At 72.1% G+C, this 57,671-nt stretch carries 44 protein-coding genes and 2 tRNA genes (1 of these 46 only partly in view); 17 read left to right on the forward strand and 29 right to left on the reverse strand.

The features are described from left to right. Window positions 1–203: 203 nt before the first annotated feature. Genes WMF29_RS39115 through WMF29_RS39130 form a run of 4 tightly spaced genes read right to left on the reverse strand, consistent with a single transcriptional unit; the run spans window position 204 to window position 6,383 of the window. A complete protein-coding gene (locus tag WMF29_RS39115; protein WP_437325182.1) occupies window positions 204–1,952 on the reverse strand; it encodes an ABC transporter permease in 1,749 nt (582 codons plus the stop codon). After that, window positions 1,949–3,187 carry an ATP-binding cassette domain-containing protein gene (locus tag WMF29_RS39120; RefSeq protein WP_437325183.1) on the reverse strand — a complete coding sequence of 413 codons (1,239 nt, stop codon included), beginning with the start codon at window positions 3,185–3,187 and terminating at the stop codon, window positions 1,949–1,951. Before WMF29_RS39120 ends, WMF29_RS39115 begins: the two co-directional genes overlap by 4 nt. After that, complete coding sequence (locus WMF29_RS39125) at window positions 3,184–5,322, reverse strand: hypothetical protein (protein WP_437325184.1); 2,139 nt, start codon at window positions 5,320–5,322, stop codon at window positions 3,184–3,186. The genes WMF29_RS39120 and WMF29_RS39125 overlap by 4 nt, the downstream gene beginning before the upstream one ends. Then, window positions 5,319–6,383 (reverse strand): AAA family ATPase, encoded by a 1,065-nt coding sequence (locus tag WMF29_RS39130; protein ID WP_437325185.1) that lies wholly within the window; start codon window positions 6,381–6,383, stop codon window positions 5,319–5,321. The genes WMF29_RS39125 and WMF29_RS39130 overlap by 4 nt, the downstream gene beginning before the upstream one ends. 89 nt (window positions 6,384–6,472) lie before the next feature. On the opposite strand from WMF29_RS39130, the gene WMF29_RS39135 reads away from it, so the two are divergent. Together WMF29_RS39135 and WMF29_RS39140 are read left to right on the forward strand one after the other, a co-directional pair. Next, window positions 6,473–7,006 (forward strand): hypothetical protein, encoded by a 534-nt coding sequence (locus WMF29_RS39135; RefSeq protein WP_437325186.1) that lies wholly within the window; start codon window positions 6,473–6,475, stop codon window positions 7,004–7,006. Between the two features lie 240 nt (window positions 7,007–7,246). After that, entirely contained in the window at window positions 7,247–7,999 is a 753-nt protein-coding gene (locus tag WMF29_RS39140) for a hypothetical protein (RefSeq protein ID WP_437325187.1), read from the forward strand. A gap of 12 nt (window positions 8,000–8,011) precedes the next feature. On the opposite strand, the gene cysK is transcribed toward WMF29_RS39140, so the two are convergent. Together cysK and WMF29_RS39150 are read right to left on the reverse strand one after the other, a co-directional pair. Then, window positions 8,012–8,968 (reverse strand): cysteine synthase A, encoded by a 957-nt coding sequence (gene cysK / locus WMF29_RS39145; RefSeq protein ID WP_272102725.1) that lies wholly within the window; start codon window positions 8,966–8,968, stop codon window positions 8,012–8,014. Between the two features lie 51 nt (window positions 8,969–9,019). Then, window positions 9,020–10,090, reverse strand: coding sequence for a sulfate/molybdate ABC transporter ATP-binding protein (locus WMF29_RS39150; protein WP_272102724.1), 1,071 nt, complete (start codon window positions 10,088–10,090; stop codon window positions 9,020–9,022). Window positions 10,091–10,744: 654 nt separating this feature from the next. Here WMF29_RS39150 and WMF29_RS39155 point away from each other — a divergent pair. Beyond that, on the forward strand, window positions 10,745–11,704 hold the full coding sequence (locus tag WMF29_RS39155; RefSeq protein WP_437325188.1) for an NAD-dependent epimerase/dehydratase family protein: 960 nt from the start codon (window positions 10,745–10,747) through the stop codon (window positions 11,702–11,704). 16 nt (window positions 11,705–11,720) lie between these two features. Here WMF29_RS39155 and WMF29_RS39160 read toward each other — a convergent pair whose 3' ends face one another. After that, the gene (locus WMF29_RS39160; RefSeq protein WP_437325189.1) at window positions 11,721–12,464 is read right to left on the reverse strand and encodes a DUF434 domain-containing protein; all 744 of its coding nucleotides are present in this window, start codon (window positions 12,462–12,464) and stop codon (window positions 11,721–11,723) included. A 317-nt stretch (window positions 12,465–12,781) separates the two neighbouring features. On the opposite strand from WMF29_RS39160, the gene WMF29_RS39165 reads away from it, so the two are divergent. From WMF29_RS39165 to WMF29_RS39175, 3 genes are all read left to right on the forward strand, one after another. Then, entirely contained in the window at window positions 12,782–13,600 is an 819-nt protein-coding gene (locus WMF29_RS39165) for a hypothetical protein (RefSeq protein WP_437325190.1), read from the forward strand. A gap of 204 nt (window positions 13,601–13,804) precedes the next feature. Further along, window positions 13,805–14,866, forward strand: coding sequence for a glycosyltransferase family 2 protein (locus WMF29_RS39170; protein ID WP_437325191.1), 1,062 nt, complete (start codon window positions 13,805–13,807; stop codon window positions 14,864–14,866). 114 nt (window positions 14,867–14,980) lie between these two features. Next, window positions 14,981–15,964 carry a lysylphosphatidylglycerol synthase transmembrane domain-containing protein gene (locus WMF29_RS39175; protein WP_437325192.1) on the forward strand — a complete coding sequence of 328 codons (984 nt, stop codon included), beginning with the start codon at window positions 14,981–14,983 and terminating at the stop codon, window positions 15,962–15,964. Between the two features lie 79 nt (window positions 15,965–16,043). On the opposite strand, the gene WMF29_RS39180 is transcribed toward WMF29_RS39175, so the two are convergent. Continuing rightward, on the reverse strand, window positions 16,044–16,682 hold the full coding sequence (locus WMF29_RS39180) for a hypothetical protein (protein ID WP_437325193.1): 639 nt from the start codon (window positions 16,680–16,682) through the stop codon (window positions 16,044–16,046). A 137-nt stretch (window positions 16,683–16,819) separates the two neighbouring features. Between WMF29_RS39180 and WMF29_RS39185 the strand changes: the two genes are divergently transcribed. From WMF29_RS39185 to WMF29_RS39200, 4 genes are all read left to right on the forward strand, one after another. Then, complete coding sequence (locus WMF29_RS39185) at window positions 16,820–19,009, forward strand: DUF2079 domain-containing protein (RefSeq protein ID WP_437325194.1); 2,190 nt, start codon at window positions 16,820–16,822, stop codon at window positions 19,007–19,009. Further along, entirely contained in the window at window positions 18,984–19,430 is a 447-nt protein-coding gene (locus tag WMF29_RS39190) for a universal stress protein (protein ID WP_437325195.1), read from the forward strand. Before WMF29_RS39185 ends, WMF29_RS39190 begins: the two co-directional genes overlap by 26 nt. Window positions 19,431–19,571: 141 nt before the next feature. Continuing rightward, the gene (locus WMF29_RS39195) at window positions 19,572–20,786 is read left to right on the forward strand and encodes an ammonium transporter (RefSeq protein WP_437325196.1); all 1,215 of its coding nucleotides are present in this window, start codon (window positions 19,572–19,574) and stop codon (window positions 20,784–20,786) included. Between the two features lie 306 nt (window positions 20,787–21,092). After that, on the forward strand, window positions 21,093–21,842 hold the full coding sequence (locus WMF29_RS39200; RefSeq protein ID WP_044966745.1) for a YebC/PmpR family DNA-binding transcriptional regulator: 750 nt from the start codon (window positions 21,093–21,095) through the stop codon (window positions 21,840–21,842). Between the two features lie 21 nt (window positions 21,843–21,863). Here the strand turns inward: WMF29_RS39200 and WMF29_RS39205 are convergent, their stop codons facing one another. Then, a complete protein-coding gene (locus tag WMF29_RS39205) occupies window positions 21,864–22,667 on the reverse strand; it encodes a CPBP family intramembrane glutamic endopeptidase (protein WP_437325197.1) in 804 nt (267 codons plus the stop codon). Beyond that, on the reverse strand, window positions 22,664–24,022 hold the full coding sequence (gene coaBC, locus WMF29_RS39210) for a bifunctional phosphopantothenoylcysteine decarboxylase/phosphopantothenate--cysteine ligase CoaBC (RefSeq protein WP_437325198.1): 1,359 nt from the start codon (window positions 24,020–24,022) through the stop codon (window positions 22,664–22,666). Before coaBC ends, WMF29_RS39205 begins: the two co-directional genes overlap by 4 nt. Before the next feature lie 280 nt (window positions 24,023–24,302). On the opposite strand from coaBC, the gene WMF29_RS39215 reads away from it, so the two are divergent. After that, window positions 24,303–25,331: a tryptophan--tRNA ligase gene (locus WMF29_RS39215; protein WP_437325199.1), complete on the forward strand. Its 1,029-nt coding sequence runs from the start codon at window positions 24,303–24,305 to the stop codon at window positions 25,329–25,331. Between the two features lie 96 nt (window positions 25,332–25,427). Here the strand turns inward: WMF29_RS39215 and WMF29_RS39220 are convergent, their stop codons facing one another. The 4 genes from WMF29_RS39220 to WMF29_RS39235 form a co-directional block, all read right to left on the reverse strand. Then, window positions 25,428–27,197: a VanW family protein gene (locus tag WMF29_RS39220; protein ID WP_437325200.1), complete on the reverse strand. Its 1,770-nt coding sequence runs from the start codon at window positions 27,195–27,197 to the stop codon at window positions 25,428–25,430. A 77-nt stretch (window positions 27,198–27,274) separates the two neighbouring features. Then, entirely contained in the window at window positions 27,275–28,609 is a 1,335-nt protein-coding gene (locus tag WMF29_RS39225; RefSeq protein WP_437325201.1) for a serine/threonine-protein kinase, read from the reverse strand. A 282-nt stretch (window positions 28,610–28,891) separates the two neighbouring features. Next, the gene (uvrC, locus tag WMF29_RS39230) at window positions 28,892–31,147 is read right to left on the reverse strand and encodes an excinuclease ABC subunit UvrC (RefSeq protein ID WP_437325202.1); all 2,256 of its coding nucleotides are present in this window, start codon (window positions 31,145–31,147) and stop codon (window positions 28,892–28,894) included. Window positions 31,148–31,265: 118 nt separating this feature from the next. Next, window positions 31,266–31,457, reverse strand: coding sequence for a hypothetical protein (locus WMF29_RS39235; protein ID WP_437325203.1), 192 nt, complete (start codon window positions 31,455–31,457; stop codon window positions 31,266–31,268). 1,436 nt (window positions 31,458–32,893) lie between these two features. On the opposite strand from WMF29_RS39235, the gene WMF29_RS39240 reads away from it, so the two are divergent. Then, entirely contained in the window at window positions 32,894–33,025 is a 132-nt protein-coding gene (locus WMF29_RS39240; protein WP_437325204.1) for a hypothetical protein, read from the forward strand. 514 nt (window positions 33,026–33,539) lie between these two features. Next, entirely contained in the window at window positions 33,540–33,992 is a 453-nt protein-coding gene (locus tag WMF29_RS39245; RefSeq protein ID WP_437325205.1) for a DNA-binding protein, read from the forward strand. Between the two features lie 1,236 nt (window positions 33,993–35,228). On the opposite strand, the gene WMF29_RS39250 is transcribed toward WMF29_RS39245, so the two are convergent. Together WMF29_RS39250 and WMF29_RS39255 are read right to left on the reverse strand one after the other, a co-directional pair. After that, window positions 35,229–36,485, reverse strand: a complete 1,257-nt coding sequence (locus WMF29_RS39250) for a DUF2062 domain-containing protein (protein ID WP_437325206.1) — start codon at window positions 36,483–36,485, stop codon at window positions 35,229–35,231. 3 nt (window positions 36,486–36,488) lie between these two features. After that, window positions 36,489–37,361 carry a tetratricopeptide repeat protein gene (locus WMF29_RS39255; RefSeq protein ID WP_437325207.1) on the reverse strand — a complete coding sequence of 291 codons (873 nt, stop codon included), beginning with the start codon at window positions 37,359–37,361 and terminating at the stop codon, window positions 36,489–36,491. Window positions 37,362–37,478: 117 nt separating this feature from the next. On the opposite strand from WMF29_RS39255, the gene WMF29_RS39260 reads away from it, so the two are divergent. Next, the gene (locus WMF29_RS39260) at window positions 37,479–39,641 is read left to right on the forward strand and encodes a peptidoglycan DD-metalloendopeptidase family protein (protein ID WP_437325208.1); all 2,163 of its coding nucleotides are present in this window, start codon (window positions 37,479–37,481) and stop codon (window positions 39,639–39,641) included. Between the two features lie 220 nt (window positions 39,642–39,861). On the opposite strand, the gene rpsI is transcribed toward WMF29_RS39260, so the two are convergent. The 11 genes from rpsI to WMF29_RS39315 form a co-directional block, all read right to left on the reverse strand. Next, the gene (gene rpsI, locus WMF29_RS39265; protein WP_272102704.1) at window positions 39,862–40,254 is read right to left on the reverse strand and encodes a 30S ribosomal protein S9; all 393 of its coding nucleotides are present in this window, start codon (window positions 40,252–40,254) and stop codon (window positions 39,862–39,864) included. A gap of 8 nt (window positions 40,255–40,262) precedes the next feature. Then, a complete protein-coding gene (gene rplM, locus WMF29_RS39270) occupies window positions 40,263–40,712 on the reverse strand; it encodes a 50S ribosomal protein L13 (protein WP_012240013.1) in 450 nt (149 codons plus the stop codon). A gap of 557 nt (window positions 40,713–41,269) precedes the next feature. Beyond that, window positions 41,270–41,354 (reverse strand) — tRNA-Ser (locus WMF29_RS39275). Between the two features lie 105 nt (window positions 41,355–41,459). Then, window positions 41,460–41,546: transfer RNA gene (locus WMF29_RS39280), tRNA-Ser, on the reverse strand. A gap of 188 nt (window positions 41,547–41,734) precedes the next feature. Next, window positions 41,735–43,495, reverse strand: coding sequence for a sensor histidine kinase (locus WMF29_RS39285; RefSeq protein WP_437325209.1), 1,761 nt, complete (start codon window positions 43,493–43,495; stop codon window positions 41,735–41,737). A gap of 149 nt (window positions 43,496–43,644) precedes the next feature. Then, window positions 43,645–45,480: a glutamine--fructose-6-phosphate transaminase (isomerizing) gene (glmS, locus tag WMF29_RS39290; protein WP_272102699.1), complete on the reverse strand. Its 1,836-nt coding sequence runs from the start codon at window positions 45,478–45,480 to the stop codon at window positions 43,645–43,647. Between the two features lie 58 nt (window positions 45,481–45,538). Beyond that, the gene (locus WMF29_RS39295) at window positions 45,539–46,849 is read right to left on the reverse strand and encodes an MFS transporter (RefSeq protein ID WP_437325210.1); all 1,311 of its coding nucleotides are present in this window, start codon (window positions 46,847–46,849) and stop codon (window positions 45,539–45,541) included. A 369-nt stretch (window positions 46,850–47,218) separates the two neighbouring features. Continuing rightward, window positions 47,219–47,641 carry an RNA recognition motif domain-containing protein gene (locus WMF29_RS39300; protein WP_437325211.1) on the reverse strand — a complete coding sequence of 141 codons (423 nt, stop codon included), beginning with the start codon at window positions 47,639–47,641 and terminating at the stop codon, window positions 47,219–47,221. Window positions 47,642–47,978: 337 nt separating this feature from the next. After that, window positions 47,979–49,340 carry a hypothetical protein gene (locus WMF29_RS39305; protein ID WP_437325212.1) on the reverse strand — a complete coding sequence of 454 codons (1,362 nt, stop codon included), beginning with the start codon at window positions 49,338–49,340 and terminating at the stop codon, window positions 47,979–47,981. Next, window positions 49,337–50,746 (reverse strand): hypothetical protein, encoded by a 1,410-nt coding sequence (locus tag WMF29_RS39310; protein WP_437325213.1) that lies wholly within the window; start codon window positions 50,744–50,746, stop codon window positions 49,337–49,339. The genes WMF29_RS39305 and WMF29_RS39310 overlap by 4 nt, the downstream gene beginning before the upstream one ends. Before the next feature lies 1 nt (window position 50,747). Beyond that, window positions 50,748–53,207 carry an MMPL family transporter gene (locus WMF29_RS39315; RefSeq protein WP_437325214.1) on the reverse strand — a complete coding sequence of 820 codons (2,460 nt, stop codon included), beginning with the start codon at window positions 53,205–53,207 and terminating at the stop codon, window positions 50,748–50,750. A gap of 131 nt (window positions 53,208–53,338) precedes the next feature. Here WMF29_RS39315 and WMF29_RS39320 point away from each other — a divergent pair, with 131 nt between their 5' ends. Next, the gene (locus WMF29_RS39320) at window positions 53,339–53,950 is read left to right on the forward strand and encodes a peptide deformylase (protein ID WP_437325215.1); all 612 of its coding nucleotides are present in this window, start codon (window positions 53,339–53,341) and stop codon (window positions 53,948–53,950) included. 51 nt (window positions 53,951–54,001) lie between these two features. Here WMF29_RS39320 and WMF29_RS39325 read toward each other — a convergent pair whose 3' ends face one another. Both WMF29_RS39325 and WMF29_RS39330 read right to left on the reverse strand, forming a co-directional pair. Next, window positions 54,002–55,456, reverse strand: a complete 1,455-nt coding sequence (locus WMF29_RS39325; protein WP_437325216.1) for a UDP-N-acetylmuramoyl-tripeptide--D-alanyl-D-alanine ligase — start codon at window positions 55,454–55,456, stop codon at window positions 54,002–54,004. Between the two features lie 83 nt (window positions 55,457–55,539). Then, a complete protein-coding gene (locus tag WMF29_RS39330; protein ID WP_437325217.1) occupies window positions 55,540–56,106 on the reverse strand; it encodes a hypothetical protein in 567 nt (188 codons plus the stop codon). 73 nt (window positions 56,107–56,179) lie between these two features. Here WMF29_RS39330 and WMF29_RS39335 point away from each other — a divergent pair, with 73 nt between their 5' ends. Together WMF29_RS39335 and leuS are read left to right on the forward strand one after the other, a co-directional pair. Continuing rightward, on the forward strand, window positions 56,180–56,701 hold the full coding sequence (locus WMF29_RS39335; protein ID WP_437325218.1) for a hypothetical protein: 522 nt from the start codon (window positions 56,180–56,182) through the stop codon (window positions 56,699–56,701). A 720-nt stretch (window positions 56,702–57,421) separates the two neighbouring features. Next, a protein-coding gene (leuS, locus tag WMF29_RS39340; protein ID WP_437325219.1) for a leucine--tRNA ligase crosses the window boundary here: on the forward strand, window positions 57,422–57,671 show its 5' end (the start). 2,315 nt of this gene lie beyond the right edge of the window; 250 of the gene's 2,565 nt are visible here — the first part of the coding sequence; it begins with the start codon at window positions 57,422–57,424; its stop codon lies off the right edge, out of view.

Genomic DNA, 57,671 nt, shown 5'->3' on the forward strand with positions numbered 1-57,671 from the left:
GACGCGAGGAATCGAGATCCCCATCTCGCTCCCGGACCTCGAGCGCGCGAGCGCTCTTTTCACACGCTCGCCCCAGGACGCCCAAGATTTCAACAGATCCGCGCGCAGCGCATCCTGCTGCATTCCCCGGTCGCGATCCAAATTTCCACACAAAGAGACGTGCACGTACGATTTCGGAGCGCGCCGCGATCGCGCCCCCGTGATCAGGCGGCGGTGCCCGCGGCGCTCCCTGGCCCGGCGTGCTCGGTCGTGGCCGCGTGCGGCGGCGCTGCCTGCTCCGTCGCGAGCGCCGCCTCGTCTTCCCGGGCGAGGAGCGCGTCCGTCTCGGCGAAGGCCGCTTCGCGTTGCGCGACGACGGCAGCGCAGCGCGCCCGGGCCGCGGAGAGCAGGCCGAGCCCGACGGCGACCCAGCCAGCTGCGGCCGTGTACCCGGCGGCGATGACAGACCCTGCATCGCCCTGATCGGCCTTGGAGAGCATCACGAACGCGTAGAACGGCGACGGGGCCGCGACGAGGAGAGCGCTCTCGCTCGTGTCGAGCTCCGCGACGAGGCCCGCGATGGCGGCGACGATCCATGGGCCGACCGCGATCGTGAAGAGCAGCGTCAGGAGCAGCGCCCGCGTCACCAGGGGCGAGGCGATCCGCGCGCGAAGGAACGCGCCGAGCCCGACGAGGAACACGTAGACGGCGAGCGCGTAGACGGCGACGTGCTGCACCTGCTGCGCCTGGATCTCCGGCGTCGCGACGGGCGCGCCGAGGCTCAGCCGGTGCCCGATGAGCCAGAGCGCGGCGATGGCGGGGACCCCCACCGCGAGGAGGAGGTACGCCGAGCGCATCACACCGGGCCCGAAGAAGCGACGCAGCCGGCTGGCGCGGCTCCGAGCCCAGTGAACCTCGACGCGGCGCGATGGGCCGATCGGCTCGCCGGCAAAGAGGAACACGCAGAAGATCAGAAACGAGAGCGCCGCGCACACGCCCGCGACGATCGCGGGCATGCGATCGGAGGGGTCCACCGAGAGCGCCGGCACCGCGACGGCGGCGGTCGCCACGGGCGCGCAGACCGCGAACCACGCCTTCAACCCGGAGGAGCGATCGTCGCTCTCGCTCGTGAGGTTCGCGACGGTCACCTGGTACAGGAACCACGCGGGCATGCCGATCGCCGCGATCGGCAGGAGGATCAGAAAGAGCACGTAATCGAGGCCGAGAGGCGCGCGCTGGTAGGCGATCGGGAGCCAGATGGGCGGCCCCTCGGGCACCTCCGGCCAGGCCAGGTGGGCCGCGTACGAGAGCCCCGAGCCCCCCGCCGAGAACAGGCCGATCGACAGCGGGAACGCGAGCAGCAGCGTGACGAGGATCGCCGCGCGCAGGCTCGCCATCTTCGAGCTGATCGCCAGGCCGAAGGCCACGCTGAGCAGCGCGATCAAGAAGAGGAACAGGAAGGCGATCACCACCTCCATCGCGGTGATCCCGCCGAACAGGAACGGCAGCGCCCCGACCGGCGCGAGCATCACCACGTACATCGAGATCGCCGTGTAAGCGGCGAGGAACTTGCCTCGCGCGATCTCGCCGGGCGGGATGCCCGTCAGGAGCACCGCCTCCCAGGTGCGCCCCTCGCGCTCCGAAGCGATGCTGTTCGCGGCGACCGCCGGCCCGACCAGCGCCACCACGAAGTACGCGAGCGAGAAGAAGACCTGGAACAGGATCACGCCCGTCTTCGCAGGCGCGATTTCCTTCGCCGCGATGCCGCCGATGGTCGCCACGAGCAGCGCCATCAGCACGGCCAGCACCAGCAGGATGATCGGCGTGCGAGCGAGGCGCGCCGCCTGCTTGAGCTCGCGGATCCAGATCGGGTTCGGCTCGCGCAGGACGTGCCCCACGCGATGCCGCGCCCGATCGACGAGCCGCTGCGACGCCGGACCGGCGGGCGGCGATGTGCCAGTCTGCACGCTCACTGCACCTCTCCTTGCGTGACCTCCAGGAAGATCCTCTCGAGCTCATTGCGCTCCGGCTCGACGCCGATCACGCCGACGCCGCTGCGCACGAGGTGCTGGACGATCTCGGCGATCTTCACGTCGGTGCCCACGTAGCCGACGTGAACGGCTCCGGCGACGATGTCGACGTCGGTGATCCCCGGCCCGCCCCTGACCAGGAAGGCCGCTGCCTCGGGATCGCCGAGGACCCGCACCTTGACCTTGCGCCGGGAGATCTGCGAGAGCGCCGGATAGGCCGCCTGCCCCGCGCTCGCCGGCCCAGCGGCGTGCGGCGGGTGCGGGCCGTATCCGGGCGGCGGACCGTCGGCGTGCGGACGATCGACGGCGGCCGGATCCGCCGGCGCGCCGTCGGGCGTGGCCGCCTCGGGTCCGTGCCGCGGCGGCGCATGCCCGTGCGCCTGCGCCCCGTACGCGCCCGGCACGGCGGCGTGGCGCGGCGGCGCGTGCCCGTGCGCCTGCGCCGCGCGCACCGCCTCGAGGCGCGCGGCGATCTCCCCGATCGGCCCGGCGACGACGAGGCGGCCCTTCTCGAGGATGCCGATCGACGTGCACACGTCGGAGAGCTCCGTGAGGATGTGCGACGAGAGGAAGATCGTCTTCCCCAGGCTCCGGAGCTCGAGCAAGAGATCGCGGATCTCGATGCGCGCGCGCGGATCGAGATCGCTCGCCGGCTCGTCCAGGATAAGGACCTTCGGATCGTGCAGCAGGATCCTCCCGAGCTGGAGGCGCTGCTTCATCCCCTTGGACATCGTGGCGACGATCCGGTCCTGGATCTTGCCGAGGTCGGTCAGCTCCAGGACGGCGTCGACCACGTCGAGCGACGGCACCCGGAAGGCGTCCGCGAAGAACTCGAGGTACTCGCGCACCGTGATCCTGTCGTAGACGCCGGCGTGATCCGGCATGTACCCGATGCTGCGACGGACAGCCGCGGGGTCGATCGTCACGTCGACGCCGTCGATCTCGACCCGCCCTGCCATGGGCTCGAGCAAGGTCGCCATGACCCGGATCGTCGTCGTCTTGCCCGCGCCGTTCGGCCCGATGAAGCCGAAGATCTCGCCGGGGCCCACGTCGAAGGTGACGTCCTTCAGCACGTCGAGCGCGCCGAAGCGGTGCGAGAGGTGCCGGACGCGGATCGTCGGCCGAAGCCGCTCGATCTGCGCCCCTTGGGGCGGAGCGCCGCCGAGCGCCGCGCTCACGGCCGGCCTCCGTAGCCCACGACCCGCACGAGCACGCGGTCGCTGTCGATCCGCAACCCGGAGTCGCTCGCGCGCCCCTCGCCGCCGTCGAGCTGGCCGAACAGCACGGGCACGCCGGCCGGGAACCAGTCGACCGATCCGCCGGCCGCCTCCTCGATGGCCAGCCACGCGGCGCCGAGCCCCGGGGCGTCGGGCTCGAGGAGCGGCGTCAGCAGCCTCCCGCCGAGGTCGTGGACGTCCATGCCGCCGACCCGCCGCGCGGATCCCGCGTGCGAGAGCCAGCCCTGCCCCTCGCTCCGCGCCGCGAGATCGACCCCCGCGCGCGACGAGACCCTCTCCCCGTCGCCGATGCGGGCGAAGTAGCGGGCCGCGCCCTCCGGTAGCCACAGGACGCCGCCCCGGAGGTCGCGGCCGCTCCGGTTGCTCACGACGATGTCGCCGCTCGGATCGGCGACGATCGCGATGCCGTCCCCGAGCGACGCGGCCCCGTCCTCGCGCACGATGACCGTCTGCCAGGGGAGCGCCGCGACCTTCGTCAGCCGGGCGCCGTCGCGGTCCACGAGCAGCCGGTCGCGCCGCTCGGAGAGCTCGGCGACCACCGCCGTGCTGATCACGCCGCTCGGGTCGGTCGTGCGGACCGTGAGCTCCTCCGCGCTGGCGACGAAGAAGCCACGGAACCGGCGCACCGCGCCCTTCGTCATGCCGGCCCCCGCCTCGATCAGCGTGAGGTGGCGCGCCCGGCCGCGCACCCCCTTCGCGAACAGGCCCACGCCGACGATCACCGCGAACGTGACCGCAGAGAGCAGCGGCAGGTGCCAGAGCGCGCGGAGCGGCCTCCCCTGCCGCGCGGCGCGCGAGAAATTGATCGGACCGGCGAGCACCGCGTAAATGCAGAGCAGCAGCGCGGAGACCCCGATCGCCCAGCGGGAGCTCTCGTTCGGATCGAGCTCCCGCCGCACCGGCTCGAGGTCGACGCCCATCGCATCCTCCCCCGGGCGGAAGGCGACCGTGGAGCGACGGTCGTAGGCGCGGCGAGCGAGATCGGCCACACGGATCTTCACCCACGGGTCGCTGGCCGCGGGCGAGCGCGTCGGGTCGAACGCGAGCAGGTGCACCTCGCCGAGGCCGTAGAACGCCGAGCTTCCATACGGGCTCCCGCGCAGGTTGCCGCCCGACCAGCCGCAGAGCGACTCGGCCACCGCGGGGGTCGCGCTCGGCGCGGGCAGGAGCACGTTGCCCTGCTTGCCAAAGCCGCTGGAGCCGCCGGGCGGCGCGATCTCCGCGAGGGTGGGCGGCGCGATGGGCGCCCTCGCGACCTCACCGCCGACGAACGCCGCGAGCGTCGGGTGCCGCAGATCCTCGGGGCGGGCGACGGACAGCGCCAGCGTGCCGCCGGAGAGGACGAAGCCGGCGAGCGCCTCGAGCTCGGAGCCGCTCAGCCTGGACAGCGTGTCGGTGCGCATGAGCACGGCGTCCGCCGCGTTGTACAGGGCCGCCCGATCGGGCAGCAGCGGGTCGCCGGTCGCGCTGTCGAAGCGAGGCTGCCCGACCCAGAGGACAGGGCTCGGCGTCCCCCCGGGCGCGCGGCTGGTCGATATGTACAGCGGCGCGATCGGCGCGTCGTGGAGGCCCCCGCGGAGGAGCGACCTCTCGCTGACGTCGAAGAGCACCACCGCGTGTTGCGAGGTCGACGAGAGCCCCTGCGACGACACCTGCGCTCCGCCCTCATCGAGCGCCCGCACCTGCACGTCGCCGAAAGGCGACACGTGCACCGGCACGCGCACGTCGACCGACGCGCCCGCCCCGACGGCGTACGGCGCCGACGCGACGAAGACGCGCTCATCGGAGTAGCGCTTCGACTCGACCTCGACCTCGCCCCTGGCCGCCCTGCCGCCGTTGTTCTGGATGCGCACGACGACCTGGTTCCAGCCCCAGGGTATCCCGCCGCTCGTCCCGAGCACGGGCGCCACGTCGACGACCAGCTCCGTCGCGGTCGACAGGGGCGGCGCCTGCCCGGACGCGGGCCCCGCCGAGAAGAGCGCCGCGAGCGACGCCGCCCCCGCAAGGCCCTTCGCGCCCCTCCTCGGCGACCCGCTCCGGATCGCCTGCCCCCGCGGATCATCCACGCGCCTCATCGCCGGATCGCCTGCGCCACGGGCTCGGGGCGCGCCTCTATCGCGGAGAGGAGCGCCGCGATCACCTGATCCGTCGTGATCCCCTCCGCCTCGCCCTCGAAGGACCGGATCATCCGGTGGCGGAGCACAGGCTTCGCGACCCGCTGCACGTCGGCGAAGGCGACGTGCGCCCTTCCCTGGAGGAGCGCCACGGCCTTCGCGGCCAGCACCAGCGACTGCGCGCCGCGCACGCCGGCGCCGAACCGGAGCGACCTCCGCACGATCTCGGGCGCCCCCTCGGCCGCCGGATCGCTCGCCCGCGTGAGCCGCGACGCGTACCGCATGACGGGCTCGGCGACCGCGATGTCGCGGCAGAGCGATCGCAGCGAGAGCACGTCGTCGCGGGTGAGCACCCGGGGCGGCGGCCCGCGATCGTGGCCCGTGGTCCGGGCGAGGATCTCGGTCATCTCGTCCTCGGTCGGGCTCGGCACGAGCACCTTGAGCAGGAACCGATCGAGCTGCGCCTCCGGCAGCGGGTAAGTCCCTTCCATCTCGATCGGGTTCTCGGTGGCCAGCACGAAGAACGGCTCCTCCATCGCGTACCGCGTGCCCGCGATGGTGCACGCGTGCTCCTGCATGGCCTCGAGCAGCGCGCTCTGCGTCTTCGGCGTCGCCCGGTTGATCTCGTCGGCCAGGATCACCTGCCCGAAGATCGGCCCCTTGTGCAGCGAGAAGTGGCGCGAACCGTCCGCCGCCGCGACGAGCACGTTCGTGCCGGTCACGTCGCTCGGCATGAGATCCGGGGTGAACTGGATGCGCGAGAACGCGAGATCCAGGCAGCCGGCGATGGTCCTGACGAGGAGCGTCTTGCCCAGCCCGGGCGCCCCCTCGAGGAGGACGTGCCCTCCCGCGAGGATCCCCCAGAGCGTCTGCTCGATGACGTCGTCCTGCCCGACCACGGCCTGCCCGATCGCCTCTCGCAGCCGCGCGCTCGTCCGCTGGGCGAGCTCGAGCCTCGCCTCGAACGAAGCGGGGGCCGTACCCTGCCCGCCGTCAATACCCGCGCCTGATTCCGCCGCCATCTGGTCGCCCTCGGCCGACGACGATAGCCGGCCGCGCCCCGCGCGTCGATCAGACCTCGCCATGCTATGTCTTGCGAATGAGGATGCTTATGTTGACCTGTCGCCGTGGGCTCGCCTCGCTCTGCATCTCCGCGCGCACCGGCGCGGCGCTCACCATGGCGCTGTCCCTCGGCGCGAGCGCCTGCGCCTCGGTCGTCGGCGAGCATGAGGTGGAGACCAAGTTCCTCGTCAAGCCCACCTCGCAGTCGGTCTTCTCCGGATGGAGCGAGCTCTCCGTCTCGGAGGACCCGAACTCGGTCGACAGGGCCGAGCTCATGTACATCCGGCTGGAAGCGCGCGACAACAACGTCCCCGACCTCACCTTCATCAAGAGCGTCTCCGCCTCGGCCGTCGTCGACGGCAAGTCGACCGTCGTCGCCAAGAAGGCGCCGATGCCCACCGGGGAGCGCATCGTCCCGCTCGATCGGGTCTATCACGACGACATCCGGCACTTCTTCTACAAGAACGACGAGAGCGGCGATTACACGGTGCACGTCGACTGGGAAGGCAAGGTCGATCTGACGAAGACGATCCCGCCCGAAGGGGTATGGATGAAGGTCCTCGTCGCCGTCCGAATCGAGTGATCACGCCGCTCGCGGCGCCCCTCCTTCTCCCACACTCCTCGCGGCGCTTCCCCTGCGCCCGTCCTGATCGGCTCCTCGGCCATCCAAGCTTCCATCTCGTCGCTCGGTCCAACTGGAGAACCGAGAGCGCGCCGCGCGCGAGAGCGAGGCCGGACAAGCGGAGTTCATCCGCTGGAGCCGCGCTCGTCGGCGTGCGCCGTGCGCTCCGCACCCCGGCGCGGGCAAGGAGGTCGATCCGTCATGGCCGAGATCCAGGAGAGCTCTGTTCTGTTCTCGCTCAAGCAGCTCATGAGCCTCGAGAAGCAGCGGCTGCGCGAGGAGGAGGAGGCCGTGCGCCAGCGCGCGCTCGCAGAGCAAGAGGCGCGGCGCGCCCTCGAGCGGCGCGCTCGGGCGGAGGAGGCGGCGCGCCTCCGGTCCGAAGAGGAGCGGATCCGCCGCGAGGAGGAGCAGGCGCGCGAGGAGGCCGCGCGGCTCGAGGGGATCCGGGTCGCGGCCGTCGAGAAGGCCCGCATCGAGGCCGAGCAGCGCGCGCGCATCGAGGCCATGGAGAAGCAGCAGGAGCACGAGCGCAGGCTCGCCGCCCTCGCGGGAGACGCCCAGAAGCGGCGGCTCAAGCAGCTCGTCACCGGGGGGAGCGCGCTCTTCGTCGTCGTGCTCGCCGCGACGCTCGGCGTCTTCTTCGGCAAGATCAAGCCGGAGGCCGAGCAGACGCTGGCCGAGCACACGGCCACGCGCGCCGCCCACGAGCAGCGGCTCGCGACGCTCCAGAGCGACCTCGCGGCGAGCGAGAGGAAGATCGACGAGCTCACGCTCGCGTACCAGACGGTGCGGAGCCAGGCCGAGAAGGCGGAGCTCGAGCGCAAGCTCCTCGCGGCGAAGCGCGACCGGGAAGCCCTCCAGGTCAAGGCCGCGAGGCCGGCGGCGCCGCAGGCGCCCAGGAAGACGGAGTGCTTCTGCAGGGAAGGCGACCCGATGTGCGGCTGCCTTCCCTAGTTCCCTGGCGGTTCAGCGGGGCGCGGCCGCGCGAGCGCAGCCGACGAGCTCCTTGAAGAGCGGCGAGGTGACGTACCGCTCCCCGCCGTCGGGAAGGATCACCACGATCCTCTTTCCCTGCATCTCGTCCCGCGCCGCGATCGACAGCGCCGCCGCCATCGCCGCGCCGCCGGAGATGCCGACGAGGATGCCCTCGGTCTTGGCGAGCCGGCGCGCGGCGTCGAAGGACTCGTCCTCGGACACGGGCACCACCTCGTCGATGAGCTCGCGTCGGAGGATCTTCGGGACGAAGCCCGCGCCGATGCCCTGGATCAGGTGCGCGCCCACGCGACCGCCGCTCAGCACGGCCGCGTTCCTGGGCTCGACCGCGATCATCTTCACGCCCGGCTTCTTCTGCTTGAGCACCTCGCCCACGCCGGTGATCGTCCCGCCGGTGCCCACGCCGGCGACCACGACGTCGACCGTCCCGTCCGTGTCCTCCCAGATCTCGCGCGCGGTCGTCACGCGGTGCGCGGCGGGGTTCGCCGGGTTCTCGAACTGCTGGAGCATCACCGCGCCGGGCGTCTCTTCCACGATCTGGCGCGCCCGCGCGACGGCCTGCACCATGAGCGATCCGGGCGTCAGCAGCACATCGACCCCGAACGCCCGGAGCAGCGCGATCCGCTCCGGGCTCATCGACTCCGGCATCGTGAGGATCAGCCGGTAGCCCTTGGCCGCGGCGATCATCGCCAGCGCGAGGCCCGTGTTGCCGCTCGTCGGCTCGACGAGGACGCTGCCGCTCTTCAGCTTGCCCTGCCGCTCGGCGTCCTCGACCATCGCGAGGCCGATGCGATCCTTGACGCTGCCGCCAGGGTTCCGGCTCTCGACCTTGCCGATCAGCTCGGCGCGCAGACCCTTTCCCGCAGAGCTCAGGCGGACGAGCGGGGTGCGCCCGATCGTCGCCGCGATGTCGTCGAAGATTGAAGCCACGTGCCGCCTCCCGTGATGGCCGTTGACCAGACGGGAGCGCCGGCCAGCGGGTTAGATGGAGTAATCTTGCACGAAGATCTTGGCGTCTCGGAGATTTACCAGCACCCTGTCCCCCTCGGACAGGCCGAGCTCGGCGACGCGATCCTTGGTCAGCTCCACGGAGAGCGGCTGGCCATCGGAGAGGCGGAGCTCTGCCTTGACCATCCACCCGACCCGCGACAGCCGCTCGACGCGCGCGACGCTGGCGTCGTCGGCGGCGGGCGTCTTCGAGGAGTCGATCCGGGTGTGGACCTCGATGTCGTGCGGACGTACGAAGGCGCGCACGCTCGCGCCGTCGCCGGTCCCGGGGGGAGCGTGCACCGCGAGGGTCCCGAGCGCCGCCTGGCCGTCGCGCACCTCCCCCTTGAGCACGTTGATCGATCCGACGAAGCTCGCGACGAACTCGGTCGACGGACGATCGTAGATCTCCTCCGGGGTGCCGATCTGCTCGACCCGCCCCTTGTGCAGCACGATGACCCGATCGGCGAGGTCCATCGCCTCTTCCTGGTCGTGGGTCACGAAGACGCTCGTGATCCCTCGCTCCTTGTGGAGCCTCCGGATCCACTCGCGCAGCTCGAGGCGGACCTTGGCGTCGAGCGCCCCGAACGGCTCGTCGAGCAGGAGCAGCGACGAGCCTGGCGCGAGCGCGCGCGCCAGCGCGACGCGCTGCCGCTGGCCGCCGGAGAGCTCGTGCGGGAACCTGCCGCCGAGCCCGTCGAGCTGCACGAGGCTGAGGAGCTCGTCGACGGTGGTCGCGATCTCCTTCCGTGGCCGCTTCCGGATGGAGAGGCCGAAGCCGATGTTGTCGCGCACGCTCATGTGCCTGAACAGCGCATAGTTCTGGAAGACGAAGCCGATGTTCCGGTCCTGGACGCGGGTGGTCGTCGCCTTCTTGCCGTTCAGGATGACCTCGCCGGAGTCGGGGCTCTCGAGCCCGGCGATGATGCGCAGGACGGTGCTCTTGCCACCTCCGCTCGGCCCGAGGAGCGCGACCAGCGCGCCGCTCTCGATCTCGAACGAGACGTCATCGACCACCTTGTTCGGACCGAACCGCTTCGTGAGCTGCTCGACAACAATTCCCATAAGCAACAGCTAGCCTTCCGACCCGTCGCGAGCGCGCCTCGGACAGAAAAAGTGAGGGGTCCGAGCGCGCATCAGCGTCGCCCGCCGGGCGGGTAGGCGCAACCAGATTCAGAAATACACATCGGAAAGGTGGGCGTATTTGCAAGAAGAGGGTGGGTATGCGCTGACCCCAACCTCGATGGGCTCATGCGGCCCCGACCCTGGGTCGATCCTCGGTCGATCCTCAACCTGGGTCGGTCCTCAACCCGGGTCGGTCCACGCCGTCGGTCCTCAACCCGGGTCGGTCCACGCCACGCCGGTCGATCCTCAACCTGGGTCGGTCCTCAACCCGGGTCGGTCCACGCCGGTCGGTCCTCAACCCGGGTCGGTCCACGCCACGCCGGTCGATCCTCAACCTGGGTCGGGTCGGTCCTCAACCTCGGTCGGTCCACGCCGGTCGGTCTCAACCTCGGTCGGTCCACGCCGGTCGGTCCCCAAACCCGGGGCGAGCTCAGCGGCGTGGCGGGCTTCGCAGCCGGCTGCTGCCCACTCAACGGAACGGCACGAGGTGCTAGCATCGCCGCGCCGCGACGCGGCAGGCCCGGGACCGGAGGCCGCGCCGCGGCTGGACGAGGACGCGAGGCCGCGACGCGGCAAGACCAGGACGGGAGGCGGATGCGTTGTCTGGTGACGGGGGTGGCCGGATTCATCGGCTCCCACCTGGCGGAGCGGTTGATCGAGCTCGGGCACGATGTGCTGGGCGTGGACCGCTTCACCGACTACTACGCCCGCGAGCTCAAGGAGGGGAACCTGGCACGGCTGCGCGGCGAACCGCGCTTCTCGCTCTCGACGGCCGACCTCGCGACAGACGATCTCCGCCCGCTGCTCTCGGGCCGCGAGATCGTCTTCCACCAGGCGGCGCAGGCGGGTGTGCGCCCGAGCTGGGGACAGAGCTTCGAGGTCTACCTGCGCGACAACGTGCTCGCGACGCAGCGGCTGCTGGAGGCGGCCAGAGCGCACGGCCAGGTGCGCAAGCTCGTCTATGCCTCGTCCTCCTCCGTCTACGGCGACCCCTCCGGCGACACGGGGGATGTGCCCATGCACGAATCCAGCCGGACCGCACCGCACTCGCCCTACGGGGTGACGAAGCTCGCCGCCGAGCAGCTCTGCGAGCTGTACCGGCGCAACTTCGGCCTGCCCACGATCTCGCTCCGGTACTTCACGGTGTACGGCCCCAGGCAGCGCCCCGACATGGCGTTTCACCGGTTCATCGCCGCCGTGCTGAAGGGCGAGCCGGTCCGCGTGTACGGCGACGGCGAGCAGATGCGCGATTTCACGTACGTGAGCGACGCGGTGCAGGCCAACGTCGACGCCATGGAGGGCGGCGCGGTCGGCGTGTTCAACATCGGCGGCGGCTCGCGGGTGAGCCTCAACGACGCGCTCGGGCTGCTGGGAGAGCTCGCAGGACCCGTACGCGTCGAGCGGGGAGAGCCTCAGCCCGGCGACGTCCGGCGCACATGGGCGGACACCGCGGCGGCGCAGGCGGCGCTCCGGTACGTGCCCCGGGTGCCCCTGCGCGAGGGGCTCGCGGCGCAGGTCGCCTGGCAGACGAGGCGGCTCGGGCTCTGCCGGTGACGGGCGCTCCGCGCCCTCACGCGCCGGCAGCGCCTCCGCGAGGGAGGAGCTCGACCACGCGCGCCGCCGGCACGCGCGCGCCCACGATCTCGTCCGCGAGGTTGACCCAGCGCACGCAGCGATCGAGGACGACGCTGTCGGACGAGATCACGCCCGCCGCCCCCGCGAGGAGGCGGTCGGGATCGGGGACGAGCGTCGCCTCGATCGAGACGGGCGCGCCGCCGAGCCGCTCCAGGATCCGCGCGCGCAGCCGCCCGGAGCTGGGGACGGCTGCGTCGAGCAGAAAGCGCGCGCGCGCCGCGCCGGCGCCGGACAGCGCGTCGCCGATCCGATCGATGGTTGCGTCGGTCTCCGCGATCGGCGCGTAGCTGCCGCGCAGCCCCGCGAGATCGCGGAGCGCCCCCTCTGGCCCGCGCACGAGCAGCCCGCCCGCGAGCGCCACCTCCAGGGTGATGATCAGGTTGAAGCCGTCGATGTTCGCCTCCGCGCCCTGGAGCGACGAGGACGGCGCGCAGCGCGCGAGGCGCGACGCCCGCTGCGCGTCCGAGCAAGCGGCTCGCTGCAGCGCGAGGCGCTGGCGTGCGGCCAGCTGGTGGTGGTCGCCGGCGGTCCGGATCGCGGTGCGCAGCGGATAGCCGCGGCCGAGGAGCCACGTCACTTCCTCGAAGGCCACGCGCAACGTCCGGACGGCATCAGGGCCGAACAGCCGCTCATCGTCCGGGTGTCCGCCGCGCGGCGCGCCGCTGTGTTCGCCCGCCATGTCACCCGCCTCCACGGCGCACCAGCACGCCGTCACGCCGTCGGCTCCCCACCCGGCTCGATTACCACACGCGGGTCGCCCCAGAGCGCTCGTGTCGCGGCGGTCGCCTGGCCGCTCCTCGCGTCGATCGCCGCGAGCGAGCAGCCTCCGCCCCCGGAGCAGCTCCTCCGGCGCGTGTGCGCCTGCACGGGACGCGCCCCGGCGCCCCGCTCGCCCCGAGCACGGTCCCGACCGAGCCCCTGGAGGAAAGCTCTTGCGGCAGAGAGCGCGCGCCTCGCTAAAATGCGCGGTTTCTGGGGAGGAGCGGAGAGAGAACGATGTCAGGCCACGGATACAGCTTCGTCACGGACAAGGCGTTCAGCGCGTTCGCGCGGGATCTCGAGCTCGGCGCGTGGAAGGGCGTCTCGATCGCCAGGTACGATGTCCCGAGCCGCGTCCCGACGGCGTCGCTCTTCGAGGCGCCGAGGCCGGTGGTCTGGAAGGTGCGCGCGCTCTGGAGCATCGCGGCGCTCGACGAGGCGCTCGGGGTGGCGTCGGCCGCGGCGCTCGCCGAGCTCGACGCGGAGTGGGACGCTGCCCAGCGCGCGCTGCACCTGTTCCTGGCGTCGGCGGCCGAGGGCAGGGATCCGGCGCACCGCGACGCGGCGATCCGGCTGCGCGGCGCGCTGCTCGCGGGAGCTGGCACCGAGCAGACCCAGTACGGGTACGACGCCGAGGTCGACTTCGGCGGGCACCAGGTCGCCATCGCGAGCAAGGCGCCGCGCTCCGCCGACGTGAAGAAGGTCGGCGCCAGCGCGTACCTGAAGCGCATCGAGGAAGCGACCACCGCGCTCGCCAGGGGGCTCGGCCGGAGCTCCGGCCAGACGCGCGCGATCGCGCGCTCGAAGCGCATCCGCGAGGCGATGACCGCGTGTACGTCGGCGTTCAACGCCATCCACGACGAGATCAGCTGGCTGCTCGCGCACACGCCGAGCGGCAAGCAGCGCGAGCTCCTCGAGGCGCTCCACGCGCCGTTCCTCGCGCTGCTCGAGCGGAGCCCGCCGCGCGCCCTCACGGCCGACGAGAAGGACGACGACACGGCCACGGCGGAACCACCGCGGCCACGGGTCCACAGGCCGGAGAGCACCCCCGCCTGAGCGCGTCCGACACCTGGAGACGCGCCTTGCGCCCCTGCCGGCGCCCGCGACGCTTCCTCTCCCCCCCCGCCAGCACCCGGCAGCGCGTCCCCCTCCTCCTCCCGGTAACCGGCAGCACGTCCTGCCCTTGTCGCCGTCGCGCTCGCAGCGCCTTCCTCGGACGGAACCGCGCCTTCTCGCGACGTTCTGCTATCCTCCGCCGCCGTGATTGTGGACCAGCCCCCCACACCTGCCCCTCACGAGGCTCCGGAGGACCGCGCCACGTTCGGGCTCTCCGCCTTCGATCCTCGCCCGAGCCTCATGGCGCCTTCCATCACGCCGGCCGCCTCGGCGGCGCCGCACGTCTCGGTGGTCGTGCCGGGGCTGAACGAGGCGGAGAGCCTGACGGAGCTCGCGCAGCGGGTGGATCAGGCGTTGAAAGGGCGCTTCTCCTACGAAATCATCTTCGTGGACGACGGCAGCACGGACGACAGCTGGGGCGTCATCTCCAGGATCCGCGCGGAGAACCCGCTCGTGAAGGGGATCCGGCTGCGGAAGAACTTCGGCAAGGCGACGGCGCTCACGGCCGGGTTCCGCAAGGCGAGGGGCACAGTGGTCGTCACGATGGATGCCGATCTCCAGGATGACCCGGCCGATCTGCCGAGCTTCATCGCCAAGGTCGAGGAGGGCCTCGACGTCGTGGTGGGCTGGAAGGTCAACCGGCTCGACCCCGCCAATCGCCTCGTCCTGTCCCGGATCTTCAACGGGACCGTCCGCGCGGTCACGGGCGTGAAGCTCCACGACATGAACTGTGGCTTCAAGGCCTACCGTCGCGAGGTGCTGCGCACCATCCCGATCTACGGAGATCTCTTCCGGTACATCCCGGCGCTCGCCGCCTGGCAAGGCTTCCGCGTCACGGAGATCCCGGTGCGCCACCACGCCCGCAAGTACGGCGCCTCGCGCTACGGACTGGAGCGCATCCTGCGCGGCTTCTTCGACCTGCTCAGCGTCATGTTCCTGACGCGTTACTCGAAGAAACCGATGCACCTCTTCGGCCTCATCGGCCTGGTCTTCGCGGCGACCGGGGTGACCATCAACGCATATTTGACGTTCCTCTGGCTGCTCGGTCACAAGATCGGCGACCGGCCGCTGCTCCTCCTCGGCGTGCTGATGATCCTCCTCGGCATCCAGTTCTTCTCGATGGGTTTCATCGGCGAGTTCCTCACCTTCCAGATGCAGCAGCGCCACCTGGCAGACGATCCGCCCGTCCGCGAGGAGCTCGAGTGATCTCCGAGCCTGATCTCGATCGGCCCCTGGTCCCTGCTTCCGGGGGCATCTCCTCTCTCCAGGCCCTCTGCTCCGCGGCGCTGCGCTGAGCGCGCGGCCGGGGTCTTCGCCGTCATGCACCGCACCGCCCTGCGCGCCCTCATCCGCCTGATTGGCCCGCTCTTGCTCGTGCTCGTGGTCGTGCGCATGGACGACCGGGACGCGGTGCTCGGCGCGGTCGTGTCGGCCTCGGCTGGCCCGCTCGCGCTCGCGGCGGCGCTGAACCTCGTCAACATCCACCTCAAGGTGGTCCGCTGGGAAGCGCTGCTGCGTGCCCGGGGCATCGTTTATCCGCTTCGGCGCGCGTGGAGCGCCTACGCGACGTCGCTCTACGTCGGCATGCTGACCCCTGGGCGGGTCGGCGATCTGCTCAGGATCCGCTACCTGCGCCACGACCTCGGCGTGCCGTACGCGGAGGGGCTGGCCACCATCGTGATGGACAGGCTGTGTGATCTGTACGTGCTCGCCGCGTTCGTCGCGGTCGGCGTCGCCCATTACAGCGCTGTGATCGTCGGCCGCCTGGCCTGGGTGACGTGGGGTGGAATCGCGCTCACGGTCCTGGCGCCCCTCGTGCTGCTCATCCCCGGGCTGGCCGAGCGCCTCCTCCTCGCCTTGTCGCGCAAGCTCCCGAAGGATCCCTCGGAGAACGCGGAGCCCGGTGCGGCGAGCCGCTTCCTCGTCGCGCTGCGCGCTCATGTCGGGCGCGGGCTCCTCTTCACGCTGCCGATCACCGTGGCGACGTTCGTCGTCAACTTCGTGCAGGGCTACCTGATCGCGCGTGCGCTCGGCATTTCGCTCTCGCTCTTCGACGTCACCTGCTTGCTCTCCATCGCCAGCCTGCTCGGCCTCTTACCGATCTCGGTCGCTGGCGCAGGTGTCCGTGAGTTCTTCTTCTCCCTCATATTCCCTGCCCTCGGCTTCACCGCCGAGCATGGCGTCAGCTTCGGCCTCCTGGTCTTCGCCGCCATGTACCTCATCCTCATCGCCATCGGCTTCGTGAGCTGGCAGCTGGCCCCCCCACCCACCTCCCCAGCCTCCTCCACCCCCCGATTCGGCTAGTCCCCCGAGCTCGTCCCTCACCACCACAGGCCCGTGAGGAGGGAGGAGGGCGATCGAGCGACGAGCTCCTTCGAAGCGCTCAAAGCGAGATCGGAGTCGTGAGCTGAAGAGCGTCCCCTTCGAAGGCCGGCACCCGCGCGGCCGCGGCTCGGAACGCGTCGACGATGCACGCGCCGATCTCGGTGCCGGCGAAGGGCGCGCCGTCCAGCTCGACGTGGGCTCCGCCGCTCGGCGCGAAGGTCACGGTCACGCTCCCCTCCCCGCTCGGACCGTCCGGCTGCCAGCAGCGCTTCGCCCGGACACGGCCGTGCTCGAGCGCCGCGCCCGCGGCCTTGCCGACCCGGACGCGCGCCCCGTCGACCGGGCTGGACCAGGTGTCGTACCCGTCGTGGGAGCGCGGCAACACCTCGGCAGAGGCAGGGTACGCCCCGCCGCGCTGCAGGCAGTGGGAGGGGCGCACCATCGCATAGCCCGTCGCGGTGGCGAAGCTGCACACCGCGAGCGCCACCAGCAGGGCCCGCTGCCCGCCGCCCCGGCCGAGCGGCCCGTCGAGCGGCCCATCATCGCTGGATCCGTCGCGCAACCGCTCCACCTCCGCGCGGATCTCCGCGATCTCCGCGTCCCGGGCGGCGAGCGCCGCGTCCCGCTCCTTCAGCTTGGCTTCGAGGGTTTCGATGCGCGCGCGAGCCGCATCGAGATGATCTCGGTAGTGCGACATGCGGCCATTCTACCGCGAGCCGCGCGCGGCGCCCTGCCCTTCCTGCGTCCTCGCGCCGTTCCGCGTCCTTCCGCGAGGTTCCCGCCGTTCCTTGACAGCGGGGGGTGGAGTCAAGTAGCCGAGGACCCGCCTCACCCATGCTAGACAACCACCGCACCAGGCTGAACAGCGCGCTCGCCAAGGTCGACGGCGCCCTCGAGCGGCTCGCGCATGCCGCCTTGACCCTGGCGCCGTGGCCGATCCTCTACGGCATGAGCATCGCCGTGACGGCCTGGGTCTTCACCCACCCGAGCCGGCTCGCGCAGCTCGACACGAACAAGCTGACCGAGGTCGAGCGCCGCTGGATGGCCGGCGGCGTCGCCGCCGCCATCGTGGGGGTCGGGCTCGCCTACTTCCTCGTGATGCTGGCGCGGCGGGCCCGCACCCGGTCGTGGGACTTCATGAGCACCGTGGGCCGCATCAACCGCGCCCTGGTCCCCCTGCTCGCGTTCCCGTTCATCGCCGCGCTCAAGCTCCCCAACATCGAGAAGGACAGCCCGAAGACCGCGATCTTCTTCGCCGTCCTCGCCGCCGTGGCCACGGGCGCCGGCGCTTACGCCTGGGGCCGCGGCGAGCGGCTCTCGCCCAGGTTCGATCACGCGTCCGAGCTCGACGGCGCGCGCTCGCGATGGCCGAGCGCTCGCGATGGCCGCGCGCTCGCGCAGGCCGCGCGGTGGCTCACGCCGGTCGCCCTGCTCGCGATGTGGGCGGGCTACGCCCTCTTCTTCTCCCGGCTCTCGATCACCAACCACCACGCGCTGCACACCCGGACGCCCGATCTCGGGTACTACGACAACATCTTCTACCAGTCGGTCCACGGACGGCCGCTCGGCTGCTCCTGGCTCAGGGCCGGCTACCACGGGTCCGCGCACTTCGACCCGATCCTCGTCCTGCTCTCGCCGCTCTACCTCATCTATCCGAGGGCGGAGTTCCTCCTCATCTTCCAGTCCGTGTGGCTCGGCGCCGGCGTCGTCCCCGTCTACCTGCTCGCGCGCGACAAGCTCGCTCACCGGGGCAAGGCGCTCCTCCTCGCCGCGGTGTGGGCCATCTACCCGGCCCTGCACGGCGCGAACATGTACGAGTTCCACTCGCTCGCGCTGATCTCGCCGCTCGTCGTCTGGCTGCTCTACGCCTACGAGACCGGCAGGAACAGGCTGTACTGGTTCACGTTCGCCGTGCTGCTGCTCTGCCGGGAGGACGTCCCCCTGCTGATGTGCTTCGTCGGGCTCTACGCGATCCTCGACCGGCGCCCGGGCAAGACGCGCCTCGGCTGGGTGACCATCGCGATGAGCCTCGTCTACTTCGTCATCGTGAAGCTGTTCTTCATGACGTCGCCGGGCATCATCATGTCCGGCAAGGACGCTTATTCGTACGCTTACTACTACGAGGAGCTCATACCGAACCGGAGCGGGCTCAGCGGCCTGCTCGTCTCCCTCCTCACGAACCCCATCTTCGCGCTCAAGCTCCTGACGGAGGAGCCGAAGATCATCTTCCTGCTCCAGCTCTTCGTCCCCCTCTGCTTCCTGCCCTTCCTCGCGAAGCCCGGGCGCTGGATGCTCGCCTACGGGCTCATGTTCTGCCTGCTCGCCTCGCGCGACGCGGTGTTCTCGATCGCCTTCCAGTACTCGTCGATCCTCTTCCCCATCGCGTTCGCGCTGACGCCGATCGCCCTCAAGCGGGTGGAGGGCTCCGCGTCGGCGTACCCCGGGCTCGACGGGCGGCGCCTCTCGCGCGCGCTGCTCGCCGCCATGCTCGTGGCGAGCGCGCTGATGTCGTGGAAGTTCGGCGGGCTCGTCGAGAACGCGTCGTTCAAGGGCGGCTTCTCCCGCGTGGCGCGCAAGCTCACGCCCGACCAGGAGGCGACCTACGCCTGGGTCCGCCAGCAGGCGGACGCGATCCCCCGCGACGCCGTCGTCGGCGCGACGAGCAAGATGGGACCGCACGTGTCGAACCGGAAGGAGGCCTATTTCTATCCGGGCGACCGCGCCGCGGCCGTCCAGTACGTCCTGCTCGACGAGGGGGAGCTCAAGGGCAAGGACCTGGAGCGCCACAACGCGGCGGTGAAGCGCGGCGAGCTCGAGGAGCTCAGCCGGCTGAAGAAGATGGCGCTGTTCAAGCGGGTGAAGCCGCCGTCGAAGGCGCAGCCGCCGGCCCCGGCGGCCTCCGACGAGCCCCCTACCGGAGACCCGCCCCCGGAGCTACGAAAGCTGGACCGAAAGGACGGCGGCGCGCCGCCTGCGCCCTCCAGCACCGCGGAGCAAGATGAAGACCCTCCTCCTGGCCCATGACTTCAACGCGACCTCCGAGATCGCCCTCGACACGGCGATCGAGCTCGCCCGCAAGCTGTCCGCGAAGATCGTCGTGGCGCACGTGTACAGCGTGCCCGTCTACAGCTTCCCGGAAGGCTCGTCCCTGATCCCCTCGGCCGAGGACGCCGCGCGCATCGCCGATGCGGCGCAGCGGAGCCTCGATCAAGTGCTCGAGCGCCGGCGCGCCACGCCCGGCGTCGAGATCTCGGGCGTGCTGCGCGCCGGCGTCCCCGACGAAGAGATCTGCCGCCTCGCGGACGAGATCGGCGCCGACATGATCGTGATCGGGACACACGCGCGCGGCGCCGTCGCGCGGGCGCTGCTCGGCAGCGTTGCGCAGCGGGTGGTGAGATCGGCAAAGATCCCGGTCCTGTCGATACGTGGCGCCCAGCCGGCTTGATGTATGTGACATCACGAAACGATCGGCTTCGGTGTCCGGCGCCGCCGGATCGGGCGTTAGAAATTTCCCGACTTCCTGTCAAATGCGTCCTGCCGCGACAACGAAACCTCGTTGAAACATCGGGCACGTTACGCCCGAGCCATGAAGATCGACACTGGGGATACGGCCTGGCTCCTCGCATCGACAGCCCTCGTCCTTTTCATGACGCCGGGCCTCGCCCTGTTCTACGGCGGCATGGTGCGCCGCAAGAACGTGCTCGCGACGCTCATGCACTCGTTCGCCGCGCTCGCCGTGATCTCGGTGCAGTGGGTGGCCATCGGGTACTCGCTCTCGTTCGGGACCTCGCACGGTGGGCTCATCGGCGGGTTCGACTATGTCGGTCTGCACGGGATCGCGATGGCGGAGCGCGGCACGGTGCCGCACCTCGCGTTCGCGGCGTTCCAGATGATGTTCGCGGTGATCACGCCCGCGCTCATCGCGGGGGCGTTCGCCGAGCGGATGCGGTTCTCGGCGTACCTGGTCTTCATCCTGCTCTGGTCCACGCTCGTCTATGACCCGGTGGCGCACTGGGTGTGGGCGGAGAAGGGCTGGCTCTTCGAGATGGGCGCGCTCGACTTCGCGGGCGGCACCGTGGTTCACCTCGCGGCGGGCATCTCGGCGCTGATCTGTGCGCTCGTGCTGGGCAGGCGCACGGGATATCCGCACGAGCGGCACGTGCCGCACAACCTGACGATGACCCTGACGGGCACGGGCATCCTGTGGTTCGGGTGGTTCGGCTTCAACGCAGGCAGCGCGCTGACGTCGGGCGGGCTCGCCGCGCTGGCGCTGCTCGACACGCACCTCGCGGCGGCGGCGGGCGGCGCGGCGTGGCTCCTCGTCGAGTGGGCGCAGCGAGGCAAGCCGACCGCGCTCGGCGTGGCGTCCGGCATCGTGGCCGGGCTCGTCGGGATCACGCCCGCGGCCGGGTTCGTGGCGCCGTGGGCCGCCGTCGTGATCGGCCTGCTCGCGGGCGTGGTGTGTTACGGGGCGGTCGTCTCGAAGGAGCGCCTGCGCTACGACGACTCGCTCGACGCGTTCGGCGTCCACGGCGTGGGCGGCCTCCTCGGCGCGATCCTGACCGGCGTCTTCGCCGAGAAGGCCCTGAACGAGGCTGGCCGCGACGGCGTGATCGCCGGCAACCCGGGGCAGCTGGTCCCGCAGCTGGCCGGCATCGCGGCTGTCGGGCTGTACGCCGCGATCGTGACCTTCGTGCTCCTCAAGCTGGTCGACAAGCTGATCGGCCTGCGCGTGCCCGAGAGCGACGAGCGCGAGGGCCTCGACGCCACCGAGCACGGAGAAACTGGCTACGCGCTGTAGCGACACAGAGGGGGCAGCCACAGACCCAGGTCGACAAGGGCTCCCGGCCGCGCTCGGCCTCCCGGTGAGGAGGGATACGCGGCCGGGGGCGCCGTCGTTGTTGCCTCCCCCGGGGCGCACCGCTAGAGCGACGGACGGTTCGGACCGAAAGGCGCCGAGAGCGCCAAGAGAGCTCGACAATCTCTTGGCGCTCCCGGCGCCCTGACGGTTTCTACGCCCGAACCGATCGGTGCTCCATCTTGCGCCGAACCTTCCCCCTGGGCGCGCGCCGCGAGCGAGCGCCCCGTCATCACGGAGCAGACAGGCATGAGCGGCCATTCGAAGTGGGCCACCATCAAGCGCAAGAAGGGCGCGCTCGACGCGAAGCGCGGCAAGCTCTTCACGAAGCTGATCAAGGAGATCACCGTCGCCTCGCGCATGGGCGGCGGAGACCCGAACGGCAACCCGCGGCTCCGCAAGGCGATCAACGACGCCAAGGGCCAGGCGATGCCCGCCGACACGATCAAGCGCGCCATCCAGCGCGGCACCGGCGAGATCGAGGGCGCGAACTACGAGGAGATCCTCTACGAAGGCACAGGGCCCGGCGGGACGCTGTTCCTCTGCGAGGCGATGACCGACAACCGGAACCGCACCGTCGCCGAGATCCGGAAGATCTTCGAGAAGAACAACGGGCAGCTCGGCGCCGGCGGCTCCGCGCAGTGGGCCTTCGAGAGGAAGGGGATCATCCTCCTCGCGAAGGACGCGGCGACGGAGGATCAGCTCATGGACACCGCCGTGGGCGCCGGCGCCGACGACTACAGCGACCAGGGAGAGGAGTGGCAGGTGCTCTCCAGCGTCGACGTGATGGACACCGTCGTGAAGGCCCTCGAGGACGCGAAGATCGCGGTGAAGTCGAACTCCGCGGGCTACGTCCCCAAGAACAAGAAAGAGGTCGCGGGCCGCGACGCCGAGGTCTGCCTGAACCTCGTCGACTCGCTCGACGACCACGACGACGTGCAGAACGTCTACGCCGACTTCGACGTCCCCGAAGAGGAGCTCGCGAAGCTCGAGGGCTGATCCCGCCCGGGCGCGCGCCCGTCACGGGCGCCAGATGGGGAAGCTCACGATCGCCCACGAGAAGAACGCGTGGGCGAAGACCGCCGGAGCCAGGCGCCCGGTCCGGTGCACCATGCGACCCCACACGATCGAGCAGCCGAAGCCCGCCGCGACGAGCAGCGGGTTCGGCCCGGCCACCGGATCGCCGAGCAGGAAGAGCGTGGGGGCGTGCGCGGCGGCGAACAGCGCGCTCGACAGCAGCCACGCAGCGACCTGGTCGAGCGGCCCCTCCAGGGCGCGCAGGACGAGCCCGCGCCAGACGATCTCCTCCAGCGCGGCGATGACGAAGACCAGCGCGCCGGCGAACACGCGCGCGTCGGCCGAGGGGTCGCCGAGCTGGAGGTACAGGCGAAGGACCCACGCCTCGCGCGGCGAGCCCCGCGGGGCGAGCAGCAGCTGCACCGCCATGGCGAGCCCGTAGAGACCCGCCGCGACAAGGGCGCCGCGCGCGAGATCGCCCGACAGGGGGCGGAGCGCGGCGCGGAGCTCGCCGCGCCGGCGGAGCCACATCACGGTGATCGCCGCGAGGACGGCGTAGAGCGCGCCGAGCGCCGTGAGCATGGTAGGCGTGCCCGCGCGATCGGGATCGAACGCGAACGAGACGGCGAGCGCGACGCCGACGGTGACGGACGCGGCGATGAGCGCGGCCTCGCGGCGCGACGAGCGCGGCGGCTCGCGCGGATCGATCGCCCGCCGATCGCGCGACGAGGCCGCGGCGGCCGAGCCAGAGGCAGCCGGAGGAGCCGCGGCGGAAGGAGCCGCGGCGCGGTCTTCGCCCGGGATCATCGCGCGCTCGCCTGACTCGTCCGACCCGTCCGACTCGGCCAACTCGGCCGACACAACTGCAAGACCCGATCGAGGATGCGGTCCGCGAGCACCGGCTTGGGCAATACGCCGAGCGCGTCGGCGGCGTCGCGGGTCACGAGCGTGGCGCGGTTGTCGTCCCGGCCGAACGAGTCCGCCGCGTGGTTGGCGACGATCATGTCGACGCGCTTGCTCGCGAGCTTGTGCCGGGCATAGGCGATCACCCCCTCGTCCGTGGCGGTCTCGACCGCGAACCCTACGAGCACCGGCGAGCGCGCTCCGTCGGCGCCGTCAGCGCCGGCCAGGCCCCCACGCGCCGCGCCGATCTCCGCGAGCAAGTCAGGGTTCGGCACGAGCGACAGCGACGCGAGGTCGGGCGTCCGCTTCAGCTTGGTCGCGTGCTGCTCGGCCGGGCGGTAGTCGGACACGGCGGCCGTCATGATGAGCGCGTCGGCGCCGCGCAGGTCCTCGCCGAGCGCCTGCCAGAGCGCCCCGCGCATCGAGAGCGCGCCGCGCACGTCGACCCGGCGCGCGCCCGGCGGCGTCGAGAGCGACACGGGGCCGGCGATGAGCGTGACCTGCGCGCCCCGCGCCGCGGCCCGCTCCGCCACGGCGAAGCCCATCTTGCCGGTCGACCGGTTGCCGAGGAAGCGCACGGGATCGAGGTCCTCGAGCGTCGGGCCCGCCGTGACGACGACCCGGAGCCCCGCGAGGTCGCGCGGGGCGAGCCGCGAGAACGCCGCGGCCGCGATCGCCGCCGGCTCGGCCATGCGCCCGAGGCCGCGCTCGCCCGAGGCGACCTCGCCGAAGACCGGGCCGACGAGCTCCACGCGCCCGTCGGCCTCGAGCGTGGCGACGTTCCGCGCCGTCGCGGGGTGAGCCCACATGCGGGGGTGCATCGCCGGCGCGGCGAGCACCGGCCCTCGCGCGCACAGGGCGAGCGCCGTCACGAGGTCGTCGGCGCGCCCCGCGGCGAGGCGAGCGATCACGTCGGCGGTCGCGGGCGCGAGCAGCACCAGATCGGCCTCCGCGGCGAGCGCGACGTGCAGCTCGCCCGCGAAGCCGGGATCCCACATGGTGTCGCGCACCGGCTCGCCGCAAAGCCCGCTCAGCGTCATGGGCCCGAGGAACTGCTGCGCCGCGCGCGTCATGATCGGGAGCACGCGCGCGCCGCCCTGGATCAAGAGCCGGGCCACCTCGGCGGCCTTGTACGCCGCGATGCTGCCCGAGACGGCGAGCGCGACGGTCGGCCGCGCGCCTTCGGGGGCTCGGCCAGCGGGCGGTGGGGCGGAGGCCTCGGGGCGAGGTGCGGGAGATGACGGCGTTTGGCCAGACATGGCGCAGGTGCCAGCGTGGGTCGGGGGGTCGGTCCGGCGTCCACCGTGGCACGAAAATCGCCGATCGTACACGGTACACGACACGGTACACGCGGCGCCGCGGGCGGAGACGCTCCAGGGCCGCGCTGCGCTGCGGGCAGAGCGCTCGCGCCGGCGCGCGCCGACGCGCGCCGACGCGCGCCGGCAGCCAGAAACCCCGCAGATTTTTTGGGGCGCGGCAGTGGCATCACTCGCGCGGAGCGCGTAATGGGATGAGCTCCCTCAGAGGAACACGACAACGATGGCAAGCACCGTCCTCACCGGCATCAAGCCCACCGGAACGCCGCACCTCGGCAACTTCGTAGGGGCGATCAAGCCGGCGCTCGCGCTCGCAGGGACCGCGTCGAACGCGCTCTACTTCGTCGCCGACTTTCACGCGCTCAACGCGATCCACGACGCGCAGAAGCTCCGGAGCCTGGTCCACGAGGTCGCCGCGACATGGCTCGCGCTCGGCCTCGATCCCGAGAAGGTCATCTTCTACAGGCAATCCGACGTTCCGGAGATCTTCGAGCTGAGCTGGATCCTCTCCTGCTTCACGGCGAAGGGGCTCATGAACCGGGCTCACGCCTACAAGGCCGCTGTCGCCAAGAACATGGAGTCGCGGGCCGGAGCGTCGGGCGCCGCTGGCGTCGAGGACAGCGACGACCTCGACGCCGGGATCAACATGGGCCTCTATGGCTATCCGGTGCTGATGGCGGCCGACATCCTCCTGTTCAAGACGAACGTCGTGCCGGTGGGCAAGGACCAGGTCCAGCACATCGAGATCGCTCGCGATATCGCGCAGCGGTTCAACGCGATCTACGGCCCGACCCTGGTCCTGCCCGAGGCGCGCATCAGCGCCGAAACGGCGGTGATCCCGGGCCTCGACGGCCGCAAGATGAGCAAGAGCTACGACAACACCATCGCGCTCTTCCTGCCGCCGGAGAAGCTGCGCAAGACGATCTTCAAGTACAAGACGGACTCGTCGCCCCCGAGCGAGCCGAAGGATCCGAACACGTCGCCGCTCTTCCACCTCTACCGGGAGTTCGCCACGCCCGAAGAGGCGGAGGCGCTCCGCGGCCGCTACCAGAGCGGCATCGGCTGGGGCGAGGCGAAAGAGGCCGTGTTCGACGTGCTGAACCGCGCGCTCGAGGAGCCGCGGCGCCGCTACGCCGACCTCATGGCCAACCCGGCCCGCGTCGACGCCCTGCTCCTGGAAGGCGCCCAGCGCGCGCGGGCGCTCGCGAGCCCGACGCTCCACGAGGTGCGCCGGGCGGTCGGCGCTCGCTGAAGGCCGCGACGGCGGAGGACGAGCGGAGCCCGCCGAGGCCAGCGCGCGACGAGCGCCGCCGAACAGGCGCCGTCGCTCTCGTTCGACGCCGCCCGCTCAGCCGCCGTCGCTCGTCGTCGTCTTCTTCTGGTTCTGGCGTCGCTTCTTGCCCTTGCCGCCCTTCGCCTCGTCCCCCGCGGGGTCCCGCTGGCCACGGCCTTCTGGCGCGGCCGCGCCCGGGGCCTGCATGACGGCGATCCCCTCGGCGGGCGGCGCGTCCTCGCCGCGCGCGCGGCCGCTTTCCCCTTCGGCGCGCTCCGCCCCCTTCGCGCGGAACGTGCCGAACCCCGCGCGCTCGGTCCAGCCGCGCTCGCCCGTGAGCCCGGGCTCGCGGCTCTCGACGGTGCCGCCGCCCGGCTCGGGGCCGGTCACGCCCGGCGTGCGGACGTCCGGCCCCTGCGTGACGACGAGGTACTCGTCCGCCACGTACTCGGGGTGATTGTCGTCGGCCGTCTTGGCCTCCGGGTCGCGCGGGCCGCTCCCGACATGGATGATCTGCGCGGTCGGCGGGTAGCTGTCGCTCCACTTCTCCCGCACCGCGTAGGCGCCGTCGCGGACGACCCGCGAGCTCGTCGTCCTGAAGCCGGGGATGCCGCGCTGAGCGAGCGCCCGTATCCCTTCGGGCAGCTTCGGCGTCGGGCGCTCCAGCTCCTCGAACGGGATGACCTCGTCGATGCGACGGAAGTACGTGACCGTGAGCTTGCGCGAGGGCCCGAGGATCTCGGCGCGCACGACGCCGCCGGCCACCGTCTCATGGAGCACGATCGGGAAGTCGAACGGGTTCCTGAAGCGATAGTTGATCGTCGGGTAGACGACGGTCGCGTCGAGGCCGAGCTTGATGTAGTAGCTCGGGCGGGAGTGCGGGTAGCGCTCGACGATCTCGAGCCCCGCGAAGAACGCGGCGCCGTGGAGCGTGCCCGAGATCTGGCAGGTCCCGCCGCCGAGCCCGTCGACGAGCTCTCCCTGGGCGATGACCGGAGCGACGCGGTACCCGTGCGCCTCGTCGCGCGGGCCGACCGTCTCGTTGAAGTCGAAGATCTCGCCCGGCATGACGACCACGCCGTCGAGCTTGGACGCGGCGAGCCTGAGGTTGTACGTCCTCTCCTTGGATCTCCCTCCGGTCGCGTAGCGCGTCTCGAAGTAGCCGAGCACCTGATCGAACTTGACGTTGCCGAGCTGCTCGGCGACGAGCTTCGGCGCGATCGTCTCGACGCTGGCCAGCGCGGTGTCCTCGCCCGCCCGGAGGGCGGCGTCGATGCGCGCGAGCGTGCCGTAGACGTCCAGCCGGAACCCGATCTTCTCGGGCTTGAGCTGCTTCGCCTCGAGGTCGACATACGCGTCGACCGCGGGGGCGTCGAGCTCGACCTTCAGGTCGAGCAGCTTGCTGATCGCCCGCTCGGAGTCGAGGAGGAGCGGGATCGGGATGTCGAGCGGCGCGTCCTCGTCGCGCTTGTCGCCATCGCCGGCCCGCTCGTGCGCGCGGCGGAGCGCGCTCTCGGGGCGGAGCGCCTCGCGCACGAACTCGGCGAGGCGGACCCGGTTGATCTCGACGCCGAGATCGTTGCGGCGGAGCGCGCGCGCGGAGCCGTCGGGGAGCACGATCCGGATCTCCCCGGTCGCGTAGCGGCGCACGAGGTCGAGCGCGTTCGCCACCACGTCGCCGCCCATCGGCACGGGCACCTGCGCCACGCGGAGGACCGGCGGGGGCTTCGGGCCGTCGTCCGGCGGGGGCGGCAGCACGAGGTAGGTGATGACCAGGCCGCTCGTGACGAAGATCGCCACCAGCGCGGCGAACCGCCAGAGCTCCGGCGAGCGGCGAAGATCCATGCGACGGCGGCCATCTTGAAAAGCGTTGCCCGAACCGTCAAGCGAACGCGGGCGAGGAACGCGGACGAGGTGCGCCGCTACGGGGCGGCGCGCGTCGCGTCGGCGCCGCCGCGGCGCGCCTTCGATGCGGCGCGCGCGGCCCTGAGGAGCGGATCCTCGATCGAGCCCGCCCTGGGCACGAGCAGAGAGCCCCGCTGGCGCGGCGGGCCGCCATGCGGCGAGGAGCGCAGCAGGAGCGCGCCCGCGAGCACCACGAGGACCACGAGGCCGACGGTCGCGGGGACGAGCCAGCGCCGCGCGTGGCCCTCCTCGGACGTCGGCGGCGCCGGCGGAGCGCCCTGCGGCGCGGCCCCGCGCTCTGCGCTCGCGCGCCCGGGCTGGGCGGCGGCTTGCGGCGAGCTCTGCTGTGCCTGCGGATAGTCGGGGTCGATCGCGCGCTCGCGCGCGATCTGCATGGCCTCCTGGATCGCGGCGCGCCGCCGCTCGCCGCGCGGGCCGAGCATCTGCTGCATCAGCGCGGCGAGCTCATCCGAGGTGGCGATCGGCGTCGCGGGCGACAGCTGCTCGATGGAGCGGCGCAGCTCGGCCATCGAGGCGAAGCGCTCCTCCCTCGGCTTCGCGAGCATCCTCATGATGATGCGCCCGACGTCCTCCGGGAGCGACGGGACGAGCGTCTGCGGCGGCTCGGCTGCCGCCTTGTCGCAGATGCGGCGCACCGTCGCGGGATCGTTCTCGGCGTGGAAGGGGTGCCTGCCGGTCACGAGCTGATAGAAGACGATCCCGAGCGTGAACACGTCGGTGCGGCGATCGATGGGCTCGCTGCCGGCCTGCTCCGGCGACATGTACGCGTACTTGCCCTTCACCTGGCCGACCTGGGTTCGCTGCAGGTTCGAGGCGGCCTTGGCGACGCCGAAGTCGAGGATCTTCACCGACCCGTCGTATCCGACCAGGATGTTTTGCGGCGAGACGTCGCGGTGGACGAGGCCGACGGGCTTGCCGTCGCGGCCGCGCAGCTCGTGCGCGGCGTGCAGGCCGAGGGCCGCCTCGGCCACGATGCGGAGCGCGAAGGGGAGCGGCAGTCCGCCGCGCGCCTTGCTCTCGCGGAGAACCAGGTTGAGCGGCTCGCCGTCGATGAGCTCCATCACCTGGTAGAGGACGCCGTCCTCCTCGCCCACATCGATGGTCTCCGCGACGTTCGGGTGATGGATCTGCGAGACCAGGGTGGCCTCGTCGAGGAACATCGCCTCGAAGTCGGGATCGTCGCTCAGCTCGGCGCGCAGCAGCTTGACGGCGACGATCCTTGGGAGCTGGCCGCCCGTTCGAGCGGCCCACACCGAGGCCATGCCCCCGAGCGCGATGGGGACGAGGAGCTCATAGCGACCGAGCGTGTGGCCAGCGCGTACTTCTCCCATGGTGCTCACGTGCCGCGTAACCCCGGAGCGAGGCAGTGCCCGCCGGGAATCGAGCCCGCCGAGCGCGGCCCGCCGCGGCCCGCCCACTACGTCGGGTCCGCAAGAAGCGCTCGGTGTGCCAGGTGGTGCTCTTGATCGAAAAATGACCGCGTGCGCCCGGAATGCGACCGGGCGCCTGGTGTTCGGATCGTCGCAGAGAACGCCTTGGCGCTCAACCCGGAACGCCGTTCGGGTCGCAGCGTGATCTTTCACCGATCCATCGCGGCGCGGCCCCGGTCGCGCTCAGCGCGTGAGCCCGCGAGCCTTGGAGAGATCGCCGGTGTCCTCGGCCGGCGCGTCGGGCGGTGAGGACTCGGGAGACGGGATGACCTTGCGCAGCGCGGACAGGTGTCGCTTGGTGACCCCTGTCACCGCCAGGATCTGAGCGTCCGTCGCGCGGCGCACTCCTTCCATGGAACCGAGCTCCCGGAGGAGCGCCGTCCTCACCGCGCTGCCGAGCCCTGGGATGTCCTCGATCGCGGACCGGAGGCGCCGCGCCTTGCCTAGCCGCTTGCGTGCGTGGTTTGCGAAGCGGTGCGCCTCATCGCGCGCGCGCGCCAGGAAGAAGAGGGCGGAGCTCGTCGATCGGAGCGGGATACCGTTCTTCTGGCCAGGCAGGTAGACGCGGTCGACGAGCTTCTCTCCGGTCTGCGTCTCCCGCTCCTTCGCCAGACCGACGATCGGGAGGCCGTGCAGGCCGAGATCGCGCGCCGCCGACAGCGCTACCTGGAGCTGGCCGCGCCCACCATCGACGACGAACAGATCTGGAAGATCCCACTCGCCTCCGCCGGCCTCGGCGCTCCTCGACACATCACCCCCCGAGCCGGCGCTCTCCCCCTCCGCGGCAGCGGACACCTGCGTCCCTTCCGTCTGCGGCGTAGCGTCGCTCGCTGTTGCGAAGCCGATGTCCTCCTCAGCGACGTCGCCCTCCATCGCATCGCTCTCGAGCGCGTCGCTCTCCGCCGGATCGCTCTCCATCATGTCGCTCTCGGCGACGCCTTCCATCATGTCGCTCTCGGCGACGCCCTCCATCACGTCGCTCTCGGGCGCGCCTTCGGCGCCGAGGGCGGCCTCGCTCTCTGCGGTGGACGCCGGGCTCGCCTGCCGGGCGGCCTTTCCGCGGCGGAAGCGCCGTGAGAGCACCTCGTACATCGCGGCGTAGTCGTCGCCGTCGGCCACGCTCTTCACGTTGAAGCTGCGGTAGCGCTTCTTGTCCGGCTGACCATCGAGGAGCGCCACGATCGATCCCACCGTGTCGCCGCCGCCGAGATGCGAGATGTCGCAGCACTCGATGCGACGCGGGAGCGTCGGGAGGCGAAGGCGCTCCCTGAGCTCCTCGAGCCGGGCCTCGAGATCGTCGGAGCTCCGTTGCTTCTCCCGGAACGCGTGAGCTGCGTTCTCGCTCGCCATCTTGAGCAGATCGACGCGGGGCCCGCGCTGAGGCACGAAGAGCGCCACCTTGCGGCCGCGCCGATCGCCGAGCCACTCCGCGACGCCCTCCGCGCCGTCTGGCAACACCGGCACGAGGACCTCATCGGGGATCGTGGTGGACGCGACGCCATAGTACTCGTTCAGGAAGCCGCCGAGCACCTCGTCGTCCGGCAGCTCCATGTTGCGGAGCGAGAAGGACAGCGTGTCTGCGACGCGCCCCCTCCGCACCAAGATCACCTCGACCTCCACGAGCGTCCCCTCGCGGTAGATGCCCACCACGTCTTGATCGACGTCCTTCACGTAGACGACGCGCTGGGCCTCGCGCACCGCCTCGACCGCCCGGAGCTGATCGCGGTAGATGGCGGCGCGCTCGAACTCGAGCTCCCGCGACGCGTCCCGCATTCGCGTGGTGAGCTCGCCCGTGAGCTCGTCGTGGCGCCCTTCGAGGAAGAGCGCGACCGAGCGGACCATCTCCGTATAGAGCTCCCGGTCGACATCCATCACGCAGGGCGCGAGGCAACGCTTGATCTGGTACTGCAGGCAGGGGCGCCGGCGCGACGCCATCTCGGTATCGGAGCAGGTGCGGAGCTGGAAGTGCTTGTTGACCAGGTGGAGCGTCCGCCGCGCGCTCGTCGCCGAGTGGTAGGGCCCGAAATAGCGCGCCTTGTCCGGGGCGGGACGGCGGACCGTCTCGAGCATCGGCCACGCCTTCTGCGTGTCGAGCTTGAGGCAAAGGAAGTCCTTGTCGTCACGCAGCTTGACGTTGAACCGCGGCTTGTGCTGCTTGACGAGCTCGTTCTCGAGTACGGCCGCTTCCTTCTCGGTGGCGGTGACCACCGTCTCCAGATCGGCCACGATCTTCCGGAGTATCGGGATGAAGTACCTGGCGTCGCTCCCGCTCTCCTGAAAGTAGCTGCGGACGCGCGAGCGCAGGCTCTTCGCCTTGCCGACGTAGACGACGGCGCCGGCCTTGTCGATGAACAGATAGCAGCCCGGCTTCGTCGGGAGCGACGCGAGCTTGGCGGCGAGGAGGGCTTCGGGATCCTGCTTGGCGCTCGGGTTGACCACGGCCGGAACGATCTAGAAGTCGCGCGCGCCGGCAGCAAGCGCCGCGATCACGGCTCCTCCCGTGGAGAGCGGCCGACGCGGCCCGCGCCGGTTCTCCTTTACATCTAGAAAAACGCCGTCATGTGACGCGGCGCCGCTCGCCTGGAGCGACGGGGCAGAACGCCCAGGTCGAGATGTCGAGCGGGTCGCCCGACCCGACCGCGACGTTCGCGAGGCCATGTTCGAGCCGGAGCGAAGGCGACACGAACACGCCGGCCAGACTGCGGGCGATCGCCGCCGCGCGGCGAGGCGGGAGTCCTGCGCGCACCACGTTGCCATCGGTCCACACGCGGGCCACACGCGGGCGCGCTGATCATGTGAGCCGCGCGTCATCACGCAGCGCACGCGGGCGGGCTGATCACGTGAGCCGCGCGGCGCGCGCGGGCGCCCTGATCACGTGAGCCGCGCGGCGCGCGCGGGCGCCCTGATCACGTGAGCCGCGCGGCGCGCGCGAGCGCCCTGATCACGTGAGCCGCGCAGCGCGCGCGGCGCCCTGATCACGTGAGCCGCGCAGCGCGCGCCGCGGCCTGATCACGTGAGCCGCGCGCGCCGCGTGGTGACGCGCGGCGCTCGCGAGGCCACCCGATCACGGTGTGCCGTCGCGCGTCGCACGACCGCCCGTGTAGGAGGCAGCGCGAGCGACTGCGGTGATGGCCCGCCGCGCCCGGGTCGACGCGAGACACGCCCTCGAGCAGCCAGTAGATCCGACGGCAGGATCTCCGCGGGAGGAGGTCTCGGGTGTCGAGCGCTCCTCCTTCGTGGCCTGGCGGACCGCGGCATCTTCGCCTCGGTCGCAATCCGGCGCGACTCCCGGTCGCTCCATCGCGCCCAGTCCGTCTGGAGCTTCCTGGTCTTGAGAGAGGTCGCCCGCTGGAGAGCGAGGTTGCCCGTACCGGCCATCGGTGCCCGCTTGTCCCCGCCGTAGCTGCGCTTCGGGCTCTCCCCGCAAGCCACTTTCAGCCCGCCGGGCGCCACGGTGGCGAGCGTCTGGGAAGCATCTGGGAGGAATCAGGGAGGGGCGATGGGAGGACCGATGCCCGGTCGGAGCTCCATCGTTGCCTCGCACCCTCTAATCAGGTTGCCTGAACCCGAAAGGACTTGTATGGTCGTAACACCACCAGCGACTGCCCGTTCGATACCCGGGTCCTGGGGCCAGAAGGCATCGGCGAACTGAGCCTGCGGCGCCACCGGCCCCGCGTCTGGTTCCCGTTCGCTGCCGTCCAGGTGCGCCGCTGCGCCTGGTGTCGGGCGGCCCCCGAGGTGGAGTGCGCGTCGAGCTGCCGAGGAGTGACGAACTGTCCACCAGCGTCCATCACCACCGCCCCGCTCGGGGGATCGATGTCGCCCTCGGCGGCGACGGTGAGCTTTGCCCCCTCGCACGGGAGCGAGCCGCGGGCGAGCGTCACCCTGGTGCGCAGCACGAGTGTCACCCCCTGAATCAGGATGAGCGGCTGAGCAGGAGCGGCAGCCTCGTGGCCTCCCGCAGGGCGACTTCCGGCTTGCCCGGGCGGCCGTCGGAGCTCGGGCACGGCGAGCGGTTTGGGAGACTCGGCCGGAGGCTGGGCAGCTCCAGCACAGCCGCAAAAAGACGCAGCCAGACCGGAGGCGACGTGGCCTGGGGGCTGCAACGTGGGTGGGAGCAACCGCGTCGGGCCGCCGCGCCGATCAGCCAGGGGGATGTCCTGGCAGGTGGGTGGGGTAGCCCTCATGACGTCGACACCGCCGGAGGGCGTCTCGACGGCCGACACGTTGCGGTCGATCCCGGAGAGCGGCTCGGTCGGGAGACGAGAGCTCGGGCATACGGTTACGCCGCGGGAGCAGGGTGGAGTGCAGAAGTGAAAGGCTGCCGTTCCAGCTCACCGGCGATCGGCTGGAACGGCGACCTCGGCCATGACACCTTTCCTCATCGCGGGTGCTCCACCCGGGGGTCGGGCTCCTCCACGGTCCCTCGGTCAGGCGCCCGCTTCGGCCGCTGCGCGGTGGGGCGCGTGTGTCCGGAGCACAGGAAAGCAGATCTTCATGGGAATGTCGCTGGCTCCCCTCGGTTACGGGGCTGCCCACGGCACGCGCGCCGCGGCATCCAAATCCGCAGCGCGGTGCAGAGCGGAGCACGGCGCTGTCCATCGCACCCTCTTGGGTTGGGGCGGTGCCTGGCTTCGCGGCGCGACATCGCCAGGGAGACGAGGTGGCTGGAGTCCGGCTCGACCGGTCGCCCCCAGCACCCCATGACCCGACGGGGAGGTGGCGAGCGCGGGTTCTTGACGCACGTTGAGGGGACACCTCTCGAATTATTTTCAAGCAAGGTGCTGTTCAGCAGTTGACAACTCTAGCTATTCATGGGACGCGAGATCCAATGAACAACGTCGAAACCGAGATCAAAAGCCACGTTGATGCATTCGTCTCTCAGCTGAGCGGACTTGTCCGCAAAGCGGCTCTCGAGGCTGTCGCCAACGCCCTGCGAGGCGAGGGCCAGCCGGTCGCTGCGGCCGCCGCGCCGCGCAAGGCGGGTCGGGCCAAGGCCGCTCCTCAGCAGCCTGCGGAGGTCAAGAAGGCGGTCGGTCGCCCCGCTCGCGCTGCGAAGCCTACCCGCAAGAAGGGCGAGAAGCGCTCGAAGGAAGAGCTCGCCGCGATGACGCAGAAGGTCCTGGAGCACATCCGGAGCAACAGCGGCCAGGGCGTCGAGCAGATCGCCAAGGATCTGGGCACGACCACGAAGGAGCTGACCCTCCCGATTCGGAAGCTGCTCGTCGAGAAGAAGATCACGTCGAAAGGAGAGAAGCGGGCTACCAAGTACTTTTCCCGCTGAAGCCAGCATCGACGCTCTCCAGAAGGGTCCGGCCAAACCGACCGAGGTCGACCTCCCGCCTTCCCCCAAGCCCAGCAGGGGAAATCGCGGCGAGCCAGGAGCCGTTCCGGCAGGCGCGGAGACGTCGCACATCGGGGCGGAGCAAGCTCCGCAGCCATACACGCTGCTGGATGCCCCTCAGGAAGTCCCTCCAAGTCATGTCGTCTCCTCGTAGGACGACGGAGAAATCCGCGCGCAAGGCACGTCAGCTGCCGCCCGACCGCTGCTGAGCGGATCCGCCTGGCGACTCGACGCAGGCTGCGCCTCTCCCCGATCGCGTCTGTGAGCACATGTCCGCTCTGGTGCCCAGGACGCTGGGTTACCGAGCCGCCACGCCCGTGCTCTTGTCGACGTCGGATCGGGAGAGACCATCACGTCATCCCCCCCTGAGACCCCAACATATCGTGGGGCATCATCAATGGACCACCACATCTAGTTTCGCACGTCAGCGATCCCGTCGGGCCTCCTGTCACGCAGCGTTGACGCGGCCTCGAAACGGACGCTGGGGCGTGAAGCGTGGCGGAGCTCCAAGGAAGCGAAAGCGAGGATCACCGCCGCGACGCGACGACGCGGCGCGGGAGTCCGGTCATCCCGGTCCGGACCCCGCCGGGCGGAGCTCGTTCCGTGGGTCGTGAGGGTGGCAGGGACTGCCGACGTGGAAGAGCACGATCGGCGATGCGCGCAGGCGTTGTTGCTGTGAACGCCTGACCCGCTCCGCCCATCCGGCGCCTTCTCGACGATCGCGCGGCGCCCTCGGAGCCACACTGGACCCGGCCGGCCCGGAGCTCAACGCACCTCCACGGACACCTGGACAGGACGCCCCAGGCGGATATTGCCGGCTTGCAATGTGGGCGAGCCCGACGCCTGGCAAGCAGGTGCCCTGGAGGCCTATCGGCCTCTAGCGATCAGGAAGAGACATGGACAGCGGGGCTCCGCCGCCAGGCCCGTGGGATAAGCATGGCGTGTGCCACGAGGGGGTCGCTCCACCGGATGGCTCGGCTCGTGTACCGAAAGGAGCCTCGAGACCAACGCGTCAACATACCGGACAGGTTCTGACCATCCGGGGTGATCGAGCCACCGGGCGATGCGCTCAGAAGAGGCCGCGCGCCGGATCGGACACCCGGTAACGGCCGCTGACGCTGAGGGCGCGGCGCGGGCGGTGGGAGGTGAGAGCTCGCGGGGAAGGGCGACTCGGGCTCAGCGCTGGGCTCGGCTCCCGACGATGAGGACATTCGAGAAGGGCGTTTTCCCCCAGGCGGGCATCGTCTCGCAGGAGAAGCCGAGCTGCTCGAGGAGCGCCGCGATCTCTCGGGCAGGACGGAAGCGCACACGCTCGCCCCGGTTGAATCGAAGCGCGGTGAAGACGCGCTCCTCAAGGAGCGTGATCGAGCTCCTCAAGCCGCGCTCGGTGTCCGCCTCGCGGACGAGCAGGCGCCCGCCCGGACGAACCGCGGCCGCCGCCCGCCGCAGGATCGCGTCCTGCTCTTCCACGCGGAAGTAGTGGAGCAGGTCGATGAGCAGCACGGTGTTTGCAGTTCCGAGCTCGGCCTCGCGCGCATCTGCGCACCAGAACTCGGCGTCCAGCGGAGGGGCGGCGTGGGCCGCGCGCTGCGCGCCGGGCGGGCCGGGCGACTCCGACGAGCGCGGTAGAGGTGCGCCGGAGCCCCCGCCGGCCGCGCGCCGGGCGTCCTCTATCTTGGCTCGGTCCCAGTCGAACCCACGCGCGCGCTCGGCCCTCCCCAGCTCGAGCAGGAGAATCGGCAGCTGGCCAGCCCCGGTCCCGATATCGAGGACCTCCCCGAGCGCGCCGGGGCGGTCGCCGGCGATGTCGGCAATCAACCGGGCGATGGGGTCGCCGAGCAGCTTGAAGCGGACATAGTGAAAGCGGGTACGCTGCGCCGGCGTGGCGCCCTCAGGCGGGCTGTACCTCCCGGCGACGCGCTCGACCGCGTGAACCCACGGCGGTGCATCCCCGGGGAGCCGATACGGCTCCATCCTGCTGCTCTGCTGCAGGGGAGCGCGGCGCCGCTTCAGCGTGACGAGGACGAAGATCAGGCCGCCGCCGAGCGCCGCGAGCGCGAGCCCGACCACCGGGGCGCCGAGGAACATGTACTCGGGGAAGTCCGAAAGCGCTTGCGCCCAGCTCATCTTTTCGTAGAGGCGCAGCCAGCGACCCGTGCGGAGGTACGCTCCGACCTGGACCTCGGCCGTGAGGAGCGCTGGCGCGAACAAGGGGTTGGAGATGTTCGCAGCGACCCAGGCAATCGCTGCATCCAGGCGGAACCACAGACAGAGGAGGAGCACGAGCGGCGTGTGGCAGCCGAAGATCGGCTGCGATCCGATGAACAGGCCGATCGCCACCGCCACGGCGGTCCGGCCGGCGGAGAGCTCGCTGCCACGGAGCTCACGCCACGCGCGGCGCGCCTCCTCTCGGAGGAGAGAGTATTTCGCCAACGTTCAGGGTTTGCCTTCCCGTGCAGCACGATCCGTCTCACCCGCTGCATCGGCCGTCGTCTTGGAGAGGATGTCGCTCACGGTCGTGGGCGTCGCCTCGTCGAGCGCGTCCCACGTGCCACCCGCCGCGGCGGCCGGCGCCGGATCGCCTGACTCAGCGGCCGCAGTGCGCCCGCTCCGCTGCGCCTCCAGCGTGCGAAGGTACATCTTCGCCGTCCTGTTGTCGGGATCGATCGCGAGCGCCTCGCGCCACTCGGCGCTCGCCTGATCGGGCGCGCCGAGGGAGAGCAGCGCGACCCCGAGCAGCACGCGCGCTGGTGCGTACTTCGGGTTCGCGTCGCGCGCGGCGGCGTAATGCTCGCGAGCGAGCGCCAGATTCCCGGCGTCGCGGTACATCGTCCCGAGGCGCAGCTGAAGATCCACGAACGTCGGGCACAGCGCCACGGCCCGCGTGAGCTCGGCGATCGCTTCCTGCGCGCAACCGGCGTCGGCATAGGCCTGCGCGAGATTGGCGTGCATGTTGGCGATCTTGCCGCGCGCGAACGGGTCGAGGACGCCGCCTCCCCCCTCGCCGCGGCGGATGCGAGAGTAGACCTGCCGCGCGGCTTCGTATTTGCCGAGGTCGTTGTAGGTGACGGCGAGGTTCAGCAGCGCTTCCGTGTAGTGCTCGTTGAGCTGCACCGCGCGCTCGAAGTGGGCCTCGGCCGCGAGGAAATCACCGCGTTCGTGGAGGATGACGCCGAGCATGTTGTAGACGTCCGCGAAGCGGTCGGTCTTCTCGATGATCTGTCGCAGGGCGTGCTCGGCGAGATCGTACTCGCGCCGCTCGTAGTGCTCCCTGCCGAGAACCAGAAGCTGCTTCAGCCGGTCGTCCATCAGGCCCGTCAGCTTACGCGACCGGCGTACAATGGGATCCGCCTTCCGCGCAACCCTTGCGTCGGCGAGGGAGCCCCGCGGTTGCAACCCCGTCGATGCCTTGGTACGCACGTCGGCGTGCCGAGTGCAGTACCCCAGAACCCGCTCGAGGCCTCCGGAGCGCCGGACGCCGAGGACCGCGCCAGGGAGCGGAGCGGAGAGGCCGGCAGCGCGGCGGAGCCCGCCGCCGCTGTCCCGCAGGACGCGCCGCGCGTGGAGCCCGGCGCCGCCGTCCCGCAGGACGCGCCGCGCGTGGAGCCCGGCGCCGCCGTCCCGCAGGACGCGCCGCGCGCGGAGCCCGGCGCCGCCGTCCCGCAGGACGCGCCGCGCGCGGAGATCGTGCGCATCGGCGCGGCCGAGGACGTCGCGGACGACGCGCTCGACCTCCCCGGCAGACCGGCCACGCCGCCGCTGACCGCTCCGCTGCAGGGCAGCCGGCGGGGCGAGGGCGCTCCGGCCGCTCCCTGGTCACGCAGCAACGATCCGCGCGCGCGCGCGGCATCGACGTGGCCGCAGCTCCCTCCTCCTTCTTCTCGCGGGCGCGCATCGGCGCCCTGGTCGCGCGGCAGCGATCCGCGCGTGCAGCCCCTGCGGACGCCGTCGCTCATGGACGGCGGACCCCACGCTGGCCCCGGTTCGACGGACGGCCCGCGGCTCCCACCCGGCCTCGGCCGGCCCCCTCCAGGACCGCACCTGTCGCCGCGCATGACCGCGGTCTTCGGCGGTATTTTCGGCCTCGCGACGCTCACCTCGCTCATCGCGCTGCTGATCCAGGGCGTCCCGGTGCGCGACGAGCGCGCGCTGGTCGCGGCGAGCCCGGCGACCTCGGCAGCAGGTACGGATGAGGCCGCCAAGCCTTCCTCCATGCCCGAGGTGAAGACCAAGCAGCGCACGCCGCTGCCCGGCCCGTGGCGGATCTCCGAGCTCGGGAAGGATCCTTCCGTGCTCCTGGTGAGCGACGTGATGGACCGCAGGTCGTTCATCGCGGCCCTCGACGAGAAGGGCGTACCGAAGGCGCAGATCTACCGGATCATGAAGGCCTTCGACGGGCTGCGGAAGTTCGACAAGTGCGGCCGCAAGGACCGGTTCACGGTCGCGATGGATCGCTCCACGCGCCGCGTCCGCGCCTTCGAGTACGAGGTCTCGGCGAGCGAGATCTACCAGGCGAGGGACGACGCGGCCGGGCGGCTCGCGGGCGCCGCGCTCGACATGAAGATCGCCGAGGAGGAGGTCGTCGCCTCCTTCTACGTGGGGAAGGATCTCGCCAACGCGATCCGGGCAGGGGGCCTGGAGCCCGGCGTGCTCGACGTGATCGACGACGCGCTGAACGGGCGCCTCTCGACGGAGAGCTTCGAGGAGGGGGGCACGGTCCGGCTGATCGCCATCGAGGAGACGGCGCTCGGGATGTTCTCCAGGTACAAGAAGGTCGTCGCGCTCGAGTACCGGCCCCCGGATCCCGCGGAGAAGCCGGTGCGCATCTACGATTTCAAGGGGCAGGAGGCTCGCGGCACGTTCGATGAGCGCGGCCGGCAGCCGCACGCCGGCGGCTGGCGCGCGCCGGTCCCGGGCGCCCCCGTGACGTCGAAGTTCAACCCGCAGCGAATGCACCCGGTGCTGAAGAAGAGGATGCCCCACAACGGGACGGACTTCGGCGCGCCGATGGGAACGCCGGTGTACTCGGCGTATCGCGGCACGGTCGACTGGGTCGGTCCGGCGGGTCCGAGCGGCAACCTCGTCACGGTGGCGCACGCGAACGGGGTCACCACCGGCTATGCGCACCTGTCGAGGTATGCCCCCGGCATCAAGGCCGGCATGAAGGTGGGTACCCACCAGCTCGTCGGCTACGTCGGGTCGACGGGCCGCTCGACGGGCCCTCACCTTCACTTCAGCGCGAAGAGGGACGGCAAGTACTTCGATGCCGAGACGCTCCAGCTCGACGGAGAGCGCGTGATGCCCGGCGTCGATCGCGCGGCGTTCGCCGCGACGAAGGAAGCGCTCGACAAGCGGCTCGACGCCATTCCGCTGCCCGAGCCGCCGCCCGAACCGGTGAAGCCCGAAGCGGCAGAGCCTCCCTCGCCGCCGCCCGCGGCCACCAGCAGCGAGCCGGCGGCCGCCGCGGCGCCGGATGTCGGGCCGAGCGGACCGACCGAGCAAGAAGCGCGGCCGCCGGAAGGCGCCGGGGACGACGAGGGCGAGCTCATCGAAGGCGCCGATCTCAAGAGCCCGCCGGAAACGATGTGACGCCGAGCTGGCCGAGAGGTCCGCTCGATGAGGCCAGAGAACACCGAGCGGACCGAGAGGTCCGCTCGATGAGAGAGATGCCGAGGGACCAGCCGTCCCATCGTCAGCGCCTTCGCGGCATCCGACAGACAAAACGCACCGAGGACGCGGAGGGGTAACCCCTCGCGTCCTCGGTGTCCTTGCCATGGCATCCGCCTCGATGGGCGGCGGCCCAGGCCTGTTAACGCTTCGAGTACTGGAAGCGCTTGCGGGCGCCGGGCTGGCCGTACTTCTTGCGCTCCTTCTTGCGCGCGTCGCGCGTGAGGAAGCCCGCGCGCTTGAGCGACGACCTGCGCTCCGGATCGAGCTCGCAGAGGGCGCGCGCGATGCCGTGCCGCATCGCCTCGGCCTGCGCGCTGTGGCCGCCGCCGACCACGGTCGCGTTCACGTCGAACTGATCGAGCAGCTCGAGCAGCTCCAGCGATTGACGCATCACCATGCGCGAGGTCTCGCGGACGAAGTAATCGTCAGCGGGCCTCTGGTTCACCTTGATGTTGCCGGTGCCCGGCGAGAGGAAGACCCGCGCAACGGCGGTCTTACGCTTACCAGTGGCGTACGTTCTCGTTTCCGTCATGGCTTTGCTCAGCTGTAGCTAAGGGGCTGCGGCTTCTGCGCCGCGTGGGGGTGATCGGGACCGGCGTAGACCTTGAGCTTGGTGAGGAGCTCGCGCCCGAGCACGTTCTTCGGGAGCATGCCCTTCACGGCCTTCTGGATGGGGAGCTCCGGCTTGCGCTCGAGCAGGTGACCGTACGACTCGGAGCGGAAGCCGCCCGGCTCGCCGCTGTGCCGCACGTAGTTCTTCTGCTGGAGCTTGCGGCCCGTCAGAAGGACCTTCTTGGCGTTCACGACGATCACGAAGTCGCCGGTGTCGACGTGCGGCGTGAACGTGGGCTTGTTCTTGCCGCGGAGCACCGTGGCGATGCGGCTGGCAAGGCGGCCGAGGGGCTTGCCTTCCGCGTCGATCACCCACCACGTACGCTCGTTGCGGGCCTCCGCAGGCTTGGCGGAAAAGGACTTGGGCTGAGGATTCATTGGGCGAAAAACTCCGGAAGGGCGCCTGCCAAAAAGGGGCGCCACTTCTACAAGGCGGCCCTTCGCCTGTCAAGCGTCAGGCTTCTGGGGCAGCATCGTCATCGTCCAGCGGGGGTTGGTCAAGCGGGTCCGTCAAGAAGTCGTCGTCGTCCCGTCGTCAGTCGTCCCCGTCGTCTCTTCCGTCCCGCCTCGCTCCCCTGGTTGTCTCGGGCTCCCAGATTTCTCTCATTTTGCCCGCTCATCCAGATCACCAGGGCATTGAACAGACAGAGCCCCCTCGCATCGATGCATCTCCATGCTCGGTGCAGCTCAGTCGCCCCGGACAGAGCCTCGCCTCAGCGGCATCGACGGCGACCGACCCCGGAGCCCCCTCGGGCGCCGCGTCAGGCCACACTTTACAGAAAACCCGACTTCAGCTCGACGAGCGGGCACGGTGGTCGAGCGACCGACCGCTCGGTCTCATCGCTCATCGTTCACGTCACATCGCTCGCCGGCGTCCTGCTGGCTCGCTTGAAGGAGCTCATCACGCCAGGGAGTCGATCGACGGTTCAGCTCAGCGGAGAGGGCGGGATTCGAACCCGCGGTACGTTGCCGTACACACGATTTCCAGTCGTGCACCTTCGACCACTCGGTCACCTCTCCCGATACAACTTCAACGCGCCCCGCTTCTGCCCGACCGGCGCCGCTCGCGAGAGAGCGGGCGGTCAGAGCCCACCTGTTTCAACGGGGGCAAGCAGCCAAGCGTAGCGGAGAGAGCGGGATTCGAACCCGCGGTACCCTTGCGGGTACACCTGATTTCGAATCAGGCACCTTCGGCCTCTCGGTCACCTCTCCGCCGGCGAACATGGCAAAGCGGGGCCGGCTGGTCAAGCATCTCCTGACAACCGACCGGTCCGGAGGTGCGCTTTCAGCTCCGAGGCCCCTCGCCAGCAGCCCGGCGCGCGCTCCCGGAGCAGGAGCTCGTCGTCCAGCGTGCGGCTCTCAGGCGCTGCAGGATCCGCCGCGCACCGGCGGGCGCGGCCCTACCCCGCCCCGCGCGGCGCCTGCCCGCCGCGAGCGGCTGGCCGCGCCGGCGCGGCGCCTTCGGACGCAGGCTCGCGATCGCCTTCGGAGAAGGCCGCGGCCCCGAGCGCGGCGCGCGCCGCCGGCGTGCCTGCGCGCGGGAGCCGGATGACGAAACGCGCACCTCCGAGCGGGGACTCGAGCACGTCGATGGTGCCGCCGTGATCGACCACGATCTTCTTCACGATGCTCAGGCCGAGCCCCGTGCCGTCGTACCGCGTCGTGACGTACGGATCGAACACCGAGTCCCGCACGGCGGGATCGATGCCCGGGCCGTCGTCGTCGATCGCGATGAGGTGGCTCTGCCCCTCGCTCCGCGCCGAGACGCGAACCCTGCCCCACGCAGCGGCGCCGGGGCGCTCTCGGGCTGCTCCGCCGGGCGCCGCCCGCTGCGCGTCGCGCAGCGCCTGCGCCGCGTTGCGCACGATGTTGCCGAGGGCGCGCCGGAGCATCTCGCGATCGAGCGCGGCCGGCATCGGGACATCCGGCACGTCGAACTCGAGATCGACGCGCCCGAGCAGCACCTCGTCCGAGGCGTGCTCGCGCCCCGCCTCCTCGACCGCGGCGAAGCGCTCGCCCTGCTCGCGCAGGAACTCCGCGAGATCCGAGGGCTCGAGCTCTGCCCGCGGGAGCCGAGCGAAATTGGAGAACTCGCCGACGAGGCGGCGCAGGGTGCCGACCTCCTCCTCGACGACCTCCAGCGTCGTCTGGAGCAAGCGCTGGTACGCCGGGTCGCTGCCCGCATAGCGGCGGTGGCACTCCTCGACGGCGAGCTGGATCGGGGTCAGCGGGTTCTTGATCTCGTGCGCGAGGTGCCGCGCCATCTTCTGCCACTCGCCCATGCGCTTGAGGAACTCGATCCGCGCGCGGCTGCCCTCGAGCTCCTCGAGCATGCGATCGAAGGCGCGGCCGAGATCGGCGACCTCGTCGTCGCCCTGCAGCCCCACGCGCACCGAGAGGTCGCCCTCCGCGACGGGCCGGGTCGCCGCGGCGAGCCGCGCGATGCGGTCGACCACGGGGCGCGCCACGAGCACGCCCGCGAGGATCGCGAGGAGGATCGTCGCGCCGAGCAGGGCGGCGAAGGCGTCGCCGTAGCTCTCGTCGAGGTACTCCTTCCGGTGCTCCCGCTCGAGGGCGTGGTACGCCTGCGCGAACGCCTGCGCCGCGTCGAGCTCGTCGAAGCGCGCGCTCGGCGCGGCGAACGTCGCGACGAGGGTCCGCTCGTCGCCGTCGCAGCCGCCGTCGTCGGGCGCGGGATCGCCGGGCTCCGCGGCGTGGCCGGGCGCGCGCGCGATCGCCTTCCGGACCGTGAGCGTCTTCTCGTGCGCCGGATCCACCGGGCGGCCGCGCTCGCGCGCTCCGACGAGATCGCCGCCGCAGCGCTCGACGCGGAGCGAGACCAGCGCGGGGTGGGCCGCGATGATGCGCGTGAGCTCGCCATCGAGGCGCCGCGCGTCGCCCGTGAAGGCGCTCTCGCGCAGCGGGTCCGCCGCGACGATCGCGTCGGCCTCGGAGCGCATGCCCTGCTTGATGGCGGCGGCCAGCTCGGCGTACACGCCGAGCGCCCTGTCCAGGTGGACGCCGAACTCCGGCTGGAACGCCGTCGCCGACACCCGCGCGATCACCGTCCTGGCGACCACGATGCTGGCGACGAGCGGGATCAGGGCGGTCACGAGGATGGCCGCGACGACCCGCCGCTCCGTCCTGCCGGGGATGCGCATGCGCGCAGCATAGCCGCGGGCGCACAGGCGCGACGCGGGAGCGCCCGCGCTGAAAAAGGAGGGGCGCGCGCCGCAGAGGAGCGCTGCGCGTCGCAGAGGAGGCCGCTCGCCGCGGCGAGGATGCCCCGCCGCGAGAGCGGCGTTGCTCGTTACTCGACGGTGACCGTCTTCGCGAGGTTGCGCGGCTGATCGACGTCGTTGCCCTTCAGGTTGGCGACGTAATACGCGATGAGCTGGAGCGGGAGCACGGTAAGGAGCGGCCCGACCTCGTCCGGCACCTTGGGGATCCAGACGTGGTGCTGAGCGATCTCGAGGATCGACTCGTCGCCCTTCGTGGCGATCGCGACGACCTGCCCCTCGCGCGCCCGGACCTCCTGCAGGTTGGAGAACGTCTTGTCGTAGTGCGCGTCGCGCGGGCAGACGACGATCACGGGGAGCGCCTCGTCGATGAGGGCGATCGGCCCGTGCTTCATCTCGCCGGCCGCGTAGCCCTCGGCGTGCGCGTACGAGATCTCCTTGAGCTTGAGCGCGCCCTCGAGCGCGATGGGGAAGCCGAGGCCGCGCCCGAGGAACAGGACGTCCTTCGCGTGGACGAGGCGCTTCGCGATCGCGTGCACGTAGTCGGCGTCGCCGAGCACCTCGCGCATGTGGCTCGGGATCTCCCAGAGCGCCTGGAGGATCTCGCGACCGCGCTCCGCCGACAGCGAGTCGCGGCGGCGGCCGAGATAGACGGCGAGCAGGAGCAGCGCGGCGAGCTGCGTGGTGAACGCCTTGGTCGAGGCGACGCCGATCTCGGGGCCCGCGTGCGTGTAGAGCGCGCCGTCGGAGAGGCGCGGGATCGCGCTGTCGAGCACGTTGCAGAGCGCCAGCACCTTGGCGCCCTGCGCCTTCGCCGCCTTGAGCGCCGCGATCGTGTCGGCGGTCTCGCCCGACTGGCTGATGGCGATCACGAGATCGTCGGGGAAGAAGATCGGCTCGCGGTAGCGGACCTCGCTCGCGAGCTCGACGACCGTGGGGACCCTGGCGAGCTGCTCGATCCAGTAGCGCCCGGCGATGCCGGCGTGGTGGCTCGTGCCGCACGCGACGATGTAGACGCGGCGCAGCTCCCTCGCGAACTCGGGCGTGACCCCCATCTCGGTCGCGTGCACGTCGCCCGCGGCGAGATCGATCCTGCCGCGCAGCGTGGCCTCGACGACGTCGGGCTGCTCGTGGATCTCCTTCAGCATGAAGTGCTTGTAGCCGCCGCGCTCCGCCTGGACGGGGCTCCAGTCGATGCGCTTCACGCGCCGCTCGACCTTCTCGCCCCCGGCCACGGTCTCGATGCGGACGCCGCTCGCGCGCAGCTCGACGATGTCGCCGTCCTCGAGGAAGATCATGTCGCGGGTGTGCGCGAGCAGCGCGGGGATGTCGCTGCCGCACAGCATCTCGTCCTCGCCAGCGCCGACGACGAGCGGCGAGCCGTACCGGGCGGCGACGATGACGTCGGGCTCGTCGCGCGAGAGGACCGCGATCGCGTAGGCGCCGTGGACCTGCCGGAGCGCGCCGCGCACGGCCTCGAAGAGCGACTTCGCGCCCTTCTGGAGCTCGCGGTGGACGAGGTGAGCGACGATCTCGGTGTCCGTGTCGGAGAGGAACTTGACCCCCTGGCTCTCCAGCTGCTGCCGGACGGCCACGTGGTTCTCGATGATGCCGTTGTGCACGACGGCGACCGGGCCCGCGGAGTGCGGGTGCGCGTTCACCTCGCTCGGGCGGCCGTGCGTCGCCCACCGCGTGTGGCCGATGCCTGTCGTACCGTCGAGGGTCCGCTTCTCGAGCGCCTCGCTGAGCTTGATCAGCTTGCCGAGCGTCCGGACGATCTCGATGCCCTTGCCGTCATGAATGGCGATGCCGGCCGAGTCGTAGCCTCGATACTCCAGCTTCCGCAGCCCTTCGACGATGATCGGCGCCGCCTTTTTTGACCCAACGTATCCGACGATCCCGCACATGCTCGCCTCGTTCAGGTAGTGCCCGCGCGCGCCCACGCGTGCGGCGGAAAATGGAACGTTACTCCTGGCACCGGGAGCTGACAGAGAAAATCGAGCCCCCTGACGGTGAACGCCGCGTCGGTCGCGTTGGGCGCGTTGATCGCGCGAAGGTCACAGCCAGGACGAACGCTATCAACGCCGTGATCGAGGCGACCCCGAAAGTGAGGGTGCCGCCCCCGTGCTTGTAGAGCTCACCCCAGACGAGCATCCCGACGACGGATCCAGCGCCAGCGCTGGCAGTAAAGAGCCCTTGCGCCGTGGCGAGGATCTGAGGCGGGGAGCGATCCCGCGTGTAGGCCAGCGACGCGACCCACATCATGCCGAACGAGATCGCGTGGAGCGGCTGGATGGCCAGCAGGGCAGGCCAGAAGCGCACATACGACAGCAGCGCCCAGCGGAGCGAGGCGCCTGCGAAGGCGAACGCGAGCACCGTGGGCGGAGCGAACCGCTTGAGCAGGGGGCCGGAGAACGCCATGAGCGCGATCTCGCCGGCGACGCCGACGGCCCACGCGACCCCCACGAGCGACTCGGGGAAACCGATGTCGCGCAGGTGCAGCGTGTAACAGAGGTCGTACGAAGAGGTGGCGCTCTGAGCCAGGAACGACGCCGCGAGGAACAGGCGGAAATCGTGGCTCTGGAGGAGAGCACGGGCGCGCTGCCGCACGGAGCCTTCGGCGGCCGGAGCGCGCGCAGCGCCGGCGGCGTCGGCCGCTCCGTCGCGCAGCGCGGACCGACGGAAGGGCGCCTCGCCGCGCGCCGGAAGGGCCCACGAGATGGCGAACGCGATCAACAGGGAGGCCGCGATCGTGCTGGGAAACGCGGCCGGCTGCGCCGGATCGACGAGGGCTCCGCTGGCGATCGCCATCAGCGCAAAGCTGATCGAGCCCCAGAGCCTGAGCCTGCCGTAAGCGATGCCGGAGCTCGCCGACGCCTCCACCGCGACGACGTCGGCCATCATGAACATCGGCGATCGAAAGAACGCGAACGCGAGCGCCGCAACGAAGAGGCCGCCGAAGCCGAGCGACACGCCGAGCGCCGACGACAGCGCGAGCAGCGCGAACACGACGAAGGCGCCGGCGCAGGCTGCCCGGAGCAGCCACACCCGCACGCCGAGCGCGTCGGCGATCAAGCCGAACACCGGCGGCGCGACGAGGCCCATCGCGGGGAGCGTCGCCGCGATCGCCCCCATCGCGAGACCGCGGATCCCGCGCGCCTCCAGCCAGCTCGGGAACAGCGGCAGGTACACGCCGAGGACGGCGAAGATACCGAAGTAGTAAAGCGAGATCGCCCGCGGCGACGGCCTGTGCTCTGAAGGGATGGGAGGTGGCATCGGCTGTGAGCGGCCCGCCCCGAGCGCGAGGGGCGGGCAGCGTGCCGCTCTCTGACGCCCGCCAGGCAAAGGAGCAAGCTCCGCGCTCCGGAAGCGCGGAGCAGCCTTCATTGCCGCTTCTCGATCGCCGTGGCGCGCCCGACCGTACGCGCGGGATGGGCAGGCTGATGACGATCTTCTTCGTCGTCGGCGCTGCAGGACTTCCAGGAGCGCGCGACCGGCGAGCGCGCGACCGGCGGGCATGACGCACGCGAGCTCACCGGGCCACTCGCGCAGCTCGCGCAGGTCGCCGCAAAGAGCAGCGCACAAACGAGAACGGCGGCGCCTCTGGGGAGAGGCGCCGCCGCTGAAACGTCGGCCTATCTCGGCTTAGTACCGATCGCCGCCGCGGCCACCGCGGCCACCGCGGCCACCACCACCGCCGCCGCCGTAACCGCCGCCGCCACCGCCACGGCCGCCGCGGCCACCGCCGCCGCCGCCGCCGCCGTAGCCGCCGCCACCACCGCCGCCGTAACCGCCGCCGCCACCGCCGCCGCCGCGCTGGACCCGCTCCTCCGCCTCGTTCACGCGAAGCGGACGGCCGTCCATCATGGCGCCGTTCATGTTCTCGATCGCTTGCTGGGCCTGCTCAGGCGTGCCCATCGTGACGAACCCGAAGCCGCGCGACTGGCCACTCTCGCGGTCGGTCACGATGTGCACATCCGTCACCTCGCCGCTCTGAGCGAACGCGGCCTGCACGGAGGCCTTGGTGGCGGAGAAGGGGAGATTACCAACGTAGAGGCGAGTACCCATGACACTGATTCACTTCACGGCTCTGCGAGATGCGTCAGCTTCGGTGCCGAACAGTGCCCTGCCGCCCCGATGGAGCCGTGGGGGATCGAGGGGGGGCGGCGCTGGGGAGGAGCCCCCGATGCGCCACACGTTGCGTCGTCCAGTCCGCGATCAATCCGCGATCCCCGAGAAGAGAAGCGTCGTGTCGAGTGCCAGTGACGTTCGTGACCAGCCGATAGTAACCAAATGTCCCCACCGCGCAAGCGCTCGAAGCGGCCCCCGTCGCCGCGAGGCTCCCCCCGGACGTCCCGAACAGCTGCCGCGCGGTCGCGCTCGCTTCCACGCGGGTAGGCACACATCAGCGCCTCGCAGGGCGGCGGAAGGTGGCGCCGAGATCCCACCCCTCTCCGCCGGCGGCGCGCGCGAGCGCGACGTCCGGCAGCACGCCGCCCGCGATCCGGACCTCGGCGATCACGCCGAGGCGCAGCGTCGCGGTGAGCGAGCGCGGGGCGGCGCCGGGCGCGAGGCGGGGCGGGTGACGGGCAAGATCGAGGGCGCGGCTGCGATCGTCGGCGGTCGCTAGGGCGAGCAGCGCGCCGAGGGGCCCCGGGCCGAGCGGGCGCACCAGCTCGATCGCGAGCGTCGCCTTCCCGCGGGCGCGGCGGCGCCCGAGCTCCGCCCGAGCCACCGGCTCCGCGGTGACCTCGTGCCCGGGCCGCGAGAGGATCGGCGCGACCGCCTCGGCGACCTCGACGAGGTGGGCGGCAGACTCGTCCACGAGCAGCGGCGCCGGGGGCCCTCCCCACGCGGGATCGCCGTGCGCCCTCGGGAGGCCGACGAGTCCGAGGTGCGCCAGGCGCTCGGGCGGCAGCGCGTCGACCAGCCGCTGCGCGACGCCAGGCTGACCGAAGAGCCCGGCGTCGGGGCCCGTCGTGAGCACGATCCACCCGGCGACGCCCAGATCGAAGCGGACGGCGCCGCGGCGGTTCGTGTGGAGGCCGGCGCCGAGCCAGCCGAGGTCGTCGCGCTCGGTCTCGAACGCGCGCAGCGAGGTCGTCAGGTCCTCGGAGCGGATCACCTCGATCGCGTCGAGGAACGCAGCGCCGCGCGCGGCGACGTCGTTGCGCGTCAGCGTGATCTGCCCTGGGCCGACGTCGGCCCGGAACGCGCCGGTGCCATCCGGCGCCGCGGGGTCGAAGGCGCGCGGCAGGAGCGCGACCATCGGCGACGCGAGCGCGCGGGCGACGCGGGCGGGATCCGCGCGCGGGAACACCGCGGCGAGCGGATCCCTCGGGTGCCGCTCGGGCCTCGGGATGTCGGCGAGCGCCGCGGCGGCGCCGCGAGCGCGGGCGCGCTCGACGGAGCTCACGACGTCGCGGCCGTCGAGCTTGAGCAGGCGCGCGGTGCGCAGCCCCTCGCGCAGGCGCACGACCGCGCCGTCCCCTTCGCGCGACGGCAGCGCGGACGCGAGCGTCGGGTACGGGTTCCCGGACGCGTCGAGCCCGTAGAGGCTGTCGGCGATCGCCGGCGCGAACAGCGCCGCGGCGGGATCGCTCAGTTCGTGCGGGTCGAGCGAGCTCGTCGGCCACGGGAGGTGCATCGAGAGGCGGCCGCCGAGCGGGGTGCGCCCCATCGCACGCGCGCCCTCCGGGAGGGCGGCCGCGCCGAGCAGCGCGCCGGCGCCGCCGAGGAAGGCGCGGCGCGGGAGCGATCGGCTCACCGCACCACCCAGATCTCGTCCGCCGTCGCGACGGCGAACGGGGCGCGCCCGGCCCCGTCGGGCGGACAGACCGCGAGGGCGCGCACCCCCGCCGGCGCCGGCAAGCGCAGGATCTCCTCGGGAGCCGCGCGGGCCGGGCCGCCTTCCCGGCGCCGCCACGACCAGACCACGACGGCGTCCTCGAGCGGATCGAGGACGTCGAGGCTGGCGAGCAGCTCGGGCTCTCCATCCTGATCGAGATCGCCGATCGCGAGCTGCGCCCCGGCGCTGCCCACGACCTTGCGACGGCCCGCGCTGTCCCGGAGCTCGACCGCGCCGCGCTCGCGCGTCGCCCAGACCGCGAAGGGCTCGCCCTGCGCGGACAGGAGCTGCGCCGACGCGAGCGCGTCGTACCGGCCGGAGAGCGCCGCGGTCGCTGGCGGAGGATCGGCCGGGGCGCACGGCCCGAGCGGGCCCGTGAGGAGCGGCCCCCACGTCGTCGTGCAGGCCGAGCCGCCCGCGTCCGGGATCGCCAGCCCCGGGAGCTCGGCGAGCGCCTTCAGCTCGCCGTCGAAGCGGACGCTGCGCGCGCGGTCGGTGAGCCCGATGTCGGCGAACGGAGGCAGGAGCTCGCCGTCCCTCGCGCGCTCGACGAGCGTGGCGAACGCGAGCGGCTCGCGGAGCGGCGCCGGGTGCACGGCGACCACGTCGGGCCACGAGCGCGACGCGAGCGGCACGACCCGGCCGCCGCGGAGGCGGAGCGTCGTCACGCGCCGGCGGCTCACGCTCAGGAGCTCGAGCGCCCCGTCGGCGTCGAGATCGCCGCACGCGAGCGCGACCACGTCGCCCTCGAAGTTCTTCGCGCGGTCGACCCTGGCGGCGACGAGCGGGATCGGCGCGAGGAAGCTGCGGATCTCCGCGTCGAGGGGCGCCTCGGCGTAGGCGTGGGCGATCGGCCCCGGCTCCGGATCGCGGATGCGCGCCCAGACGGTGCGCGGCACCGGGTACACGTCCGCGGTGACGCGCAGCTTTCCCGCCGCGATCTCGACGACGAGGTGGACGAGCGCCGCGTCGTCGCGCGCCGCCTCGCGCGCGAGCGGCAGCGGGATCGGATCCTTCTGCGCGCGCACGCCGGCGCCGAGCTTGCCGGCGACCTGGGCGGCGAGCGTGGCCACGAGCTGGGCGCCGCGCGGCGCCGGCGCGTCGGAGACCAGCGGCGCGGCGGCCACGAGCGCGCGGCCGCCCACGGCGTCGAGCGAGCGCACGAGCGCGTCGACGGCGCGCGCCACGGCCGAGCGCGGCGGCCTCGGCGCCGGCGCGGCAGGAGGCGGCGGCGCAGCGGGCGGAGGAGACGGCTGCGCGGCAGCCGGACGCGCGAGCGCGAGGAGAGCGACAAGGAGGAGGCCCCGGGGCGACAACGGCGACATGTTACGCGCGTCCGTGGGCCCGGGGCCAGAGCCGCAGCCCCGCCGGCACCACGAGGAGCGCGACGACGAGGCCGACCGCGCTGCCCAGCGCGCCGACCCGGCCCAGGTCGCGGAGGCCGTCGAAGCCGCAGAACGCGAGCGCGGAGAAGCCCGCGGCCGTGGTCAGCGCCGTGGCGGCGATCGCCGGCCCCTCGCGGCGCAGCATCTCGCGGATCACGGCGTCGCCGCCGCCCGCCGCCTCGATCTCGCGGGCGCGGTGGAGAAGGAACATCCCCTCGTCCACCGTGATCCCGAGCAGCACCGGGATGACGAGCGCGTCGTACGCGTGCAGGGGGATGCCGAGCACCCGGATCAGCAGGAGGACGAGGGAGATCTCCGAGGCGACGACGAGCGCGGCCAGCGCGATGTCGCGCGCGCTGCGGAGCGAAGCCGAGAGCGCCAGCAGCACGAGCGCGCCCGCGACGAGCGCGATCCGCGGCATGTCGTGCGCGAGCGTCTCGCGCAGCGACGCCTCGAGCCGGCTGTAGCCGGTGAGCATGGCGCGCGGATCCTCCTCGCGGAGCGCGCGCTCGATCCGCTCGACCGAGGCGGCCTCGCGGGGCCTCACGTACAGCGCGACGAGCGCCTCGCCCCCGTCCGCCCCGAGGTAGCGCGAGAGCAGGATGGACGCGGGGCCGCGCTCGAGATCGGAGAGCGCCACCTCCTGCCGGGGCGGCGCGCGCATCCCGTCGAGCACCGACGAGAAGCGCTCGGGCGCGAAGCCCGTGTCGCGGAGCGCGCGCTCGAGCTCGTCGGCCTTGGCGGGCAGATCGAGCGCGTCGCGCGCGGCGAAGCGCTCGGCCTGCGTCGGGGCGGCGGGGGCGAGCGCGGTGAGCGCGTCGACGGCCTCCACGTCGGCCTTCATCGAGGCGAGGCGCTCCGCGATCCGGTCGCCGCGCGCGCGGGCGCGCTCCTGGTCGCCGTCCGCGACGAGCACCACCCACTGCCCTCGCCGTCCGCCGAACGCCTCGAAGATCTCCTGCTGTACCTTGAGCGGCTCGAGCTCGGCCGGCCGGATCGCGACGATGGCCTCCGCGAGCGGCGGGGAGGCGCCGAGGGCGACGGCCGCGATGGGGAGCGCCGCGAGCCCCGCGAGCGCGAGCGCGCGGCCCCGCGTACGGGTGAGCCGGTAAAGGACGTCGGGCCAGCGCGCCGGCGGGTCGCGCGGCGGGGTCCCCCGCTCGAGCCACGCGCCCACGGTCGGCGTCACGAGGACGATGGCGATCGCCGTCAGGACCTCGCCCGCGGCGCACAGGAGCCCGAGCTGCCGGAGCGCGTTGATGTCCGACAGCGCGAGGGCCCCGAACGCCGCCCCCGCCGTGACGGCGGCGATGAGCACGGCGCGGGAGGTCCGCGCCCTCGCTGCGCGCCCGGCCGCCTCCGGATCGAGGCCCTCGCGCCGCGCCTCGAGCAGCGCGGCGTACACGTGGACGCCGGTGTCGACGCCGACGCCGACGACCACCGACATGAAGGCGACGGCGATCGCGCTGAGCCCGCCCGGGAGCGCCGTGGCGAGCCCCGCGGTCCAGAGGGTCCCGAGCACGAGCGGCGGCATCACCGCGGCCAGGGCGCGCAGGCGGCGGAAGAGCAGCGCGAAGACGACGGAGGCGAGCAGCATCGAGAGCGACCCCGAGATCGCGAGATCGCGCGTGAGCATCGCCTCGGTCGCCGCGGCGATGGCGTGCCCGCCGGTGAGCCCGAGCGTGAGCCCCGGGTGCGCCGCGCGCATAGGACCGAGGACGGCGTTCGCGTCCGCGACGAACGCCCGCGCGTCGGCGCCGCGGAGCGCCTGCCCCGCCGGCTGCACAAGGACGAGGTGCACCTTGCCGTCGTCCGAAGCGAAGGCGCCGTCCGCCTGCGTGCGCACCCCGGATCCGATGTCCGCGGACTCGAAGACGAGCTGCGAGAGGCGCAGCGGGTCGGCCGCGATCGTCTCGGCCGCGGCGCCGCCGCCCGGCGCGAGCAGCATGGCGCGCGTCTCGGCGAGGCGCTCCCGCATCCCCTCGGGCGAGAGCGCGGCGGCGAGGCGCTCTCGCACGCGCGCGTCCGCGTGCCGGAACGCGACCCACGGATCGAGCGAGCGCGAGACGTCGATCCGATCGGCGGCGCGCTGCACGGTCGGGCGCGCCGCGAGGGCCCGCGCGATCTCCGCGGCCACGGCCGCGTTCTCGTCGGGGTCGTCGCCCTTGACCATCACGACGCCGAGGTCGCCGCCCCCGAACCCGCGCACGTACCGGCGCAGCGCCGCGGCGTCCCCGCGCTCCGGCAGGAGCGAGGCGACGTTCGGCTCGAGCTGTAGCCGCAGCGTCACGGCGGCGAAGGCGGCGAGCGTCAGCGCCGCCAGGGCGACGACGACGACGAGGCGGAGCGGCCGGCGGAGGGCGTCCGCGCGAGCCGAAGGAGGCGAAGGGGGTGCTGCCATGGAAACCCGGAGCCGAGCCCGGCGCCGCTCCTCTACCCTCACGCTCGCCTCGCCGCGAGGCCCCACACACGGACCATGCTCTCGAGCTCACAACGCTTGCGCTCGCGAGGGCGCCGTTTCATCCCGGCAGCATGGAGCTCCCCCCGATCGTCCTCGCAGGCAGAGCCGTCCTGCGGAAGCCCGCCGCGCCCGTCCCGCCCGAAGAGATCGGGACGAAGCGGCTCAAGCACCTCGTGTCGACGATGGTCTCCGTCATGCGCAAGGCGCCCGGCGTGGGGCTGGCGGCGCCGCAGATCGGCGTCGGCCAGCAGGTGATCGTGCTCGAAGACAGCGAGGAGCTCATGTCCCGCCTCACGCCGGGCCAGCGCGCCGAGCGCGGCCGCGTGCCCTTCCCGCTCAGGGTCGTCATCAACCCGACGCTGAGGGTCCTCGCGCCGTCGCTCCCGGACGCGGCAGGCGCGGGGCGGGCGACGTTCTTCGAGGGCTGCCTGAGCGTCCCGGGTTACATGGCGCTGGTCGAGCGAGATCTGTCGGTCGAGGTGAGCGGCGTGGACGAGGACGGCAAGGAGGTCCGGTGGGAAGCGACGGGCTGGCCCGCGCGGATCCTCCAGCACGAGGTCGATCACCTCCGCGGCACGCTGTACGTCGATCGCATGGTCACGCGCTCCTTCTGCAGCAACGAGGAGGCGAAGCTCTTGCTCAGCCTGTCCGTCGCCGAGGCGCGGGCCGCGCTCGACGCGTGACCGCGGTCCGGCGCGCCGGGAGGCGAACGCGCTCGACCGGCGGACGCGCGCTCACGGCGAGGGTGATGAGCTGGCGACGAGGGCTTCCACGATCCGTTCCATCCTGATCCCGCGCGAGCCCTTCACGAGCACCAGATCGCCGCGCTCGACGATCTCCTGCGCTCGGGCCGCGGCGGCGTCCGCGTCTCCCGCGAACCACGCCCGCACGCCGGCAGCCTCGGCGGCGCGCGCGATCCGCGCCGCCTCGCCGCCGACGGCGATCAGCGCGGCGGGGCGCACGGCGCCGACCTGCTCGCCGAGCGCGTCGTGCTCCGCCGCCGCGAGCGCGCCCAGCTCGCGCATCTCGCCGAGCAGCAGGACCAGCCGCTTCCCGAGCGCCTCGGCCACCTCGACGGCCGTCCTGAGGGACGATCGCATCGACAGCGGGTTGGCGTTGTAGCTGTCATCGATGACCACGGTGCCGTCCGGCAGCTCGCGGACGGACAGCCGCCCGTCCCCTGGCGGCGCGAGCCCTGCGGCGGCGCGGGCCGCCCGCTCGGTCGAGAGCGGCTCGCCGACCGCCTCTTCCACGACGGCGACGGCCGCGGCCGCCGCCAGCGCCCCCGCCTCGCCGAGCAGCGGGACGACGAGCTCCAGCGCCTCGCCTCCCCGCTCGATCCGCACCGAGGTGCCGCGCACCCCGACCGGCCGCCTCCCCGCGATCCGGATCCGCGCGCGCTCCCCGAAGCCGTAGGTGATCCGCCGCGCGGCGCCGGCGCGCTCGAGCTGCTCGACCACCTTCGCGTCGTCGCCGTTGCCGAGGGCCACGCCCTCGGCCGGCAAGGCGGCCAGCAGATCACCCTCCTCGGCGGCGACGTCTTCCAGCGTGCCGAGCCCCTCGGTGTGCTCGACGCCGATGGACGTCAGCACGGCGAGGTCCGGCCCCGCGATCCGCGCGAGGGCCGCGACCTCGCCGCGCTGGTTCGTGCCGATCTCGACGACCGCGAAGCGATGGCGGTCCTCGAGCCCGAGCAGCGTCATCGGCAGCCCGATGGCGTTGTTCAGGTTGCCCGCCGTCGCGTGCACCTCGCCGCGGCCCACCCCCGCGAGCAGCGCCGCGATGGTCCGCGTCGTCGTCGTCTTGCCGGCCGAGCCGCCGATCGCGACGATCGCCCGCGGCCCGTCGGCGTGGGCGCCCCTCCGCCATCGCTCGCGGTGCGCTCTGGCCAGCGCCCCGAGCGCCGCGAGGCCGTCGTCCACGAGCACCGCGCCTCCTCCGGGCGGCAGGGCCACCTCGCGGGAGACGATGAACGCGGCCGCCCCGCGCTGCGCGGCGGCGTCGAGGAACCTGTGGCCATCGAAGCTCTCGCCGGTGAGCGCGACGAACGCCGCTCCGGGCGCGATCGTCCGGCTGTCGGTCGAGATGCCCCGCGCGTCCGGCCCGCTCCTCAGCACGCGCCCGCCGGTCGCGCGCGCCAGCTCGTCGAGGGAGAAGGGGGCAAGGTTGTGCGGGATCGGCGTCGCCATCGCGGGCGATCACCAGCACGGAACAGGGCGCGGGGCCAACGAATCGCCTGCGGCGCGCCCCGTCTGCGCGGCGTCGCGACGTCTCAGCGCCGGGTCTTTTCCTTGTCGACCTCGTCGTAGATGTCGTCGCCCTTCGGCCGCGGGCGCGCGGCCGGGCGGGGCGCGGCGGGCGCGCTGGGGGCCGCTGTCACGCTCACGGTGGGCCCTGGCGACGCCTCGGTGGCCGTGGGCGGCGGCTCCTTGTAGTCGATCGCGATCGGTCCTCCGCCGCGCATGCTCTGCCACAGCGTGATCCCGACGAGCGCCAGCAAGGCCACCGCCAGGATCACGCTGAGCACGATGATGAGCGTCCTGCCCCCCTCCCGCCGCCGCGGCGTGACGGCGGCGGGTGGCTTCTGCGGTTCCGGGCGCTCCTGCACGAAGGTCGACGGGAGCGCCGGCATCTCGAGGCGCGCCGACGTGGTGGCCCACGGGCTCTCGGCCGGCGGCATGGCCGCGCCATCCCACCCGCCTGCCGCCGGCGGCGCGCCGTGCGCCGCCGCGCCGTCCCACCCGCCTGCCGCCGGCGGCGCGCCGTGCGCCGCCGCGCCGTCCCACCCGCCGGCCCCCTGGGGCGCGCCGTGCGCCGCCGCGCCGGGAGCTGCGCTCATCGCCGACGCTGGCGCAGCGGCCGATGGCGGCCCGCCCTGAGCCGACATCCCCGCGTGCAGCGAGGGCAGCGGCGTGCGCGCGGCCTCTGGCGTAGCGGGCGCGGCGGCGCCGAAGCCAGGGCCCGCGAACCCGGGCGGCGCTGCAGGCGCGGGCGGCTGGCCGGCGTGCGGCGAGGGCATCGGCGCGCGCGCGGCCTCTGGCGCGGCGGGCGCGGCGGCACCGAAGCCAGGGCTCGCGAACCCGGGCGGCGCTGCCGGCGCGGGCGGCTGCGCCGCGCTCGCGCCCATCCGGTCCGTGATCGGCGCCGGCTGGAAGGCCGGCTGGCTCGGAGGCACCGGATCCGACTGCGGCGGCGCCGTGATGAACGGGAGCGCGTTCGGAGAAAAGACGCCGCTGGCCGAGAGCACGTCCTGCTGCGAGACGAGCCCGGGCGGAAGGGTCCCTCCGCGCGCCGAGACGCTCGCCGTGGGCGGCTGGGTGTACCCGGCGGGAGCTGACCCCGAGAACGCGGGCGCCGACAATGCCGGCCTCGAATACGCGGGCACCGACGGCATCGGCATCGAGAACGCGGGCGGGCTCTGCTGCTGTAGATGAGGGCTCAGCGCGTACTGTGCGGCGAGCGGGCGCAGGGCACCGGGCGCCATCAGCGGCGGCACGGGCAGCGGCCGGAAAGGGCTCCCCGAGCCGTGCGCCGACGGGAGCGGCCGGCCTGGCTGCGCCGCCCTCTCACTCTCGGGGGCTCCCCATGGAACGTGTTTGTCGGTCATCCGCGCGCCTCGGAGGGACCGCCCACGCGACCCCTCCGCCTCACACTGAAGCGGAACAGCGCCCTCAATCTACCCCCAAGTCTCGGCGTGCGGCCATTCTTCTGACGCGTCGCCCCGTCCCCGCGAGGCGCTGCCGCTCGTCAGCGCTGGCGCCACGCGCGCCTCACGGGACGACACCGCCCGTCGCGGACGCAGGACAGCGACGCCAGGGGTGCGCGCCTCCGGTCGGCTCGGAGAAGAGCGAGCTCGTCCCGCCACCGAGGCGCTCACGAGGCGCGCGCTCCTCCGCCAGCGCCAGCGGCGCGCAGGGGGCACGCACGCCGCTCCGGCGCGCGCGGGTGGCTCCGGCGCGCGCGGCGGAGCCACCCGCGCGGTCGACCCTCTCGGGCGCGGGCGTCTCCGACGGCAGAGCTCGGACCGAGGCGCTGTCCACGCTTCTCGGGAACTCTCGACATGGCCGCGGCGCGCCGCGGACGGGCATGCCGCTCCCGCCGGGCGCGGGCTTCTGCCGCCGCGGGGCGGCTGTCGACCGCGGCAGCGCAGTGCTATGGCACGTCGCGATATGTCCGCCGAGACGATGGACCCCCGCGCCTCCACCGAACCTTCTCCCAACGAGCCGCGTGAGCCCGCGCGCTACGATCACGCCGCCGTCGAGCCGCGCTGGCAGCGCGCGTGGGAGGAAGGCGAGACCTTCCGCGCCGTCCGCAGCGCGGACCCCGCCCGCGCGAAGCGCTACGTGCTCGACATGTTCCCCTATCCGTCGGGGGCGGGGCTGCACGTCGGCCACCCCGAGGGGT

Source organism: Sorangium sp. So ce381, from assembly GCF_051473845.1.
In the GTDB taxonomy this organism is placed as follows: domain Bacteria; phylum Myxococcota_A; class Polyangia; order Polyangiales; family Polyangiaceae; genus Sorangium; species Sorangium atrum.

Excerpts from the sequence above, each read along its gene's own strand:
- WMF29_RS39140 (WP_437325187.1), top strand. The coding sequence starts at position 7,247 with ATGGCCGAGATCCAGGAGAGCTCTGTTCTGTTCTCGCTCAAGCAGCTC.
- WMF29_RS39225 (WP_437325201.1), bottom strand. The coding sequence starts at position 28,609 with ATGGGAGAAGTACGCGCTGGCCACACGCTCGGTCGCTATGAGCTCCTC.
- WMF29_RS39175 (WP_437325192.1), top strand. The coding sequence starts at position 14,981 with ATGCACCGCACCGCCCTGCGCGCCCTCATCCGCCTGATTGGCCCGCTC.
- WMF29_RS39285 (WP_437325209.1), bottom strand. The coding sequence starts at position 43,495 with ATGCGCATCCCCGGCAGGACGGAGCGGCGGGTCGTCGCGGCCATCCTC.
- WMF29_RS39185 (WP_437325194.1), top strand. The coding sequence starts at position 16,820 with ATGCTAGACAACCACCGCACCAGGCTGAACAGCGCGCTCGCCAAGGTC.
- WMF29_RS39135 (WP_437325186.1), top strand. The coding sequence starts at position 6,473 with ATGTTGACCTGTCGCCGTGGGCTCGCCTCGCTCTGCATCTCCGCGCGC.
- WMF29_RS39195 (WP_437325196.1), top strand. The coding sequence starts at position 19,572 with ATGAAGATCGACACTGGGGATACGGCCTGGCTCCTCGCATCGACAGCC.
- rpsI (WP_272102704.1), bottom strand. The coding sequence starts at position 40,254 with ATGACGGAAACGAGAACGTACGCCACTGGTAAGCGTAAGACCGCCGTT.
- WMF29_RS39160 (WP_437325189.1), bottom strand. The coding sequence starts at position 12,464 with ATGGCGGGCGAACACAGCGGCGCGCCGCGCGGCGGACACCCGGACGAT.
- WMF29_RS39180 (WP_437325193.1), bottom strand. The coding sequence starts at position 16,682 with ATGTCGCACTACCGAGATCATCTCGATGCGGCTCGCGCGCGCATCGAA.
- WMF29_RS39330 (WP_437325217.1), bottom strand. The coding sequence starts at position 56,106 with ATGAGCGCAGCTCCCGGCGCGGCGGCGCACGGCGCGCCCCAGGGGGCC.
- WMF29_RS39295 (WP_437325210.1), bottom strand. The coding sequence starts at position 46,849 with ATGCCACCTCCCATCCCTTCAGAGCACAGGCCGTCGCCGCGGGCGATC.
- WMF29_RS39200 (WP_044966745.1), top strand. The coding sequence starts at position 21,093 with ATGAGCGGCCATTCGAAGTGGGCCACCATCAAGCGCAAGAAGGGCGCG.
- WMF29_RS39245 (WP_437325205.1), top strand. The coding sequence starts at position 33,540 with ATGAACAACGTCGAAACCGAGATCAAAAGCCACGTTGATGCATTCGTC.
- WMF29_RS39300 (WP_437325211.1), bottom strand. The coding sequence starts at position 47,641 with ATGGGTACTCGCCTCTACGTTGGTAATCTCCCCTTCTCCGCCACCAAG.
- WMF29_RS39310 (WP_437325213.1), bottom strand. The coding sequence starts at position 50,746 with ATGTCGCCGTTGTCGCCCCGGGGCCTCCTCCTTGTCGCTCTCCTCGCG.
- WMF29_RS39190 (WP_437325195.1), top strand. The coding sequence starts at position 18,984 with ATGAAGACCCTCCTCCTGGCCCATGACTTCAACGCGACCTCCGAGATC.
- WMF29_RS39205 (WP_437325197.1), bottom strand. The coding sequence starts at position 22,667 with ATGATCCCGGGCGAAGACCGCGCCGCGGCTCCTTCCGCCGCGGCTCCT.
- coaBC (WP_437325198.1), bottom strand. The coding sequence starts at position 24,022 with ATGTCTGGCCAAACGCCGTCATCTCCCGCACCTCGCCCCGAGGCCTCC.
- glmS (WP_272102699.1), bottom strand. The coding sequence starts at position 45,480 with ATGTGCGGGATCGTCGGATACGTTGGGTCAAAAAAGGCGGCGCCGATC.
- WMF29_RS39240 (WP_437325204.1), top strand. The coding sequence starts at position 32,894 with ATGACGTCGACACCGCCGGAGGGCGTCTCGACGGCCGACACGTTGCGG.
- WMF29_RS39215 (WP_437325199.1), top strand. The coding sequence starts at position 24,303 with ATGGCAAGCACCGTCCTCACCGGCATCAAGCCCACCGGAACGCCGCAC.
- WMF29_RS39125 (WP_437325184.1), bottom strand. The coding sequence starts at position 5,322 with ATGAGGCGCGTGGATGATCCGCGGGGGCAGGCGATCCGGAGCGGGTCG.
- WMF29_RS39325 (WP_437325216.1), bottom strand. The coding sequence starts at position 55,456 with ATGGCGACGCCGATCCCGCACAACCTTGCCCCCTTCTCCCTCGACGAG.
- WMF29_RS39150 (WP_272102724.1), bottom strand. The coding sequence starts at position 10,090 with ATGGGAATTGTTGTCGAGCAGCTCACGAAGCGGTTCGGTCCGAACAAG.
- WMF29_RS39220 (WP_437325200.1), bottom strand. The coding sequence starts at position 27,197 with ATGGATCTTCGCCGCTCGCCGGAGCTCTGGCGGTTCGCCGCGCTGGTG.
- WMF29_RS39255 (WP_437325207.1), bottom strand. The coding sequence starts at position 37,361 with ATGGACGACCGGCTGAAGCAGCTTCTGGTTCTCGGCAGGGAGCACTAC.
- rplM (WP_012240013.1), bottom strand. The coding sequence starts at position 40,712 with ATGAATCCTCAGCCCAAGTCCTTTTCCGCCAAGCCTGCGGAGGCCCGC.
- WMF29_RS39320 (WP_437325215.1), top strand. The coding sequence starts at position 53,339 with ATGGAGCTCCCCCCGATCGTCCTCGCAGGCAGAGCCGTCCTGCGGAAG.
- WMF29_RS39130 (WP_437325185.1), bottom strand. The coding sequence starts at position 6,383 with ATGGCGGCGGAATCAGGCGCGGGTATTGACGGCGGGCAGGGTACGGCC.
- WMF29_RS39165 (WP_437325190.1), top strand. The coding sequence starts at position 12,782 with ATGTCAGGCCACGGATACAGCTTCGTCACGGACAAGGCGTTCAGCGCG.
- WMF29_RS39315 (WP_437325214.1), bottom strand. The coding sequence starts at position 53,207 with ATGGCAGCACCCCCTTCGCCTCCTTCGGCTCGCGCGGACGCCCTCCGC.
- WMF29_RS39155 (WP_437325188.1), top strand. The coding sequence starts at position 10,745 with ATGCGTTGTCTGGTGACGGGGGTGGCCGGATTCATCGGCTCCCACCTG.